At 69.2% G+C, this 49518-nt stretch carries 45 protein-coding genes; 28 read left to right on the forward strand and 17 right to left on the reverse strand.

The annotated features are described in order from the left end of the window. The 5 genes from ABB22_RS15930 to ABB22_RS15950 all read left to right on the forward strand — a co-directional run. Positions 1-789: malate dehydrogenase (locus ABB22_RS15930; RefSeq protein ID WP_057505350.1), on the forward strand; the 789-nt coding region annotated here is incomplete at its 5' end. Positions 790-925: 136 nt separating this feature from the next. Next, positions 926-1549, forward strand: a complete 624-nt coding sequence (locus tag ABB22_RS15935; RefSeq protein WP_055767542.1) for an RluA family pseudouridine synthase — start codon at positions 926-928, stop codon at positions 1547-1549. Positions 1550-1644: 95 nt separating this feature from the next. Further along, positions 1645-3525, forward strand: a complete 1881-nt coding sequence (gene prpE / locus ABB22_RS15940) for a propionate--CoA ligase (RefSeq protein ID WP_055768483.1) — start codon at positions 1645-1647, stop codon at positions 3523-3525. 120 nt (positions 3526-3645) lie between these two features. After that, complete coding sequence (locus tag ABB22_RS15945) at positions 3646-4125, forward strand: hypothetical protein (RefSeq protein WP_055767545.1); 480 nt, start codon at positions 3646-3648, stop codon at positions 4123-4125. Between the two features lie 99 nt (positions 4126-4224). Continuing rightward, entirely contained in the window at positions 4225-5286 is a 1062-nt protein-coding gene (locus tag ABB22_RS15950; protein WP_055767549.1) for a suppressor of fused domain protein, read from the forward strand. Positions 5287-5310: 24 nt separating this feature from the next. On the opposite strand, the gene ABB22_RS15955 is transcribed toward ABB22_RS15950, so the two are convergent. Further along, complete coding sequence (locus ABB22_RS15955; RefSeq protein WP_055767553.1) at positions 5311-6798, reverse strand: sensor histidine kinase; 1488 nt, start codon at positions 6796-6798, stop codon at positions 5311-5313. Beyond that, positions 6795-7514: a response regulator transcription factor gene (locus ABB22_RS15960; RefSeq protein WP_055767556.1), complete on the reverse strand. Its 720-nt coding sequence runs from the start codon at positions 7512-7514 to the stop codon at positions 6795-6797. Before ABB22_RS15960 ends, ABB22_RS15955 begins: the two co-directional genes overlap by 4 nt. A gap of 144 nt (positions 7515-7658) precedes the next feature. On the opposite strand from ABB22_RS15960, the gene msrB reads away from it, so the two are divergent. Genes msrB through msrA form a run of 3 tightly spaced genes read left to right on the forward strand, consistent with a single transcriptional unit; the run spans position 7659 to position 10708 of the window. Further along, positions 7659-8162 carry a peptide-methionine (R)-S-oxide reductase MsrB gene (gene msrB / locus ABB22_RS15965; protein ID WP_055767558.1) on the forward strand — a complete coding sequence of 168 codons (504 nt, stop codon included), beginning with the start codon at positions 7659-7661 and terminating at the stop codon, positions 8160-8162. 34 nt (positions 8163-8196) lie between these two features. Then, a complete protein-coding gene (locus tag ABB22_RS15970; RefSeq protein ID WP_055767561.1) occupies positions 8197-9957 on the forward strand; it encodes a cytochrome c biogenesis protein DipZ in 1761 nt (586 codons plus the stop codon). Positions 9958-9973: 16 nt separating this feature from the next. After that, complete coding sequence (gene msrA / locus ABB22_RS15975) at positions 9974-10708, forward strand: peptide-methionine (S)-S-oxide reductase MsrA (RefSeq protein WP_055767564.1); 735 nt, start codon at positions 9974-9976, stop codon at positions 10706-10708. A gap of 78 nt (positions 10709-10786) precedes the next feature. Here the strand turns inward: msrA and ABB22_RS15980 are convergent, their stop codons facing one another. The 5 genes from ABB22_RS15980 to ABB22_RS16000 form a co-directional block, all read right to left on the reverse strand. Further along, positions 10787-11404: a glutathione S-transferase family protein gene (locus ABB22_RS15980; RefSeq protein WP_055767566.1), complete on the reverse strand. Its 618-nt coding sequence runs from the start codon at positions 11402-11404 to the stop codon at positions 10787-10789. Positions 11405-11495: 91 nt separating this feature from the next. After that, the gene (locus ABB22_RS15985; protein ID WP_055767569.1) at positions 11496-11954 is read right to left on the reverse strand and encodes a cell wall hydrolase; all 459 of its coding nucleotides are present in this window, start codon (positions 11952-11954) and stop codon (positions 11496-11498) included. A gap of 546 nt (positions 11955-12500) precedes the next feature. Next, positions 12501-14531 carry an NADPH-dependent 2,4-dienoyl-CoA reductase gene (locus ABB22_RS15990; RefSeq protein WP_055767573.1) on the reverse strand — a complete coding sequence of 677 codons (2031 nt, stop codon included), beginning with the start codon at positions 14529-14531 and terminating at the stop codon, positions 12501-12503. A 63-nt stretch (positions 14532-14594) separates the two neighbouring features. After that, complete coding sequence (yczE, locus tag ABB22_RS15995) at positions 14595-15227, reverse strand: membrane protein YczE (RefSeq protein ID WP_425477816.1); 633 nt, start codon at positions 15225-15227, stop codon at positions 14595-14597. A gap of 93 nt (positions 15228-15320) precedes the next feature. Further along, positions 15321-16346 (reverse strand): zinc-binding alcohol dehydrogenase family protein, encoded by a 1026-nt coding sequence (locus tag ABB22_RS16000; RefSeq protein WP_055767576.1) that lies wholly within the window; start codon positions 16344-16346, stop codon positions 15321-15323. A 384-nt stretch (positions 16347-16730) separates the two neighbouring features. Between ABB22_RS16000 and ABB22_RS16005 the strand changes: the two genes are divergently transcribed. From ABB22_RS16005 to ABB22_RS18515, 4 genes are all read left to right on the forward strand, one after another. Continuing rightward, positions 16731-17840, forward strand: coding sequence for an OmpA family protein (locus ABB22_RS16005; protein ID WP_055767579.1), 1110 nt, complete (start codon positions 16731-16733; stop codon positions 17838-17840). A 278-nt stretch (positions 17841-18118) separates the two neighbouring features. Next, on the forward strand, positions 18119-18607 hold the full coding sequence (locus tag ABB22_RS16010; RefSeq protein WP_055767582.1) for a hypothetical protein: 489 nt from the start codon (positions 18119-18121) through the stop codon (positions 18605-18607). Positions 18608-18621: 14 nt separating this feature from the next. Further along, the gene (locus ABB22_RS16015; protein ID WP_055767585.1) at positions 18622-19464 is read left to right on the forward strand and encodes a pseudouridine synthase; all 843 of its coding nucleotides are present in this window, start codon (positions 18622-18624) and stop codon (positions 19462-19464) included. Positions 19465-19552: 88 nt separating this feature from the next. Further along, positions 19553-19927 carry a hypothetical protein gene (locus tag ABB22_RS18515; RefSeq protein WP_152984222.1) on the forward strand — a complete coding sequence of 125 codons (375 nt, stop codon included), beginning with the start codon at positions 19553-19555 and terminating at the stop codon, positions 19925-19927. 97 nt (positions 19928-20024) lie between these two features. Here the strand turns inward: ABB22_RS18515 and kbl are convergent, their stop codons facing one another. Then, on the reverse strand, positions 20025-21239 hold the full coding sequence (kbl, locus tag ABB22_RS16025) for a glycine C-acetyltransferase (RefSeq protein WP_425477817.1): 1215 nt from the start codon (positions 21237-21239) through the stop codon (positions 20025-20027). 226 nt (positions 21240-21465) lie between these two features. Here kbl and ABB22_RS16030 point away from each other — a divergent pair, with 226 nt between their 5' ends. From ABB22_RS16030 to ABB22_RS16055, 6 genes are all read left to right on the forward strand, one after another. Further along, the gene (locus ABB22_RS16030; protein WP_055767591.1) at positions 21466-22893 is read left to right on the forward strand and encodes an OprO/OprP family phosphate-selective porin; all 1428 of its coding nucleotides are present in this window, start codon (positions 21466-21468) and stop codon (positions 22891-22893) included. A gap of 13 nt (positions 22894-22906) precedes the next feature. Beyond that, a complete protein-coding gene (locus tag ABB22_RS16035; RefSeq protein WP_055767594.1) occupies positions 22907-23929 on the forward strand; it encodes a sulfate ABC transporter substrate-binding protein in 1023 nt (340 codons plus the stop codon). Beyond that, positions 23930-24784: a sulfate ABC transporter permease subunit CysT gene (cysT, locus tag ABB22_RS16040; protein ID WP_268768299.1), complete on the forward strand. Its 855-nt coding sequence runs from the start codon at positions 23930-23932 to the stop codon at positions 24782-24784. It begins immediately after the preceding gene. Then, complete coding sequence (gene cysW / locus ABB22_RS16045) at positions 24781-25725, forward strand: sulfate ABC transporter permease subunit CysW (protein WP_055767597.1); 945 nt, start codon at positions 24781-24783, stop codon at positions 25723-25725. Before cysT ends, cysW begins: the two co-directional genes overlap by 4 nt. 1 nt (position 25726) lies before the next feature. Continuing rightward, positions 25727-26779, forward strand: coding sequence for a sulfate/molybdate ABC transporter ATP-binding protein (locus tag ABB22_RS16050; RefSeq protein ID WP_055767600.1), 1053 nt, complete (start codon positions 25727-25729; stop codon positions 26777-26779). A 127-nt stretch (positions 26780-26906) separates the two neighbouring features. Further along, positions 26907-27605 carry a TorF family putative porin gene (locus tag ABB22_RS16055; RefSeq protein ID WP_055767602.1) on the forward strand — a complete coding sequence of 233 codons (699 nt, stop codon included), beginning with the start codon at positions 26907-26909 and terminating at the stop codon, positions 27603-27605. Positions 27606-27675: 70 nt separating this feature from the next. Here the strand turns inward: ABB22_RS16055 and ABB22_RS16060 are convergent, their stop codons facing one another. Together ABB22_RS16060 and tdh are read right to left on the reverse strand one after the other, a co-directional pair. After that, positions 27676-28659: a hypothetical protein gene (locus ABB22_RS16060; protein ID WP_152984223.1), complete on the reverse strand. Its 984-nt coding sequence runs from the start codon at positions 28657-28659 to the stop codon at positions 27676-27678. A 180-nt stretch (positions 28660-28839) separates the two neighbouring features. Then, a complete protein-coding gene (gene tdh / locus ABB22_RS16065) occupies positions 28840-29862 on the reverse strand; it encodes an L-threonine 3-dehydrogenase (RefSeq protein ID WP_152984225.1) in 1023 nt (340 codons plus the stop codon). Positions 29863-30009: 147 nt separating this feature from the next. On the opposite strand from tdh, the gene ABB22_RS16070 reads away from it, so the two are divergent. Beyond that, positions 30010-32175, forward strand: coding sequence for a S46 family peptidase (locus ABB22_RS16070; protein ID WP_055767611.1), 2166 nt, complete (start codon positions 30010-30012; stop codon positions 32173-32175). A gap of 377 nt (positions 32176-32552) precedes the next feature. On the opposite strand, the gene ABB22_RS16075 is transcribed toward ABB22_RS16070, so the two are convergent. Next, positions 32553-33404 (reverse strand): hypothetical protein, encoded by an 852-nt coding sequence (locus ABB22_RS16075; protein WP_055767613.1) that lies wholly within the window; start codon positions 33402-33404, stop codon positions 32553-32555. Positions 33405-33628: 224 nt separating this feature from the next. Between ABB22_RS16075 and ABB22_RS16080 the strand changes: the two genes are divergently transcribed. The 9 genes from ABB22_RS16080 to ABB22_RS16120 all read left to right on the forward strand — a co-directional run bounded on the left by ABB22_RS16080 (position 33629) and on the right by ABB22_RS16120 (position 42042). Next, positions 33629-34273 carry a histidine phosphatase family protein gene (locus ABB22_RS16080; RefSeq protein WP_055767616.1) on the forward strand — a complete coding sequence of 215 codons (645 nt, stop codon included), beginning with the start codon at positions 33629-33631 and terminating at the stop codon, positions 34271-34273. Next, positions 34273-35058, forward strand: a complete 786-nt coding sequence (locus ABB22_RS16085; protein WP_082443559.1) for a TonB family protein — start codon at positions 34273-34275, stop codon at positions 35056-35058. The genes ABB22_RS16080 and ABB22_RS16085 overlap by 1 nt, the downstream gene beginning before the upstream one ends. A gap of 248 nt (positions 35059-35306) precedes the next feature. Beyond that, positions 35307-36575 (forward strand): bifunctional tetrahydrofolate synthase/dihydrofolate synthase, encoded by a 1269-nt coding sequence (gene folC / locus ABB22_RS16090; protein WP_055767622.1) that lies wholly within the window; start codon positions 35307-35309, stop codon positions 36573-36575. 120 nt (positions 36576-36695) lie between these two features. Then, on the forward strand, positions 36696-37709 hold the full coding sequence (locus ABB22_RS16095) for an SPOR domain-containing protein (RefSeq protein ID WP_055767625.1): 1014 nt from the start codon (positions 36696-36698) through the stop codon (positions 37707-37709). Between the two features lie 36 nt (positions 37710-37745). Then, positions 37746-38477 (forward strand): CvpA family protein, encoded by a 732-nt coding sequence (locus ABB22_RS16100; RefSeq protein ID WP_055767628.1) that lies wholly within the window; start codon positions 37746-37748, stop codon positions 38475-38477. 31 nt (positions 38478-38508) lie between these two features. Beyond that, positions 38509-39975, forward strand: coding sequence for an amidophosphoribosyltransferase (purF, locus tag ABB22_RS16105; protein WP_055767631.1), 1467 nt, complete (start codon positions 38509-38511; stop codon positions 39973-39975). 142 nt (positions 39976-40117) lie between these two features. Beyond that, positions 40118-41002, forward strand: a complete 885-nt coding sequence (locus tag ABB22_RS16110; protein WP_082443580.1) for a ferritin-like domain-containing protein — start codon at positions 40118-40120, stop codon at positions 41000-41002. Positions 41003-41127: 125 nt separating this feature from the next. Continuing rightward, on the forward strand, positions 41128-41574 hold the full coding sequence (locus ABB22_RS16115) for a COG3650 family protein (protein ID WP_152984224.1): 447 nt from the start codon (positions 41128-41130) through the stop codon (positions 41572-41574). Positions 41575-41871: 297 nt separating this feature from the next. Continuing rightward, a complete protein-coding gene (locus ABB22_RS16120; protein ID WP_200911359.1) occupies positions 41872-42042 on the forward strand; it encodes a hypothetical protein in 171 nt (56 codons plus the stop codon). A 75-nt stretch (positions 42043-42117) separates the two neighbouring features. Here the strand turns inward: ABB22_RS16120 and ABB22_RS16125 are convergent, their stop codons facing one another. The 6 genes from ABB22_RS16125 to ppk1 form a co-directional block, all read right to left on the reverse strand. Further along, a complete protein-coding gene (locus tag ABB22_RS16125) occupies positions 42118-42879 on the reverse strand; it encodes an energy transducer TonB (RefSeq protein ID WP_082443560.1) in 762 nt (253 codons plus the stop codon). Positions 42880-42939: 60 nt separating this feature from the next. Further along, entirely contained in the window at positions 42940-43683 is a 744-nt protein-coding gene (gene lpxH, locus ABB22_RS16130) for a UDP-2,3-diacylglucosamine diphosphatase (protein ID WP_055768499.1), read from the reverse strand. A 253-nt stretch (positions 43684-43936) separates the two neighbouring features. Beyond that, positions 43937-44476 (reverse strand): phosphatase PAP2 family protein, encoded by a 540-nt coding sequence (locus ABB22_RS16135; RefSeq protein WP_055767643.1) that lies wholly within the window; start codon positions 44474-44476, stop codon positions 43937-43939. Next, positions 44457-45593: a glycosyltransferase family 4 protein gene (locus ABB22_RS16140; protein ID WP_055767646.1), complete on the reverse strand. Its 1137-nt coding sequence runs from the start codon at positions 45591-45593 to the stop codon at positions 44457-44459. The genes ABB22_RS16135 and ABB22_RS16140 overlap by 20 nt, the downstream gene beginning before the upstream one ends. Positions 45594-45688: 95 nt before the next feature. Beyond that, entirely contained in the window at positions 45689-47215 is a 1527-nt protein-coding gene (gene ppx / locus ABB22_RS16145) for an exopolyphosphatase (RefSeq protein ID WP_055767649.1), read from the reverse strand. A 186-nt stretch (positions 47216-47401) separates the two neighbouring features. Beyond that, positions 47402-49489, reverse strand: a complete 2088-nt coding sequence (gene ppk1 / locus ABB22_RS16150) for a polyphosphate kinase 1 (protein ID WP_055767652.1) — start codon at positions 49487-49489, stop codon at positions 47402-47404. Between the last annotated feature and the right edge of the window lie 29 nt (positions 49490-49518).

Consider the following 49518-nt stretch of genomic DNA (forward strand, 5'->3'; position numbering starts at 1 on the left):
CTGCTGGCCGGCGTGGTCACCACCGCCGATCCGCTGGTGGCGTTCAAGGACGTCGACGTGGCCCTGCTGGTCGGCGCCCGTCCGCGCGGCCCGGGCATGGAGCGCAAGGACCTGCTGCTGGAGAACGCCAAGATCTTCACCGTGCAGGGCAAGGCGCTCAATGCCGTCGCCAAGCGCGATGTGAAGGTGCTGGTGGTCGGCAACCCGGCCAACACCAACGCCTACATCGCCATGAAGTCGGCCCCGGACCTGGATCCGAAGAACTTCACCGCCATGCTGCGCCTGGACCACAACCGTGCCCTGAGCCAGCTGTCGGCCAAGACCGGCAAGGCCGTGGACAGCTTCGAGAAGTTCACCGTGTGGGGCAACCACAGCCCGACCATGTATCCGGACTACCGCTTCGCCACCACCGGTGGCGCCTCGGTGGCCGAGCTGATCAACGACCAGGAATGGAACGCCAACACCTTCATCCCGACCGTCGGCAAGCGCGGCGCGGCGATCATCGCCGCCCGTGGCCTGTCCTCGGCCGCGTCGGCCGCCAATGCCGCCATCGACCACGTGCATGACTGGGTGCTGGGCAGCAACGGCAAGTGGGTGACCATGGGCGTGCCGTCCGATGGTTCCTATGGCATTCCCGAAGGCGTGGTGTTCGGTTTCCCGGTGATCACCGAGAACGGCAAGTACAGCATCGTCAAGGACCTGTCGATCGACGACTTCTCGCGCAAGTACATCGACATCACCCTGGGCGAGCTGGAAGAAGAGCGCGCCGGCGTGGCCGACCTGCTGTAACCGCAGCGGTCCGGTGGCATGACGAACGGGGAGGCTCAGGCTTCCCCGTTCTGCTTTGGGTAGTGCCTGCCCGGTTGCCGGCCAGCGGCCGACCCTATGCCCGGTGCCCGGGCTCTGCTCTCCATTTCCGTACCGCATGTATCCCGACATCGCACTGCATTACATCGACGATGCCTTCCTGGTCGCTGAAAAGCCCCCCGGCCTGCTGTCCGTGCCCGGGCGGCTGCCGGAGAACCAGGATTGCCTGGTGTCGCGATTGCAGGCGGTTTACGCGGACGTGCTGACCGTGCATCGCCTGGACCAGGTGACCTCCGGGTTGATGCTCCATGCGCGCGGCAAGCAGATGCAGGCGGCGTTGTCGGCGCAGTTCGAACAGCGCCGCGTCGGCAAACGCTATGAGGCCGTGGTCGAGGGCGTGGTCGAGGGCGATGCCGGCGAGATCGCCTTGCCGCTGATCTGCGACTGGCCGAACCGGCCGAAGCAGAAGGTGGACCATGAACACGGCAAGCCGGCGCTCACGCGCTGGCGGGTGCTGGCGCGCGATGCGCCGGCCTGCCGCACGCGGCTCGAACTGGAGCCCGTCACCGGGCGCAGCCACCAGTTGCGGCTGCACCTGGCCAGCCTCGGCCATCCGATCGTCGGCGACGTGCTGTACGGCGCGGCTGCTGCCGCGCGCGTACATCTGCATGCGCGCCGCCTCGCATTCGCGCATCCGCTGACCGGCGAGGCGGTGGCGTTCACCTCGCCCTGTCCGTTCTAGCGCCTTCGGCTTTCGTCGTACGACCATCGTCGCAGGGAGCGGCGATCCGCGCGGGACTATGCTCGAAGCGGACCAGGCAGGTGCCGGAGGACGTCGTGCAATACGAGCAGATCCATCGCCGTTCCATCGAGGAGCCCGAGGCGTTCTGGGCCGAGGAGGCCAGGGCCATCCACTGGCATCGTCCGCCGCGGCAGATCCTGGACTACTCCAATCCGCCGTTCCGGCGCTGGTTCGTCGGCGGCCAGACCAATCTCTGCTACAACGCCGTTGACCGCCATCTGCAGGAGCGCCCCGACCAGCTGGCGCTGGTGGTCGTTTCCACCGAGACCGGCACGACCCGCGAGATCACCTACCGCCAGCTGTACCGCGAAGTGAACGCATTCGCCGCGGTGCTCAGGCAGCTGGACGTCGGCCGCGGCGACCGCGTGGTGATCTACATGCCGAACATGGCCGAGGCGGTGTTCGCCATGCTGGCCTGCGCGCGCATCGGTGCGGTGCATTCGGTGGTGTTCGGCGGCTTCGCCGCGCACAACCTGGCGCTGCGCATCGATGACGCCCGGCCGAAGCTGCTGATCGCCGCCGACGCGGGCATGCGCGGCGGCAAGGTGATTCCGTACAAACCCATGGTCGATGCGGCATGCGCCGAGGCCTCCAGCCCGCCGCCGAAGGTGTTGATCGTCTCGCGCGGGCTGGATGCGGGCATGGCCCGGGTGCCGGGGCGCGACGAGGACTATGCGGTGCTGCGCGGACAGGTCGGCGACGCCGAAGTGCCGGTGGAATGGCTGGAATCCAACGAGCCCAGTTATCTGCTCTACACCTCGGGCACCACCGGCAAGCCGAAGGGCGTGCAGCGCGACGTCGGCGGCTACGCGGTGGCGATGGCGCAGTCGATGCGCACGGTGTTCGACTGTGCGCCCGGGCAGGTGATGTTCTCCACCTCCGATGTCGGCTGGGCGGTGGGGCATTCCTACAACGTATATGGGCCGCTGATCGGCGGCTGCACGTCGCTGCTGTACGAAGGGCTGCCGACGAATCCGGATCCCGGCATCTGGTGGGCGCTGTGCGAGCAGTATGGCGTGCGCACGATGTTCTCCTCGCCCACCGCGATCCGCGTGCTGAAGAAGCACGACGTGGATTTCATCCATCGCCACGACCTGTCCGACCTGAAATACCTGTTCCTTGCCGGCGAGCCGCTGGACGAACCCACCGCACAGTGGATAGGCAATGCGCTGCGCAAGCCGGTGATCGACAACTACTGGCAGACCGAGACCGGCTGGCCGGCATTGACGCTGCTGCCGGGCCTGGACATGAAACCGGTGAAGTTCGGTTCGCCGGGCTTTCCCAATCTCGGTTACCGGATGAAGGTGATCGACGAGCAGACCGGCGCTGAAGTCGCGCCCGGACAGAAGGGCGTGCTGGTGATCCAGCCGCCGCTGCCGCCGGGCTGCATGAGCACGGTCTGGAACGACGACGAACGGTTCCTCAAGAGTTATTTCGGCCATTTCGACGAGTTGCTGTACAGCTCGCTGGACTGGGCCATCCGCGACGAAGAGGGCTATACGTTCATCCTCGGCCGCACCGACGACGTGATCAACGTGGCCGGGCACCGGCTCGGCACGCGCGAGATCGAAGAGGCCGTCAGCAACCACCCACGCGTGGCCGAGGCGGCGGTGATCGGCGTGCACGACGAACTGAAGGGGCAGGTGCCGCTGGTGTTCGTCACGCTCAAGCAGGCTGCGGCCGCGGAAGAGGTCCCGGCGTTGTCGGCGGAGATGGTGCGGCAGGTCACCGCGTCGCTCGGGGCGGTGGCGCGCCCGGCCCATGTGCATATCGTCAATGCGCTTCCCAAGACACGTTCGGGTAAGCTGCTGCGGCGTTCGCTGCAGGCCCTGGCGGAGCGGCGCGACCCGGGCGACCTGTCGACACTGGATGACCCGGGCGCACTCGAGGAAATCCGCCGCGCGCTGGGGATATAGCGCGGGCCGCAGGGCGGCGATCGCAGGGGGCGGTGCGTACGCATGCAGGCACGACGGGGCGGGGGCCCCGCCTGCGGTCCGCGCGCATCGTGGTTGCGGTGCACAAATGCGGGAGGGGGAATGGCGTTGATCCATGCCAAGACGGCGGCTGGCCGTCGCGAGATCGAAGACCGCGGCCTGCGCCTGGCGCCGGCGCTGCGCTCGGTGCTGTTGCTGGTGGACGGGCAGCGCGACAGCCGCGAACTGCAGCAGATGGCGCAGGGCCTGCGTGCGCCGGAGGACGTGCTGGAGCAGTTGCTGGCACTCGGGCTGATCGAGGCGGTCGGCGGCAGCGTCGAACGCGCGCCGCAGGTGCCGGTCACCATGCAGCTGGGCGACGATCCGCTGCGCTGCCAGCAACTGCGCGACTGGATGGCCGAGTCGGTACGCAGGCATCTCGGGCTGAAGGGGTACCTGATCCAGCTCAAGATCGAGCGCAGCCACAACGCGGTGGGTCTGGAACAGCTGTGGCCGGAAGTGGCGTCCGCCCTTGGGAAGGCCAAGAGTCCGGCGTTCGCCAATCGCTGGCTGGAAGAGACCCGGGCGCTGGTAATGGCGTGATGCCCGCGGTGGCCGGGGCGTGTGGCGATCCCGCGCGTCCCCGGCTGCCTGCCGGTGGCCGGCACTATCATGCGGCCTCTTACCCAGGGAGTCCCAGGCATGGAACGACAGGACGGCGACGGAACCGGCACCGCGGGATGGGACGCCATCAACGCGGCATTGTGCGCGTTGTATCCGGGCCAGGAGCCGAGGCACTACGGCACGCTGGTATCGCACACGCTGGGCGGCGACGACCCGCTGGACGGCATCAGCGTGTACTGGAGCGAACTGCCGCGCCCGCATTGGCACTACGTCACCTACGGCTTCTCCGAGCTGTACGGCAAGCAGAGCGACGATCCGCAGGAAAGCGGTTTCGGCTTCGAACTGACTTTCCGCCTCGCCGCCGGCGAGGGCGCAGGCAGGGTGGGCGACGTCCCCATGTGGCCGCTGAACCTGCTGCAGAACGTGGCGCGCTATGTGTTCGGCAGCGGCAATGTGTTCGAGGCCGGGCATCATCTCGATGCCAATGGCCCGATCGCGCTGGACGTCGATACGCAGCTGCGGCACCTGGCCGTCGTCGCCGACCCGCGCTTGCCGGCGATCGACACGCCCAACGGGCGCCTGGATTTCCTGCAGATGGTGGGCATGACCGACGAGGAGATGGCGGCGATCAGGCGCTGGTCGACGCTGGGCGTCATGGCCGCGCTCGAACCGGCGATGCCGTCGTGGATCACCGTGCTTGAACGCGCCTCGCTGCTGCGCGATCCGGCGTTGGCCGAACAGGTGGAGGCCGGGAGCCGCCGCGAAGGCTCCAGCACCGGCATGCTGTTCGTGGACACGCTGGACTGGTCCGTCGATGGCGTGCGCACGACGCTGGTGCTGGGCGCGGGACAGGTGGAAAGCGTGCTGGAACTGCTGCCGCTGCGCCTGCACCACGACCGGCCGCTGGTGGTGCTCGGCAGGGAGCGGCAATGGCGGTTCGAGCCGGGCACGGCGGACGACCTGCAACTGGACGACGACGGCGCGCGCTGCGTGCTGTCCGACGCCACGCTTGCGGCGATGCTGGAGGATATCCGCGCCGAGCGTGGCGTCTATCCATTGCCGGGCGGAAGGCTGCAGGTGGAAGTGGTGCCGACGCAGCTGCGCGACGGTCGTGGCAACGTGATCCGCGAGATCGGGTGAACCGGCCGCCAGTGCGAACCACCGTCATTGCGGCGGGGCCGGACGGCGGCCTGCCGCCGCCAGCGAGAAGACGAACACCGCGCCGGCATCGCTCGCGGCCAGTTCGATCCGGCGCTGGTGCAGCTGCAGGATGCGATGCACGATCAACAGGCCGAGACCGCCGCTGTCCGGGCGCCGGCTGTCGAGCGCGGACGGCGCGCTGAACAGCTGCGCGCGCCGTTCCGGGGCGATGCCCGGGCCGGTATCGGCGATACGGACCTCGACCTCGTCGCCGGCGGCCCTCAACGCGACCGTGATGTGGCCGCCTTCGGGCGTGTGGCGTATGGCGTTGTCGAGCAGGTTGGTCAGCACCCGCTCGACCAGCCCGAGGTCGGCCTGGACGGCAGGCAGGCCCGCCGGGATGTCCGCGGCCAGCGATTGCCGCCGCGCCCCGGCTGCCAGTTCGAATTTCTGGAACACGTCCTGCACCAGGTCCGGCAGGGAGAACGCCTGCGGCTCCAGCACCACGCCGCCGTGCTCCAGCCGCGCCAGTTCGAACAGCGCCTGCGCCAGGTGGCCGACCTTGTCGCTCTGCGCCAGCGCGATGGACAGGTAGCGCCGGCGTTCGTCGGCGCCGAGCGTGGCGTCTTTCAGCGCCAGCGTTTCCAGGTAGCCGTGCAGCGACGACAGCGGCGTGCGCAGGTCGTGGGAAATATTGGCGACCAGTTCGCGGCGCTGCTGGTCCTGCTCGCGCAGCTGCCGCCATTGCTCGGCGATGCGCTGCGCCATGTGGGCGAAGCTGTGCTGCAGGACGACCAGTTCGTCGCGTTCGCCCGGGCGCGGTGGCGCGGATGGCGCGGGCAGCGCGGGAACGCCGGCCTCGACATCGAAGGCCTGGATGTCGCGGGTCAGCCGGCGCAGCGGCCGGGTGATCCAGCGGAAGGCGACGACGCCGGCCAGCAGGCCGACGGCCGCCACGATCGCCAGCGACCACAGGGTGGTGCGCAGGCTGGCGCTGGCCGCGATGTCGGCCGCCAGCGCCTCGCGTTGTTCGCCGGCCAGCACCACGTAGATGTAGCCGACCTGCTGGTCCTGCACGCGCAGCGGCGCGGCGTTGAATACCTTGCGTCCGTTGCTGCTGCGCGGATCGTCGCCAAGGATCGGCAGCGGCGCGCCGGCCAGCAGCGCCCGGACCGGCGCCAGGTCGACGCGGTCGCGCCTGAGGTGGCCATCCGGCGCGTCGTGGCCGAGGATGCGGCCCTGCTCGTCGAGCAGGTAGACCTCGACGCTGGGATTGACCGCCATCAGCTTGCCGAACAGCGCACGCACCTCGCCGTCGCGCAGGCCGCGCGCATCCATCAGTTCGCCGCTGCGCGCGATGTGTTCGGCCAGGCCGCGCGAAAGGCGCTGCACGGTTTCCTGTTCGTGCATGCGCGTGCTGCGCATCTGGATCCATGCCAGCGCGCCGCAGCACACCAGCAGCAGCGCGCAGAACACCAGCGACAACCGCTGGGAGAGCGTCAGCCGGTTCATTCGCCGCTCCCGCCGCCACCGGCCAGTTTGTAGCCGCGCCCCCACACGGTGAGGATGCGGCGCGGCGCGGCCGGGTCGCGTTCGATCTTGTTGCGCAGGCGGTTGATGTGGGTGTTGACGGTGTGTTCGTAACCATCGTGGCGATGGCCCCAGACCTGGTTGAGCAGGTCCATGCGCGAATACACCTGGTCCGGATGGCGGGCGAAGAAATGCAGCAGGTCGAACTCACGTGGCGTCAATTCCAGCGCATCGCCATCCACCTGCGCGGTGCGCGCGACCGGATCGATATGGATGCCGGCCACGTCGATCGCGCCGGCATCGATGCGCGCGTTCTGCGCCATCGCCTCGACCCGGCGCAGCAGCGCCTTGACCCGCGCAACCAGCTCCAGCATCGAGAACGGCTTGGCCAGGTAGTCGTCCGCGCCCAGTTCCAGCCCAAGGATGCGATGCACCTCGCTGGCGCGCGCGCTGGTGATGATGATCGGCGTGTAGCGCGGCATCGCCCGCACGTGCCGGCAGATTTCCAGGCCGTCCACGCCGGGCAGCATCAGGTCCAGCACCAGCGCGCTCCAGGCGTCGCTTTCAAGCAGGCGCAGGCCGTCGTCGCCGGTGGCCGCATGGGTCACCTCGTAGCCTTCGTCGCGCAGGTGCATGCGCAGCAGGTTGGCGATGTGGACATCGTCCTCGACGATCAGCACGCGTTTGGCGCGGTTCATCGGCACGTCCGGCCGGCTGGGAGATGGCCTCCATTGTCGGTGCAACCCGGCGCCGATGTGTCACGGAAAATTTAACTCCGCGTGAGGATTCGTTGATCGCCACGGGCGCAGCATGGCCGCATCGTTCCTGCCTGGAGACCAGCCATGTCCCTTACCCGTCGCAGGCTGCTGGGCATCGGCGGCGCGGTGGCCGCGGCCGGCCTGTTCGGCGCGGGCGCCTGCAGCCGTGCCGCCCCGGTGCCTCCCGCCGGACAGGGCCGCTTCGAAGTCGTGCACAGCGACGCCCAGTGGCGCCGGCAACTGACGCCCGCGCAGTACGCGGTGCTGCGCGGGCAGGGTACCGAGCGTGCCTTCAGCAGCCCGCTCGACCAGGAGCACCGCCGCGGCACCTTCCAGTGCGCCGGCTGCGCGCTGGCGCTGTTCTCCTCGGCCACCAAGTTCGACAGCGGCACCGGCTGGCCGAGCTTCTGGGCGCCGCTGCACGGTGCGGTCGGCGAGGACCGCGACACCACCTTCGGCATGTTGCGGGTGGAAGTGCACTGCCGGCGCTGCGGCGGCCATCTCGGCCACGTGTTCGACGACGGACCGCGTCCTACCGGGTTGCGCTACTGCATGAACGGCGTGGCCATGAACTTCGTCGCGGCCTGAGCGCCGCCATCCCCGATTCCACCAAGGACTCTCCATGCTCCTGCTCCTGCTGGCCTATCTCGGCGGTGTGCTCACCCTTCTCAGCCCGTGCATCCTGCCGGTGCTGCCCTTCGTGTTCGCGCGCCCGGACCGGCCGTTCCTGCGCAGCGGCCTGCCGCTGCTGGCCGGCATGGCGCTGATGTTCGTGGTCGTCGCCAGCCTAGCGGCGGTCGGCAGCCGCTGGGTGGTGCAGGCCAACCAGGCCGGGCGCTGGATCGCGCTGGTGGTGATGGCGATCTTCGCGCTGGCCTTGCTGTGGCCCGCGCTGGCGGGCCGGCTGCTGTCGCCGCTGCAGCGTATCGGGGGACGGCTGGATGCGTCGGCCGGCGACGGCGGTGGCATCGGCAGCTCGCTGCTGATCGGCGTCGCCACCGGTCTGCTGTGGGCGCCGTGCGCCGGACCGATCCTGGGCCTGATCCTCACCGGTGCGGCGCTGCAGGGGGCGAACATCGGCACCAGCGGCCTGCTGCTGGCTTATGCCTTAGGGGCGGCGACATCGCTGGCGTTGGCGCTATGGATCGGTGGCCGCGTGTTCGCCGCGCTGAAGCGGTACCTGGGCGCGGGTGAATGGATCCGGCGCGGGCTGGGCGCTGCGGCGTTGCTGGCGGTGGTCGCGATCGCCATGGGCTGGGACACCGGCGTGCTGACCCGGTTGTCGACCGTAAGCACCGCGCGCCTGGAGCAGGGGCTGCTCGACGCGCTGCCCGCGCATGAACCGGAGGCGGGCGGTTCGATGATGATGATGGCCGCGAGCGATGCCGCGCCGCCGGCGTTGCCGGTCGAAGGCACGCTGCCGTCGCTGGCCGGTGCCACCGGCTGGCTCAACAGCCCGCCACTGGATGCGCAGGCGCTGCGTGGCAAGGTGGTGCTGGTCGATTTCTGGACCTACTCCTGTATCAACTGCCTGCGCGCGCTGCCGCATGTGCGCCAATGGTACGAGCGCTATCGCGATCACGGGCTGGTGGTGGTCGGCGTGCATGCGCCGGAGTTCGCGTTCGAGCGCGACGTGCGCAACGTGCAGCGGGCGGTGCAGGACCTGGGCGTCACCTGGCCGGTCGCGCTCGACAACGATTTCGCGATCTGGCGCGGCTTCGGCAACCGCTACTGGCCGGCGCATTACTTCATCGACGCGCAGGGGCGCATCCGCGCCCATCATTTCGGCGAGGGCGATTACGAGGAATCCGAGCGGATCATCCGCGCGCTGCTGCGCGAAGCCGGCAGCGCCTTGCCCGACGACGCGATGCCCGCCATGTCCGCCATGTCTGCGCCGCGCGGTGGCGTCGAGCGCGAGGCGGACATGGGCAACCTGCGCTCGCCGGAAACCTACATCGGCCATGCGCGCGCGGAGAATTTCGTGTCGCCCGGCGGGCTGCGCGCGGGCAAGGCGTTCGACTACACCGTGCCGGCCACGCTGCGACTCAACCAATGGGCGCTGGGCGGACGCTGGATCGTCGGCGATGAGGATGCGCGGCTGCGACAAGGGGGCGGCCGCATCGCATTCCGCTTCCATGCGCGCGACCTGCATCTGGTGCTGGCGCCGGAAGCAGCCGGCAGGCCGGTGCGCTTCAAGGTGCGCATCGACGGTCATGCGCCAGGCGCCATGGCCGGCGGCGACGTGACCGCCGATGGCGATGGGCAGGTGGACGGCAATCGCCTTTACCAGCTGATCCGCCAGGACGGCGCGGTGGAGGACCGCAGCTTCGAGATCGAGTTCCTCGATCCGGGCGTGCGCGCCTACGCCTTTACCTTTGGTTGACCCAAGGAGGCCGGCGATGAAGCCTGCGATGGAAAAATGGGTTGCCGGCGGCGTTGCCGTCCTTGTCGCCGGCTTGCTGGTGGCGGGAGTGCTCAGCCTCGATCGCCCGGTGCACGCCGCCGCCGTAGCGGTGCGCGTGCCAGCGCCTGCCGGCATCGCCGATCTGCGCCAGCCCGGTGTGATGCATGCCCGCGTGGTATTCGCCGGTGGCTGCTTCTGGGGTGTGCAGGGCGTGTTCCAGCATGTGAAGGGCGTGGAGAGCGCGGTGTCCGGTTACATCGGTGGCAGCGCGGCCGACGCCCGCTATGCGCGCGTGGGCACGGGCACGACCGGCCACGCCGAAGCGGTGCAGGTGACCTACGACCCGGCGCAGGTCGGCTACGCGCAGTTGCTGCAGGTGTTCTTCTCGGTGGTGCACGACCCCACGCAGCTGGACCGGCAGGGGCCGGACCGTGGCAGCCAGTATCGTTCGGCGGTCTATGCCGACGACGCGGCGCAGCGCGCGGCGACGCTGGCCTATATCGACCAGTTGCAGCGCAGCGGCGTGTTCGCCGCGCCGGTGGTGACCCGGGTCGATGGCGGCAAGCGCTTCTATCCGGCGGAGGAATACCACCAGGACTATCTCGTCCTGCATCCGGACGCGCCCTACATCCGCATCAACGACCTGCCGAAGATCGAGGCGCTGAAGCGGCAGTATCCGGCGCTCTACCGTGACAGGCCACGACGGGTGGCGACCTTGTCGGTGCGTTGATGGCAGCTCCGGCGGGGGAAACGCGACGGGCCGCCGGTGGTGCCACCGGCGGCCCGTCGTTCATGCGGCGCTGCGCGCTTACTCCAGGCCTTCGGCCTTGAGCGCCGCCTGCACGGCCGGATCGGCCTGCATGCGCTGTTCGAAGCGGTCCAGCGCGTCCATGCCGGCCAGGTCGATCTTGAGGCCACGCGCCCAGCGCAGGGTCACGTAGGTATAGGCATCGGCGATGGACGGACGCGGCGTGCCGCCCAGCCAGTCCACCTGCGCCAGGCGGTCGTCGAGGCGCTGGTACAGGGTCTTCAGCTTGTCGCGCGAATTCTGCTGGGTGCGGGCGATGACCGCCTCGTCTTCCAGATACTTGGTCGAGCCGAAGATCGGGTAGTACACCGGATGCAGGTCGGCATTGACGAAGGACAGCCAACGGTTGACCTCGGCGCGGGTGCGCGGGTCGCTGCCGCCATCCAGACCGGCGGCCGGCGCCTTGTCGCAGATGTAGTGCAGGATGGCCGCGTTCTGGGTCAGTACCCAGCCGCCATCCTCCAGCACCGGCACCGCACCGGCCGGGTTCATGGCCATGTACTCGGGCGACTTCATGGTCGCGTAGTCCACGATCTGCACCTGGAAGGGCAGGCCGGACCAGATCAGCGCGATGTGGTCGGCCAGGGAGCAGGCGCCGGGCTTGGTGTAGAGCTTCATCGGGTACCTCGGGGGTGGAATGATCCCCGCATTATCGTCCCGGGCGCGTCGGCTGGCGTGACTGCCGCCGTTACGCGGTGGCTTCGCCGCGTCAGGAGGCGCGCGGCTTGAGCGACTGCACCTTGTAGAAGGTGTGCCCGCCGATGGTGGCTACCTGGTAGGCATTGCGCCAGCTCGGGCTGGCGATGGCGTGCGCGGCGAAATGGCTGGCGCCCGGCACGATCTCCTTGCGCTGGCCGGCCGGCAGGGCCCAGTTGCGCTCGGCGGCGAAGGCCACGTCCACGGCCTCGGCCCAGGCGTCGTTGTTGCGCAGCTGGGTGTCCGGCGCCACCAGCGTCGGGGCGAACTGCTTGCGTGCGGTCACCACCTGGCACATCGAGTCGCCCCACAGCCCGCTGTCGAGGCGGCGCAACGCGACTTCGGCCACGGCCTGCTGGCCGCGAAGGGTCTGGTCGCGGGCTTCCAGATAGACGGTGGTACTCAGGCACAACGAATCGGCGGCCGGCTGCGGCAACAACTGCGACAGCCAGAGAATCCAGGCCAGTTTCATAGGTCTCCTTGCTCCGTGTGGGCCGCAACCTGCCTGTTCCTCGGCATGCGAGGAGAACCGGACGACTGGGCTTGGCGTCATGGGGAGGCGGCCATGGCATCGGGGCCGCCCCGTGGGCAGTCCCCGATCACCGATCCTGGGGCTGCGCCGTGCTCACCAGAACTGGGGGGTGAGCAGAAAGTCGGCGCAAGGTAGGGGGCTGATCCCAAACTCATCCTGAATGCGGATTCTTGACATTCAGCTTCGTTGCAGAGACCGGAATTGCCGCCGGAGTGCCGCGGAAGGCGTTTCCTGACCGGCTCCAGGTGTGTTTTGTGCCAGGAAAAAACGGCAGGAAAGCCGCTTTCACGGCGAAGTCGCCCGAGGGGCGCAAATAGCGCGGGCGCCATGAAAAACAGGCATTGGCCGCCGTGGGATGGCGCATGCGTGCCGGCGTGGGAAGCCGGCACCGCGCGACGATTTCCGGGCGGCCCGCCGATGTCCGTATGCATCGGCCACCGGCAGGCCATGGCGATCGGGCCGGAATCGGTCAGGGGGGAGTGGGGGCTACAGCGCGGCGGCCACGCGGCTGCCCTGGTCGATCGCGCGCTTGGCGTCCAGTTCGGCGGCGACGTCGGCGCCGCCGATGACATGGGCGCTGACGCCGGCCGCGGCCAGCGCATCGGCCAGCGCACGCATCGGCTCCTGCCCGGCGCAGACCACCACGGTGCCGACCTCCAGCAGCTGCTCGGCGCCATCGACGCGGATGCGCAGGCCGCGGTCATCTACTCCGAGGTACTCCACGCCCCCCAGCATCCGCACGCCCTTGGCCTTGAGCGTGGCGCGGTGGATCCAGCCGGTGGTCTTGCCCAGCCGGGCGCCGGGTTTGCCCGGGCTGCGCTGCAGCAGCCATACCTTGCGCGCAGGCGCCTCCGGCTGCGGCCGCGCCAGCGCGCCGCGGCTTTCGAAGCTCGCATCCACGCCCCATTCGGCCATCCAGCGGGCCGGGTCCAGCGACGGCGACGGGCCTTCCTGCACCAGGAACTCGCCGACGTCGAAGCCGATGCCGCCGGCGCCGATGATGGCCACCTTGTCCGCCGCCGCGACACGGCCCTGCAGCACGTCCAGGTAGCTGACCACCATCGGGTGGTCGGCGCCGGGGAAATCCACCCTGCGCGGCGCGATGCCGGTGGCCACCACGACCTCGTCGAAACCGGCCAGCATCGGCGCGTCCACCCGGGTGCCCAGGCGCACGTCCACGCCGGTATCGGTAAGGCGGTGGCGGAAGTAGCGCAGGGTTTCGTGGAACTCCTCCTTGCCCGGGATGCGCTTGGCCACGTTGAACTGGCCGCCGATCTCGTCGGCCGCGTCGAACAGGGTGACGGCGTGGCCGCGTTCGGCCGCGACCGTGGCGCAGGCCAGGCCGGCCGGGCCTGCGCCGACCACCGCCACGCGCCTGGCGGCGGTGGTCGGGCGGTAGACCAGTTCGGTCTCGTGCGCGGCGCGCGGGTTGACCAGGCAGGTGGCGCGCTTGTTGACGAAAATATGGTCCAGGCAGGCCTGGTTGCAGGCGATGCAGGTATTGATGGTTTCCGGCCTGCCGGCGCGGGCCTTGGCCGGCCACTGCGGGTCGGCCAGCAGCGGCCGCGCCAGCGAGACCATGTCGGCCTGGCCGTCGGCCAGCACCCGCTCGGCCACGTCGGGCATGTTGATGCGGTTGACCGCGATCACCGGCACGTTGACGTGCGGGCGCAGCTTGGCGGTGACGCCGGCGAAGGCCGCGCGCGGCACCGAGGTGGCGATGGTCGGCACGCGCGCCTCGTGCCAGCCGATGCCGGAGTTGATCAGGGTCGCGCCGGCGGCTTCGATGGCGCGGGCCTGCTGCAGGATTTCCTCCCAGTTGCTGCCATCCTCCACCAGGTCCAGCAGCGACAGCCGGTAAATGATGATGAAGTCCGGGCCGCAGGCCTCGCGGATGCGGCGCACGATCTCCACGGCGAAACGCATGCGCTTGCCGGCGTCGCCGCCCCATGCATCGCTGCGCTTGTTGGTGCGCGGGGCAATGAACTCGTTGATCAGATAGCCTTCCGAGCCCATCACCTCGACGCCGTCGTAGCCGGCCTCGCGCGCCAGCCGGGCGGCGCGGGCGTAGCTGGCGATCTGGCGCTCCACGCCCCGCGCCGACAGCGCGCGCGGCGTGAACGGATTGATCGGTGCCTTCAGTTTCGACGGTGCCACCTGCAGCGGGTGGTAGGCGTAGCGGCCGGCGTGCAGCAGCTGCAGGCAGATGTGGGCGCCATGGCCGTGCACCGCCGCGGTGACCTGCCGGTGCCGGCCCACTTCCCATGGCCAGGACAGCTTGCTGCCGAATGGCGCCAGCCAGCCGGCGATGTTCGGCGAGAAGCCGCCGGTGACCAGCAGCGCGGCGCCGCCCGCGGCACGCTCGCCGAAATAGGCGGCCAGCTTGGGGAAGTCGCGGACATGGTCTTCAAGCCCGGTGTGCATCGACCCCATCAGGATGCGGTTGCGGAGCCGGGTGAAGCCCAGGTCCAGCGGCGCGAACAGATGGGGATAGGCGGTGTCGGTGGCTGGCGTCATGATGGATACGCTTGCGTACGGATCGCACCAGCGTGCCGTGAAACCCCGCCTGCGGCAAGGGGCTCAGTCCGTCGAAGGCGCCACGCTCGGCGACGCCGCGGCAACGCGGCGGTCGAACAGGGGCAGGGTGATCCCGCACAGCGGCCCGATCAGCAGGGCGAAAGCCAGGGTGCCAAGGCCGGCGTTGCCGCCCAGCAACCACCCTGCCGTGAGCGCCGTCGCCTCGATCAAGGTGCGTACCTTCCAGATGGCCCAGCCGCTGCGCGCGTGCAGGCCGGTCATCAGCCCGTCGCGCGGCCCGGGGCCCAGGCGCGCACCTATATATAGGCCGGTCGCGATCGCCAGCAGCACCAGGCCCGCGGTAAACAGCAGCACCTGCCAGAGCAGCCCCTGCGCGGCGGGCACCATGTACAGGCCGAGCTGGGCGCTGGGGCCGATCAGCAGGACGTTCAGCACCGTGCCCAGCCCCGGGCGCTGCCGCAGCGGCCACCACATCAGCAGGACGGCGACGCCCACGAGGTTGGTGACCAGGCCGAAAGCCAGCCCGCTGCGCAGCGAAACGCCCTGCGCCAGCACGTCCCAGGGCGCGATGCCGATACCGGCGCGGATCATCAGCGCCGAGGCGATGCCGAACAGGAACAGGCCGAGCAGCAGCTGCGACAGGCGCAGGAAGAACGGAAATGACGGCATCGGCATGTGAAGGCGAAAGTAAGGAGGAACGGGGATGGAGGAGGACGGGTGAAGGGCGTCCGCCTCCCATGCCCCGCGCATCGGGCATGCGTCCGTTGCTTAGTCCCAGCCTTCGAGCACCAGCTTGCCGACGGTGCTGCCCGATTCCAGCAGCCGGTGCGCTTGGCGCAGGTTGGCCGCGTTGATCGGACCCAGGCGCCGGGTCAGGGTGGTGCGGAGTTCGCCGGCATCGATCAGGCTCGCGGCGCGGGTGAGGATGCGGTGCTGCTCGATCATGTCGGCGGTACGGAAACGCGCGCGGGCGAACATGAATTCCCAGTGGATGCCGATGCACTTGGCCTTGTAGGGGTCGCCGATCCGCAGCTCGCCGGCTGGTTCCACGACCAGGCCGACATGCCCCTGCGGGGCCAGCAGTTCGCCCAGCGCCTGCCAGTAACGGTCGGTGTCGGCCAGGTTGAGGGCGGCGTCCACCTGCGCAATGCCGAGCGCCTGCAACTGTGGCGCCAGCGGCTGGCGGTGGTCGATGACATGCCCGGCGCCCATCTGCAGGCACCACGCGCGGGATTCTTCGCGGGAAGCGGTCGCCACCACGGTGAATCCCGCATGGCGGCCCAGCTGGATCGCCATCGAACCCACGCCGCCCGCGCCGCCGATGATCAGCAGCACCCGGCCGGCGTTGCGCCGCCCGTCGAGCTGGTAGGGCATGCGCTGGAACAGCAGCTCCCAGGCCGTGAGCGTGGTCAGCGGCAGGGCCGCGGCCTCGGCGAAGTCCAGCGTGGCCGGCTTGCGGCCGACCAGCCGTTCGTCCACCAGCTGCAATTGCGCATTGCAGCCGGGCCGGGTGACGTCGCCGGCATAGTAGACCTCGTCTCCCACCTCGAAGGCGGTCACGCCGGGACCGACGGCCAGCACGGTGCCCGCGGCGTCGAAACCCAGGATGCGGGGCGGGGTTTCCTCGCCCTTGCCCGAACGCCGCAGCTTGGCGTCCACCGGGTTGACCGAAACGGCCTGCACGCCCACCAGCAGGTCCTGCCCCTGCGGCGCGGCGGGTGGGGGCAGCTCGAAGTCCTCCAGGGCGCGGGAATCCTCGATCGGCAGGTAGCGGCTCAGGCCGGCAGCTTTCATGGGAAAAGTTCCGTTCGGTGAGGGGAGATCGCCATGATACGCAGGGGCCGTTCAGGCAAGGGTGACATGGGGCAATGCCGTTGCCGCCATCCGGGGCGGCAAGCCGGCATCTCCACAGGGTGCCGTCCATGGTCTTGAAACGCCCGTCAGGCTTGGCTCTTGCGCGCTTTTACCAAGCTGTATAGGGTGGCGCTTCACCGGCTCTCCGAAGTCCGGGGCTGCGTCATTTGTTACGCAGCTGTTAACGTCGTCTTCACGGCTCAGCGCATAATGTGCACCGCGTTGGCGTGCGGAAACGGCCATCTTTCGGACGCGACGAACGAAATCGCTGTGCTGGACCATGCCATTACCGGTTTCATACCCCCGAAACAAGGAGTTGTATTCATGAACAAGAAGATCCTTACCGCCGCGCTGCTGGGTGGTCTGGCATTTGCCCAGGCCGCGTCGGCACAGGAATTCGACGACCGCTGGTACCTGACCGGTTCGGCCGGCTTCAACTTCCAGGACAGCGATCGTGGCACCAATGACGCTCCGTTCGTGACCCTGGGCCTGGGCAAGTTCATCAGCCCGAACTGGTCGCTGGACGGCGAGCTGAACTACCAGAACCCGAACTTCGACAAGAACCAGGACCTGAACTGGTCGCAGTACGGCGCGTCGCTGGACCTGCGTCGCCACTTCATCCAGGACGGCCGTGGCTGGAACCCGTACCTGCTGTTCGGCCTGGGCTACCAGAAGGCCGAGGAAGAGTACGTCATCAACTCGCCGAACTCTCCGGCCAAGCGCAAGGACGGCAACCTGGCCGCCAAGGTCGGCGCTGGTCTGCAGACCACCTTCGACAAGCGCATCGCCGTGCGTGCTGAAATCGCCTATCGCGCCGATTTCGACGACCAGAGCGTGAACCCGCGCCTGGCCGGCAAGGACAACGACTGGTTCGGCGACGTGCTGGCTTCGGTCGGCGTCGTGATCCCGCTGGGTCCGGCCCCGGTCGCCGCCGTTGCTCCGCCGCCGCCGGCTCCGGTCGCGCCGAGCTGCGCCGACCTGGACGACGATGGTGACGGCGTCAACAACTGCGACGACAAGTGCCCGAACTCGCAGCCGGGCCAGATCGTCGGTCCGGATGGCTGCCCGGTGCCGGTGTCGATCGACCTGAAGGGCGTGAACTTCGACTTCGACAAGTCGACCCTGCGTCCGGATGCCGTCGCGATCCTGAGCGAGGCCAGCGAGATCCTGAAGCGTTACCCGGAACTGCGCGTTGAAGTCGCCGGTCACACCGACTCGAAGGGTACCGACGCCTACAACCAGAAGCTGTCCGAGCGTCGCGCCAAGGCGGTGTACGACTACCTGGCCGGCCACGGCGTCGACGCTTCGCGCATGATCGGCCCGATCGGCTACGGCAAGAGCCGTCCGATCGCTCCGAACACCAACCCGGATGGTTCGGACAATCCGGAAGGTCGCGCCAAGAACCGTCGCACCGAGCTGAACGTCCAGAACTGATCGGACGTATCGGTTGATCCGAACAAGGCCCGGCGCAAGCCGGGCCTTGTTTTTTCTGCCGCCGCCCGGGCGGCATGGCTTTCCGATGCCGTGCGCCGGCGAAGCGGAAATCGTTCCCGGCCCTCTTCCGCATGCATGGCGCGGTGACCTGGCGCCGCGTGGCAGGACGATGGCGGGCGATCCGGTGGATGGCGCCTGGCAAAGCGCGCATCGAATGGTTGAAAGCCCTGTGGGGCATGCCTACACTCGCGGCGTTCTCTGCCCGAATGGAATTACCGATGCTGCGTATCGCACTGGCCGGCGCCATGGCCCTGGTTCTCATCCCCGCCGCCCACGCAGCCGTCGATTGTTCGGCCAGCGCCGTCGTGCCGCCGCCGTTGCCGGCCACGGTGATCGAGCCGGTCGCCGTTGAGCTGTATGCCCGCCCGGGGCAGCTGGGCATGCCGGCGGGGGTGCTGACGTCGAATTTCAGCGACGACCAGTCGCTCGACCGCGTGCTGATGCGCCTGCGCGTGGAAAGCTGCAACAACGTCGCCAGCGCGATGCCGGCGCGCCCGGCGATCAACGCCAACGACCCGGCGGCCTACAAGCCGCAGACGCAGTACGACAACACGCCCTGGCGCTTCGACATGAGCCAGAACGGCAAGCGCATGACCGCCGACGAGTTCGACGCCTGGATGAAGGCGCGCGGTGTGCGCGTGGTCAAGGCGGCGGCCCCGGCCGCCGAAGGTGCGGCGGAAGCCAAGCCTGCGGCCGAGATCAAGTAACGCAAGCTGCCCGGATGCCGCGCAGGATTTTCCCGGATGCCCGCCCTGTCAGACAGGGCGGGCATTTCGTTTCGCCTTCCGGAAACGGCGCAAGGAAGACCCCCGCAGCGCAACCGGCACCGCGCCACGGCCTGGCGCGCGTGCTGTCCAAGGCGGGCGTGTGCTCGCGTGCCGAAGCCGCGCGCCGCGTGCTGGCCGGCCGGGTCGGCGTGGATGGCCGTGTGGTCCGGGACCCTGAATTCCCCGTGGTCCTCGCCCGGCAACGCATCACGATGGATGGCGAGCCCATCGAAGCGGTGCGTCGCCTGTATGTCGCGTTGAACAAGCCGCGGGGCCTGGTCACCACCGTCCGCGACGAGCAGGGCCGGGACACCGTCTACCGCTGCTTCGACGGTGCCGGCATGCCGTGGCTGGCGCCGGTCGGCCGCCTGGACAAGGCCAGCGAAGGATTGCTGTTCTTCAGCAACGATCCGGAATGGGCGGCACGGTTGACCGATCCGGCGACCGGGCCGTTGAAGACCTATCGCGTGCAGATCGATGGTGTACCCGATGCGGCGCAGCTGGCGCGCATGCAGGGCGGGGTCGAGGACGCCGGCGAGCATCTGGCGGCGCATTCGGTTGCCGTCCTGCGCCAGAGCGAGCGCACTGCATGGCTGGAGATCGTGCTGGACGAGGGACGCAACCGGCATATCCGGCGCCTGCTGCAGGTGCTGGGATTCGAAGTGTTGCGGTTGGTGCGGGTGGCGATCGGGCCGGTCCAGCTGGGCGAGTTGGCCAAGGGGCAGTGGCGCATGCTGGAAGCGGAAGAGCTGGAAGTGCTGGCGGTGCGTTCAGCGAAGTCGCTCGCCAATTCATAAAAATATCCATTTAATTCATGTAAATAGCTTGATTTCTTCAAGTTGATGATTAGGCTGTGGGCATGTTCTTCAACGAGGTCCAGCGGCCATGCCTGCTTTCATCCGCGGTGTTCTCATGGCGCACGCCCCTGTGCGCCATCCTTCGGACGGCCTCGCCGTGAAAAAAGGCTTTCCTGCCGCTTTTTTCCTGAGTGTGGCGGCAGCCGCGGTTCTGGCCGGATGTGCGTCGTCGGGCAAGCCGGTCGCGGCGGCCATCGAGGAAAAGCCGGTGACGGTCACGGTGGAAGCACCGATGGCGGAGAAGGATGCGCAGGGCAATTACCGCTTCCTGATGCAGCAGGAAGGGAAGAACATGAGTGCCGACCAGTTCGACGCATGGATGAAGGCCAACGGCATCCGCGTGGCCCGTGGCAGCGCCGCGTCGGAAAAGCCCGAGACGGCGACGCCGGCGGCGAAGCGATAGCGCTGAAGCAATGCCTGGCGGGGAATCGCTCCGCCTTGCGCGGGACTGAAACGAAACAGGCGCCCTTGGGCGCCTGTTTCGTTCGCGCGGACTTCGGTCAGCCCTTGATGACCCCCAGCTCCCTGCCGATGCGGGTGAAGGCATCGATGGCGCGGTCCAGGTGTTCGCGGCTGTGCGCGGCGCTCATCTGCGTGCGGATGCGCGCCTGGCCCTTGGGCACCACCGGGAAGAAGAAGCCGATCGCGTAGATGCCTTCTTCCAGCAGGCGCTGGGCGAACTTCTGCGCCAGCGGCGCGTCGTACAGCATCACCGGGCTGATCGGGTGCACGCCCGGCTTCACGTCGAAACCGGCGGCGGTCATCTTCTCGCGGAAGTAGGCGGTGTTCTCGGCCAGTTTCTGGCGCAGGTCGCCGGCCTTGTCGAGCATGTCGAAGGCCTTGATGCCGGCGGCGACCACATGCGGCGGCAGCGAGTTGGAGAACAGGTACGGGCGAGAGCGCTGGCGCAGCAGCTCGATCACCTCGGCGCTGGCGCAGGTGAAGCCGCCCAGCGCGCCGCCCATGGCCTTGCCCAGGGTGCCGGTGATGATGTCGATCTTCTCCAGCACGCCCTTGACCTCGGCCGAGCCGCGGCCGGTGGCGCCGAGGAAGCCGGTGGCGTGGCATTCGTCGATGTGCACCAGCGCGTTGTACTTCTTCGCCAGCGCGGTGATCTCGTCGAGCGGGGCGATGAAGCCGTCCATCGAGAACACGCCGTCGGTGGTGATCAGCTTGGTCCTGCAGCCGGCCGCATCGGCGGCCTGCAGCTGCGCTTCCAGGTCGGCCATGTCGCAGTTGGCATAGCGGAAGCGCTTGGCCTTGCACAGGCGCACGCCATCGATGATGGAGGCGTGGTTGAGCGCGTCGGAGATGATCGCGTCGTTCTCGCCCAGCAGCGGCTCGAACAGGCCGCCGTTGGCATCGAAGCAGGCGGCGTAGAGGATGGTGTCGTCCTTGCCGAAGAAGTCGGCAATCTGCTTTTCCAGCTGCTTGTGCAGGTCCTGGGTGCCGCAGATGAAGCGCACCGAGGCCATGCCGAAGCCATGCGTGTCCAGTGCGTCCTTGGCGGCCTGGATCAGGTCCGGGTGGTCGGCCAGGCCCAGGTAGTTGTTGGCGCAGAAGTTCAGCACGGTGCGGCCGTCGTCCAGGGTGATCTCGGCCGACTGCGGGCTGGTGATGATGCGTTCGGACTTGAACAGCCCCTGCGCGCGGATGGCGTCCAGTTCCTCGGCGTAGTGCCGGGTGAGCGGGGAGGTGTTCGCGGTGATGGTCATGGCGGGATCGTGCGGTGAATGCGGAACCCGGATTGTAGTGCCGGCCGCTGGCCAGCTGCCTCGTGCCCCGGCATTCAAGCGGTTGCCGCCCGGCGGCCGGCGCCACCTGGTTGTGCTGGAGGTCATGGGGAATGGCTATAAGCGCCGCGGCCGAAGTCATTTCCCGGTCGGCGTGTGCGCCCGCAGCATCGACCCTCCATCCCCCGCCTGCATCAAGGAGCCGTCCATGACCGCGTCCCCCCTCCCGTCCACCGTGCCGACCAGGAAGCTGTTGTCCCTCAGCCTGGCCGTGGCGCTGTGCGGGATGGCGGCATCGGCGCAGGCGCAGCAGCCCACGGTGGAACAGCTGCAGCAGCGCCTGGAGCGGTTGGAACGCCTGGCCGGCGTGTCCGGCGGCGCAGCCGTCGAAGGCGCCGGCCTGGTCGATCTGGACCAGCGCCTGCGCGTCCTCGAACGCCGCCTGGAGCTGCAGGAAGAGGAGCGCGTGACTGCAGCCAAGGCGGCGCCGAAGATCGCGGTCGACCAGAAGGGCGCGGCATTCAGGTCCGGCGACGGCAATTACGAACTGAAGCTGCGCGGCCTGTTGCAGGGCGACGCGCGCGCGTTCTTCGGCGGCAACAGCCAGAACGACACCTTCCTGCTGCGCACCGCGCGGCCGACGCTGGAAGGCTCGCTGGGCAGGCTGCTGGCCTACCGTTTCACCCCGGAGTTCGCCGGCGACAGCGCCGGCATCGTCGATGCCTATGCCGACCTGCGCTTCGATCCGGCCTATACGGTGCGGGTGGGCAGGTTCACCTCGCCGGTCGGGCTGGAGCGCCTGCAGTCGTCGTCGGCGCTGGTCGATGTCGAGCGCGCGCTGGCCAGCGAACTGGCTCCCAACCGCGACCTGGGCGTGCAGCTGCAGGGCGAAGTGGCCAAGGGCAAATTCAGCTACGCGCTGGGCGTGTTCAATGGCGCGGTCGATGGCCGCGATGCGGCGACCAGCAATCCGGACGACGATCTCGAGGTGGCCGGGCGCGTGTTCTTCGAGCCCCTGAAGGAAACGGACAGTGCCTGGGCGGGGCTGGGCTTCGGCCTGGGCGCCAGCGCGGGCGGGAAACATGGCGCCGGCAGCAGTTTCCTGCCGCGCTACCGTACACCGGGGCAGGCCACCTTCTTCAGCTACCGCGGCGCGGTGCTGGCCGATGGCAGCCACCGCCGCTGGTCGCCGCAGGGCTGGTTCTACCGCAACGGGTTCGGCCTGCAGGGCGAGTACATCGTTTCGCGGCAGGAAGTGGCCCGCGACGGCCGGCGTACGGCGCTGGAACACCGCGCCTGGCAGGCCACCGCCAGCTATGTGCTCACCGGCGAGGACGCGGGCTACCGCGGGCCGACGCCGTCCCGGCCATTCGGCAGCAACGGCGGGCTGGGCGCGTTCGAACTCACCGCGCGCTACGGCGTGCTGGATATCGACGATGCGGCGTTCCCGTTCTATGCCGACCCGTCGGTCTCCGCCTCGCGCGTGCAGGCCTGGACGCTGGGCGCGAACTGGTACCTGACGGCCAACCTCAAGCTGGCGACCAACTACCTGCACAGCCGCTTCGATGCCGCTCCCGGCGGCATCGCCCTGCCTGCCGAGAAGGCCGTGTTCTCGCGCCTGCAGGTTTCCTTCTGACGGAGCATCCCCCATGACGCAGACCTTCCGTTTCCGCGCCCGCCTCGCCCCGCTGGCGTTCCTGTTGACCCTGGTCGCCAGTGGCGCTTTCGCCCGCGACGTGCAGCTGCTCAACGTGTCCTACGACCCTACCCGCGAGCTGTACCGCGATTTCAACGCGGCCTTCGCCCGCCACTGGAAGGAAACCCATGGCGACACCGTCACCATCGAGACCTCGCATGGCGGCTCCGGAAAGCAGGCGCGCGCGGTGATCGACGGCATCCAGGCCGACGTGGTGACGCTGGCGCTGGCCTACGACGTGGATGCGATCGCGCAGAAGGCGCGGCTGCTGCCGGCCAACTGGGAATCGCGCCTGCCCGACAACAGTGCGCCCTATACCTCGACCATCGTGTTCCTGGTGCGCAAGGGCAACCCCAAGGGCATCCGCGACTGGCCGGACCTGCTGCGCGCCGGCGTGTCGGTGGTGACGCCGAACCCGAAGACGTCCGGCGGTGCGCGCTGGAACTACCTCGCCGCCTGGGCCTATGCCGGGCACATCTTCAACGGCGACCGCGCACGCATCCTCAACTACATGCGCGCGCTGTTCCGCAACGTACCGGTGCTCGATACCGGCGCGCGCGGCGCCACCACCACCTTCGTCCAGCGCGGCATCGGCGACGTGCTGCTGGCCTGGGAGAACGAGGCCTTCCTCGCGCAGGAGGAACTGGGCCCGGACAAGTTCGAGATCGTGGTGCCCAGGTTGTCGATCCTGGCCGAGCCGTCGGTGGCGCTGGTCGACCGCAACGCCGACCGCCACGGCACCCGCGAGGTGGCGCAGGCCTACCTGCAGTACCTGTATTCGGCCGAGGGCCAGCGCATCGCCGCGCGCCACTACTACCGCCCGCGCCACCCCGAACTGGCCGATCCGGCCGACGTGGCGCGCTTCCCGCAGGTGCGGCTGGTGACCATCCGCGAAGCGTTCGGCTCGTGGGAGAAGGCGCAGGCCGAGCACTTCGCCGACGGCGGCGTGTTCGACCAGATCCAGGCGGGCAAGTAAGTGAATGCCGGTGCGCAGGCGTTGCCGCCCGTGCGGCGCCAACGCCGGGTGCTGCCCGGCTTCGGCGTCGGCATGGGCATCACCGTGTTCTGGCTGGGGCTGATCGTGCTGATCCCGCTGGCCGGCGTGTTCCTGCGCGCAGCCGGGCTGGGCGTGGACGGCATCTGGCGCATATGGAGCGAGCCGCGCGTGCTGTCGGCGCTGCGGCTGAGCTTCGGCACCGCCTTCGCGGCGGCGGCGTTCAACACGCTGATGGGTACCTGGGTGGCCTGGGTGTTCGTGCGCTACCGCTTCCCGGGCCGGCGCCTGTTCGACGCGATGATCGACCTGCCGTTCGCCCTGCCCACCGCGGTGGCCGGCATCGCGCTCACCGCGCTGTACGGTGGTCAGGGCTGGGTCGGGCGCTGGCTCGAGCCGCTGGGCCTGAAGATCGCCTACACGCCGCTGGGGATCATCATTGCACTGGTGTTCGTCGGCCTGCCGTTCGTGGTGCGCATCGTGCAGCCGGTGCTGGCCGAAGCCGAACGCGAACTCGAGGAAGCGGCGGCCACGCTGGGCGCCAGCCGCTGGCAGACCATCGCGCGGGTCGTCGTGCCCGCGCTGTGGCCGGCGATGCTGACCGGCTTCGCGCTCGCCTTCGCGCGCGGCGTGGGCGAGTACGGCTCGGTGATCTTCATCGCCGGCAACCTGCCCAACGCCACCGAGATCGCGCCGCTGCTGATCACCATCCGCCTGGAGGAATTCGACTATGCCGGCGCCACCGCCATCGCCGCGGCGATGCTGCTGCTGTCCTTCGCGGTGCTGCTGCTGGTCAACACCCTGCAGGCGCGCCTGCAGCGCAGGGGCGCGCGATGAACGAACTGGTATCGGAACTGCCGGTGCATGCCGTGGATGAAATGGCGGTGCGCACGCCGCGCAGCGTCACTACCGAGCCGGGCTGGGTGCAGGCGCTGCTGATCCTCGGCGCGCTGGGTTTCCTGCTGTCGTTCCTGCTGCTGCCGCTGCTGCTGGTGTTCGCCGAGGCGCTGCGCGGCGGCGTGCAGGCGCTGTGGAGCGCGGTGAGCGATCCGGACGCGCTGTCGGCCATCCGCCTGACCCTGCTGGTCACCGCCATCGTGATTCCGTTGAACCTGGTGTTCGGCGTCGCCGCGGCCTGGGTGGTGAGCAAGCACCGCTTCCCCGGCAAGCGCTGGCTGGTGACCCTGATCGACCTGCCGTTCTCGGTGTCGCCGGTGGTGGCCGGGTTGGTGTTCATCCTGCTGTTCGGGCGCGATGGCTGGCTGTGGCCGTGGATCGAGGACGGGCTGCGCCTGCACCTGCCGCTGGCCGGCGAGGTGTTGCTGCAGCTGCCGCGCATCGTGTTCGCGATTCCCGGCATCGTGCTGGCGACCACCTTCGTCACTTTCCCGTTCATCGCCCGCGAGCTGATGCCGCTGATGGAGCAGCAGGGCAGCGACGAGGAACTGGCGGCGCTGACCCTGGGCGCCAACGCCTGGCAGATGTTCTGGAAGGTGACCCTGCCGAACATCCGCTGGGGCCTGCTGTATGGCGTGCTGCTGTGCAGTGCGCGGGCGATGGGCGAGTTCGGCGCGGTGTCGGTGGTGTCCGGGCATATCCGCGGGCGCACCAACACGCTGCCGCTGCACGTGGAGATCCTCTACAACGAATACGCCTACAGCGCCGCGTTCGCCTGCGCCTCGCTGCTCGCCGGCACCGCGCTGCTGACGCTGGCGCTGAAGACTTTCCTGGAATGGCGCCACGGCCAGTCGCTGGCCGCCGCGCATCGCCCGAGGTGACATGAACATCCGCATCCAACAACTGGGCAAGCGCTTCGGCGCGTTTCCCGCGCTCGACGGGGTCAGCCTGGACATCCGCAGCGGCGAACTGCTGGCCCTGCTCGGGCCATCGGGTTCGGGCAAGACCACCCTGCTGCGCGCGCTCGCCGGGCTGGAACAGCCGGAGCAGGGCCGCATCCTGTTCGACGGCGAGGACGCCACCGCGCTGAGCGTGCAGGCGCGCCGCGCCGGCTTCGTGTTCCAGCACTACGCGCTGTTCCGGCACATGGACGTGCGCGCCAACATCGCCTTCGGCCTGGAAGTGCGGCGCGGCGCCGGCCGCTGGCCGAAGGCGCGCATCGACGCGCGCGTGGAGGAACTGCTGGCGCTGGTGCAGCTCGACGGCCTGGGCGGGCGTTATCCGACGCAGCTGTCCGGCGGCCAGCGCCAACGCGTGGCGCTGGCGCGCGCGCTGGCCATCGAGCCGCGCGTGCTGCTGCTGGACGAACCGTTCGGCGCGCTGGACGCGCAGGTGCGCCGCGACCTGCGCCGCTGGCTGCGCGAACTGCACGACCGCACCGGGCTGACCACGGTATTCGTCACCCACGACCAGGAAGAGGCGCTGGAGCTGGCCGACCGCGTGGCGATCCTCAACCGCGGCCGCATCGAGCAGGTCGGCAGCCCGGGCGAGGTCTACGACCGGCCGGCCTCGCCCTTCGTATATGGCTTTGTCGGCGAAGCCAACCGCCTGCCGGCGCGGGTCGAAGGCGACGTGCTGGACGTCGCGGGCGCGCGCTTGCCGCGGCCGGCGAGCCTGCCCGAGGCGGCCGCACTGGAAGTCTATGTACGCCCGGAAGACATGCGCGTCGGCGATGCCGGCGACTGGGTGGGCACGGTGCTGTCGGTGCAGCGCAGCGGCGCCCGGGCACGGCTGCGGGCGCGCCTGCGCACGTCTGCCGCGGAGGTGGACGTGGAGGTCGAACTGCCGCCCGATGCGCCCGCCTATGCGGCGGGACAGGTCGTCGCGCTGGCGGCGCGGCGCCATGGGGTGTTTCCGGCGTCCGCCGGCGGTTAGCGAGGGTTGGCGCGGGAGGCCGGATCCGGGGATACCGGCACGGAACTCTGGCGCTGCGGTGCTTTTTGGTTAAGAATTCGTGAATTCTGCGCCATGGCGGCGCCGATCCCCATTCCCGGAGACCCGCATGATTCCCTGCAAGCGCCTTGCCGCCGTTGCCTGTGCTGCCCTGATGTCCATCCCGTTCGCCGCCTGCGCCGAAGATGCGGCGTCGCCCATCAGCTGGGAAGTCAGCGCAGTGTCGGACTACCTGTTCCGCGGCGCCTCGCAGACCGATGAGAAGCCGACCGTGCAGGGCAGCGTCACCTGGACCACGTCGAGCGGCCTCTATGTCGGCAGCTTCGCCTCCGGCGTGGATTTCGGCGAAGGCAGCCCCGACGTCGAAGTGGACTACTTCGTCGGCTATGGCTTCGACATCGCCGACAAGGTCAATGTCGATGTCCTGCTCAACCGCTACACCTACCCGGGTGCGAGCGAGATGGCCTACAACGAGCTGGTCACCACCACCACCATCGCCCAGAACTGGAAGGTCAACGTCAGCTACACCAACGATGTGTGGGGCAGCAGCACCACCGGCTGGTACTACGGCGTGGGCGGCGAGTGGGGCCTGCCGAACGACTTCACCCTCGACGCCAACGTCGGCCGCAGCGTGTTCAACGACCGCGACGTGGCGCAGGACTACACCGACTGGGGCGTGGGCGTCGGCCGCAGCTTCGGCATCGCCAACGTCTCGCTGGGCTACTACGGCACCGACGGCAAGGGCCGCGACAACTTTGGCAAGCTGGCCGACAGCCGCGTGGTGCTGACGGTGAAGATCGCGCGCTGAGCGCGGACGACACTGCCGCAATGACAAAGGCGCCGCATGGCGCCTTTGTCGTTTCCGGGACGATGCTCCGTCACGGCGCCATGGTGTGGCGCTGCGCATCCACCCAGGCCAGCCAGTTCCGGTCGAGCGCCTCGATATCGGCACCCAGGCGATGGCGTGGACCGTTTGCCGCCAGCCAGGCGTCGAAGTTCATGCCATCGGCCAATGCCTGGCTGATTTCGCCCAGCAGGTCCTGCCTGCCGCTGCGTTCGATCAGGAAGTCGGCGACCGCAAGGCTCTGCAGATAGAACGCGGCGTGGGCTTGGGCGGTGTCGCCGGACAATGTCGCCGTCATGACGCTGTTGGCAGCCTGGCTCCCGTTGCGCGCGGCAAGCTGGGCGCGATAGTCCGCCCCGGCGAGGGGGTGCGGGCTGGCCAGGAATTCGCTCGGCGGATGGACCTGCGCCGCCGCTTCCCGCAGCAAGGCGCGGAACTGGGAGCGGCGGTCGGCCAACATCGCTTCCGGTTCCATCAGGATGGCGCAGGCTTCGTCCAGCCAGTCAGGGGCGGGGGTTGCATAGCGTGAGCCGTCCGGCGTGGAGCGCGGCCAGAACGCGGACTGGTACAGGGAATGGCCCAGTTCGTGGCGTAGTACGTCGCCGCCGCTCTGGCTGGTGCGAAGGGCAATCGCACGCACCTGTTCGTCCGGCAGGCCGGGCATGCTCTTGCGAAGGCTTTCTTCGATCATGGCCGCCTTGGCTTCGGCCGGTATCCAGGCACGCAGATAAGGCAGGGCATGCTGGGAGGCGAACAGATCCTGCTGCGCTTTCGGGAAATGGGCGCTGACTACCGTGGCGCCGGCGGGAGCGGCGCGCCCCAGATAACGCTGGAAGGTGGCCGCGGCGGCGGCGCCGTCATCGGCGGCTCGCCGGGCGGCCTGTGCGGAGTCCGCATAGAACCAACCGTGTGGCGTGGCTTCGCAGGCAAGCGCAGGCAATGATGGAATCTGCGGGCATGCAGAGGTGTCCGCAACTGGAGAGGCGAGCAGGGCGGCCAAAAGAAACAGCGTGTCCATATGCGGGTAGCTCCATGCGTGGGAACGGCTATGTGACCTTGCGCGGATACGGAAGTTCACGATGCCTTGCGCTGCGGGTCGTTTGTCGCCCGCAATCGGAAAAGGCGCCTTGCGGCGCCTTTTCCATGCAGCACCGGGCGCTGCCCGGTGGGGTTTCCCCATGAAACCCGCCGGCAGGCCTCAGTTCCAGCTCAGCACGACCTTGCCGGCCTTGCCCTGTTCCATCAGGTCGAAACCTTCCTGGAAGCGGTCCACCGGCAGCTGGTGGGTCATCACCTTGCCCAGCGGGAAGCCGGACAGCACCAGCTGGGTCATCTTGTACCAGGTCTCGTACATCTTGCGGCCGTAGATGCCCTGCACGGTCAGGCCCTTGAAGATGATCTTGTCCCAGTCGCAGCCGGCGCCCCTGGGCATGATGCCGAGCATGGCGATCTTGCCGCCGTGGTACATGCAGTCGAGCATGTCGTTGAAGGCGCGCGGGTTGCCGCTCATCTCCAGGCCCACGTCGAAGCCTTCCATGTGCAGCTCGGCCATCACGTCCTTCAGCGACTGGTTGGCGACGTTGACCACGCGGGTGGCGCCCATGTCGGCGGCGAGCTTCAGGCGGAAGTCGTTGACGTCGGTGACCACCACGTTGCGCGCGCCGATGTGCTTGCAGATGCCGGCGGCGATGATCCCGATCGGGCCGGCGCCGGTGATCAGCACGTCCTCGCCGATCACGTCGAACTCCAGCGCGCAGTGCGCGGCGTTGCCGTAGGGGTCGAAGAACGCGGCCAGCTCCGACGGGATCTGGTCCGGGATCGGCCACAGGTTGGTGGCCGGCATCACCATGTACTCGGCGAAGGCGCCGTTGACGTTGACGCCGATGCCGACGGTGTTCGGGCACAGGTGCTGGCGGCCGCCGCGGCAGTTGCGGCAATGGCCGCAGACGATGTGGCCTTCGGCCGAGACGCGCTGGCCGATTTCGTAGCCGGTCACGCCCGGGCCGATCCCGGCGATGCGGCCGACGAACTCGTGGCCGATGGTCAGGCCCGGCTTGATGGTGCGCTGGCTCCACTCGTCCCACAGGTAGATGTGCAGGTCGGTGCCGCAGATGGCGGTCTTCTCCAGCTTGATCAGGACCTGGTTGGGACCGGGCACCGGTACCGGCACTTCTTCCATCCAGATGCCCTTGGTCGCCTCGCGCTTCACCAGCGCGCGCATCGTGTTCTGTGTCATTGCCGAAAACCGCAGTGGGAAAGAGCGCCGATTATATGCTTTCGGCCGTAACCGCCCGTACCGGAGGACAGGGGCGGCGACAACGGTTGCAACCGCTACAATCGACGTTTACATCGATCGGGGAACCGTCTCATGCGTCTGAATCTTCTCGCTTTTTCCGTGGTCGCCGGGCTTGGCCTGGCCCAGGCGGCTTCTGCCGCCGAGGGCATGTGGGTGCCGCAGCAGCTGCCGCAGATCGCCGGGCCGCTGATGAAGGCCGGGCTGAAGCTGGACCCGCTGCAGCTGAGCAACCTGACCGGCGACCCGATGGGCGCGGTGGTGGCGCTGGGCGGCTGCACCGCCAGCTTCGTCTCGCCGCAGGGCCTGGTGGCGACCAACCACCACTGCGCCTATGGCGCCATCCAGCTCAATTCCACCGCCGAGAAGAACCTGATCAAGGACGGCTTCAGCGCGGCCAGCTTCAAGGATGAGCTGAGCGCCGGCCCGAACGCGCGCATCTACGTGCTCGATGACATTACCGATGTCACTCCGCAGGCCAGGGCCGCCATCGCCGGCGCCGGCAACGATCCGCTCAAGCGCACCGAAGCGCTGGAAGCACTGGAGAAGAAGCTGGTGGCCGAGTGCGAGGCCGACGACAGCTACAGCTGCACGCTGTACAGCTTCTCCGGCGGCAACACCTACCGCCTGTTCAAGAACCTGGAAATCAAGGACGTGCGCCTGGCCTATGCGCCCCCGGGCAGCGTCGGCAAGTTCGGCGGCGACGTCGACAACTGGATGTGGCCGCGCCACACCGGCGACTTCTCTTTCTACCGCGCCTACGTGGGCAAGGACGGCAAGCCGGCCGCGTTCTCGGCCGACAACGTGCCCTACCAGCCCAAGCACTGGCTGAAGCTGGCCGAGCAGCCGCTGGGCGAGGGCGATTTCGTGATGGTGGCCGGTTACCCGGGGCGCACCGACCGCTACGCGCTGGTCAGCGAGTTCGAGAACACCGCCAACTGGACCTACCCGACCATCGCCAAGGCCTACAAGGACCAGATCGCGCTGGTCGAGGCGGCCAGCAAGGGCAACCAGGACATCGCGGTGAAGTACGCCGCGAACATGGCCAGCTGGAACAACACCAGCAAGAACTACGACGGCCAGCTGGACGGCTTCAAGCGCAACAACGTGCTGGCGCACAAGCAGCGCGAGGAGGCCGCCGTGCTGGAATGGCTGCGCGGCCAGGGCGCCGCCGGCAAGCCGGCGCTCGATGCCCATGCGCAGCTGCAGGCGCTGGGCCGGAAGGCCCGCGCCAATCAGGCCCGCGACATGGACCTGGGCATGCTCAACCGCACCGGCATCCTGGGCACCGCGGTGCGCCTGTACCGCCTGGCCATCGAGAAGAGCAAGCCGGACGCGCAGCGCGAAGAGGGGTACCAGGAGCGCGACCTGCCGGCCATCGAGGGCGGCCTGAAGCAGATGGACCGCCGTTACGTGGCGGCCATGGATCGCCAGTTCCAGCAGTACTGGCTGGAGCAGTACGTGGGCCTGCCCGCGGCGCAGCGCCTGCCTGCGTTCGACAAATGGCTCGGCGGCGGCGATGAGGCGGCGGTACGGGCCGCGGTGGCGCGCCTGGACGGCACCCGGCTGGGCAACCTGGACGAGCGCCTGAAGTGGCTCGATGCCGACAAGGCCGCGTTCGAGGCCAGCACCGATCCGGCCATCCAGTACGCGGTGGCGGTGATGCCGGCGCTGCTGGACCTCGAGCACCAGCGCAAGGTGCGCATCGGCGAGGAACTGGTGGCGCGTCCGCTGTTCCTGCAGGCCATCGCCGACTACAAGCAGAGCAAGGGCGAGTTCGTCTATCCGGACGCCAACCTCTCCCTGCGCATCACCTTCGGCAACGTGAAGGGCTACACCGGCCTGGATGGCAAGGTGCAGCAGCCGTTCACCACCATCGAAGGCGTCGCCGCCAAGGAGACCGGCGTCGATCCGTTCGATTCGCCGAAGGCGCTGCTCGACGCGGTCAAGGCCAAGCGCTACGGCGGCCTGGAAGACAAGCGCATCGGCAGCGTGCCGGTGGACTTCCTGTCCGACCTGGACATCACCGGCGGCAACTCCGGCTCGCCGGTGCTGGATGCGCATGGCCGCCTGGTCGGCCTGGCGTTCGACGGCATCTGGGAGTCGGTAGCCAGCAACTGGGTGTTCGACCCGGTGATGACCCGCATGATCTCGGTGGACCAGCGCTACATGCGCTGGATCATGCAGGAAGTGGCGCCGGCGCCGCAGCTGCTGAAGGAACTGGACGCCGCGTCGAAGTAAGCCGCGCCTGCGTTTGTCCGAAAACCCCGGGCGGGAAACCGCCCGGGGTTTTTGCATCCGCCAACACACGCGGAGCAGGGCCGGCATTCTCCGGTAGAGCGGTGCACCGCCCCGCTGGGGCTTTGCCGGTAAATCCCCGCCGGGCGTCGCCCGGCGCTACAGAACCGCGGCCGCCGTGTAGAGCGGGGCATCGCCCCGCTGGGGCCTCGCCGGTAAATCCCCGCCGGGCGCCACGCGGCGCTACAGACCCGCGGCCGCCGTGTAGAGCGGTGCACCGCCCCGCTGGGGCTTCGCCGACAAATCCTGACCGGTGCCGCCCGCCGCCACGGAACCGCAGCTGCCTTGCAGAGCGGGGCACCACCCCTGGCTGCGTGGAATCAGCGGTACGGACCGGGCCCGCGCCAGACCAGTTCCCCGCGCCGGTATACGTACATCACCGTGACGACCTGGCGGGCATCGCCGATGGACTGCAGCTCCGGTGCGTCGGGGGCGAGCAGGCGGCACTTGCTGGAGCCGCGCTTGAGCGCGACTTCCGCCGGGCAGACCATCAGGTAGCTGGTGCCGGGCAGGGGGATGGACAGTTCCTTCATGCCCTGCTCCATCCAGGTGCGCAGCCGCGTCTCGGCGAGCAGGTCGTAGATGATCTGGTAGCCGCCCACTTCCATGGCCGGCTCGCCGGCGGCCATGTCGTTGCGGTAGCCGTTGCGGTTGAGCGGCCCGGCAGAGCGTCCGTCGTCGGGCGCGGTTTCCTTGGGCTGCCAGCCCGGCGGACGCCCGGTCCAGGTCTGCGGCCGGCGCTGGACGCTCTCAGGCGGGCTCGTGGCCGAGGCCCGCGCCGACTCGGACGTGGGGGGCTCCTCGCTCCTGTCCTGCTTGTGTTCCGGTTCGGCCGGAGGTTCGATGTACCTGGCCTCCGGCACTGGCTTGCGCGTATCGGCCTGCCGGCGCGCCACCGGCCTGGAAGGCCGCTTGCGGTCATCCACCGGTTTCGGCCCCGGAGGCATGCGGGTGGTGGGTGGGGAGGGCGGCGCTTCGCCGACGAAATCCACCTTGACCCGGCCACCGCCGGCCATTCCCTGCGGCGTGGTCACCACCGGCGGCGTGGAGTGCAGCAGGAGCAGCAGCACCAGCAGGTGCAGCAGCGCGCTCAGGAAGGCGGCCGCCCACGGCTGCAGGCGTTCGTTCCAGGGCCGGCGGATGGAAGGGACGGAAACCGGGTCGCTGCTCATGCCACGTTGCGGGCGGAGGAAGTACTGGCCCTCATGTGGGCGTCATGCCATGCGGCCGATGGGGTCGCCATGGTAACCCCTGTCGTCGGCTGGCAAATGCGCGGGGCTGCAATTGCTCGATGCGGCGCTGGAGAGTCGCCATCGATTCGTAACGCAGGCAACCGTAGCCTGCGCCACGGCGGCGACAGGCTATGATGCGGGCCCCGCCACGGACTCCCAACTGCATGCGCATCCTGCTTGCCCGCCACGGTGAAACGCCGTGGAACGCCGAAGGCCGCTACCAGGGCCAGATCGACATTCCCCTTTCGCCGGTGGGCGAGGCGCAGGCAAGGGCGCTGGGCGAGCGCCTGCAGTCGATCGAGATCGCGCGCGCGGTGGCCTCGCCGCTGTCGCGCGCGCAGAGCACCGCGCGTGCCGCGCTGGGCAGCGCCCGCGAGTCGATGCTGCAGACCGATGCGGACCTGCAGGAGATCGCCCATGGCGAATGGGAAGGGCTGCTCGCCAGTGAAATCAACGACCGGGATCCGGCGCGCCTGCGCGCCTGGCGCGAGGAGCCGGATACCGTGCTGATGCCCGGCGGCGAATCGCTGCGGCAGGTGCTGGACCGCAGCTGGCGCGGACTGGCCCGGGCCGCCGAGGGACTGGGCGAGGACGACACGCTGCTGGTGGTCGCGCACGACGCGGTCAACCGCGTGATCCTGTGCAAGGTGCTGGGCCTGCCGATCGGCAAGCTGTGGAGCTTCCGCCAGGCGCCGACCACGCTGAACCTGCTCGAAGGCGCGGACGTGGAACGCCTGGAAGTGGTGCGGCTGAACGACTGCGCGCACCACACCCCGTTTTTCGGCGAGGCCAAGCACCGGGCGCTGTGATGGCACGCCCACGGGCGCGGATGCGCTGGCTGCCCGTCGCGCTGTCGGCGTTGCTGCCAGTGCCGGTGGTCGCGCAGCAGCCGGCCGATGCCTGTCCGCCCTACGCCGCGCAGGAAAACCGCGCACCGTCCTATCCGCCTTCCGAACTCTGGCGGCTGCTCGGCTACACGATCAACGCGATCATCGAGACCGACGCCTGTGGGCGGGTGTCGGGAGCGCGCGTCGAACAGCCGTCCGGCGTGGCGGCATTGGACGCGGCGGCGCTGGCGGCGGCCCGTGCCTGGACCGTGCCGCCGCAATACCGCGGCCAGCCGCGCTACCGGCTGCCGTTCGCGTTCGAACCGCTGCCCGGGGACATGCCGGCGCAGACTGGAAGGCGGCCACGCGATCCGTTCTTCGAGGAACGCAGCAGTGGCCGGGCGCCGATGCCGGCACTTGATGCCGACGGCATGCTGCCCGGCTACATCGCCGACCCGTATCCGATCGGTTTCCTGCAGATTCCCGAAGCGATCGCCACGATCGGCCCGCTGGCGCTGGTCCGCCGGTACGACCGGCAGGCGAACTTCTGGCTGCACGACGAAGAGGGCCTGAGCCTGTTCCAGCTGGAAGACGCGATGATGGTGCGCAACCGCCTGGTCAGCGACGGCCGGTATCGCTTCGTGGTCACCAGCGTGCTGTGCGGCAACGACCTGGAAGCCTGCCGCCAGTCGCTGGCGGAACTGCGCGCACGCCGCGACCGGCAGCGGCCGCAGCTGGTCGCCGGTGTCTCCACGCAGGGGCCGTAGGCCGCTTCTTGCTGCCCTGGGTCCCGCGTGGACTCCGGCGCATTCTCGCCGCGAGCCGCCTCGCAAGAAGCGGCTTCAGTCGCGAAGAAGCATTGCCCGGAAAGCCTCGGCGCGACCGAAGCCGCTCCCGCGCGTGCCGCCGACGGGCAGCGCGCAGGTCCGGGGGTACGGGCGCCGCATCCGCCGGCGGTATCATGGCCGGCCTTGCCGCCGACCCGCGCGGCACTTGAAGCCCCCTGGAATCCCGCATGTCCTCCGCACGTCCCGCCACGCTCGAACAGTGGCTCGCCCATATCGACCGCCAGCATCCGCAGCCCATCGCGATGGGCCTGGAGCGCGTGCGCGAGGTGGCCGCGCGCATGGGCCTGGAGCGTCCGGCGCAGCGCTGCATCGTGGTCGGCGGCACCAACGGCAAGGGCTCGACGGTGGCCTTCGTCGAGGCCATCGCCCGCGCCGCCGGCTGGACGGTGGGCGCCTACACCTCGCCGCACCTGCTGGCCTACAACGAGCGTGTGCGCATCGACGGTGCGGATGTCGACGACGCCACGCTGGTGGCCGGCTTCAACGCCGTCGAGGATGCCCGCGGCGACACCGCGCTGACCTATTTCGAATACGGCACGCTGTGCGCGCTGTGGGTGTTCGCGCGCGCCGGCCTGGACCTGGCCGTGCTGGAAGTTGGGCTGGGCGGGCGCCTGGACGCGGTCAACATCGTCGATGCCGACGTATCGGTCATCACCACCGTGGACATCGACCACGCCGACTGGCTGGGCAGCGAACGCGAGGCCATCGGCGCGGAGAAGGCCGGCATCATCCGCGGCTGGAAGCCGGTGATCCTGGGCGAGATCGATCCGCCGTCCAGCGTGCTGCGCCGCGCCTACGTGCTGGGCGCCAACGCGATCCGTTTCGGCAGCGATTTCTTCGCCGAAGCCATCGATGCCGACACCTGGCGCTGGCGCGACGTGTCCTTCCGCATCGAACTGCCGCAGCCGGCGCTGTGGGCGCCGGTGCAGCGGGCGAATGCGGCCGCCGCCATCGCCGCGCTGCGCGCGCTGGACCGCCCGGTGCCGCGTACGGCATGGGCGCAGGGCGTGGCCGCGGCGCAGATCGCCGGGCGCCTGCAGCGGTTCGAGCGCGACGGAGTGGAGGTGCTGGTCGATGTCGGCCACAACCCCCAGGCCGCCGCCGCCCTCGGCGCTGCGCTGCAGGCACGTCCCGCCGCCGGGCGCACCCTGGCGGTGTACGCGGCATTGGCGGACAAGGATGCGCCTGGCGTGGTCGCGGCCCTGCAGGCGCGCATCGACCGCTGGTACCTGGCCGGGCTGGAAGGCGCGCGCGGGCAAAGCGCCACGCAACTGCGCGGGCGGCTGGCCGGCACCGCCGCCGCTGGCGCCGCCACCTGCGCGGATGTCGAGCAGGCGCTGGCCGCCGCGCTGGAGCATGCCCGCCGCGGCGATCGCGTACTGGTGTTCGGTTCCTTCCATACCGTGGCCGAGGTGTTGCCGCTGCTGCGGCGGTGACCGGAAGGCCGCAGCGGCGCGCCGGCGACGCTCCTTCCCGTTCAGCTGCGGCGGCGTCGTCCTGCGATGGCGCCGCATATAATCGCCGGACATTCCGCCCTGCCGCCCATACGCCTTGCCGTGGATACTCCCCTGAAACAGCGATTGATTGGCGCCATCGTCCTGGTGGCCCTGGCCGTGATCTTCCTGCCCATGCTGGTCAAGGGGCCGGCGCCGGACAGCGGCGTGCAGGACGTGCCGCTGCGCGCGCCCGACGCACCTGCCGATGGCCAGTTCGAAACCCGCGAGCTGCCGCTGGTCGCGCCCAACGCGCTGGCCTCGGGCAGCGCCACCGGCATGCCGGCTGCACAGCCCGTGGCCGAAGCCGCATCCCCGGCAGCGGAAACGGGTGCGTTGCCGCCGACCGCGGCCGCCGGCAACTACGTGGTGAATTTCGGTGCCTACGCGACCGAGGCCGATGCCGACGCGGTGATCGCCCATCTGAAGAAGTCGAACCTGCCGGGCTTCCGCCAGCAGGACACCATCAACGGGCGCCCGGTCTGGCGCGTGCGCATCGGTCCCTACGCCGACCGTGCGCAGGCCGAACTGATCCGCCTGGAAGCGGGCAAGGTCCCCAGCGACGTGAACGCGCAGGTCGTGGTGCTCGACGCGGACAAGGAACCCGCCGCGCCGGTCGCCGCAAAGACCGCTCCGGCAACGGCGCCGGCACCCGCAGCGGCGACGCCGGCGGTGCGCAGCGAGCCCCTGCCGCCGGAGCCCGCCAAGCCGGTGGCCGCTGCGCCCAGGCCGGAAGCCCAGCCCAAACCCGCCGCGCCAAAGCCGGAAGCCCCCAGGCCCGCCGTGCCCGAGCGCACCACCACCACGGTCTCCACCGCACCGGCCGCGCCGGCGGCCAGCAATGTCGGTTTCGCCGTGCAGCTGGGCGCGTTCGGCCAGCCGGCCGACGCCAACGCGCTGCGCGACAAGGTACGTGCGGCCGGCTTCAGCGCCTTCGTCGAGCAGGTGCGCACCGACAACGGCGTGCTCAACCGCGTCCGCGTCGGGCCGGTGGCCAACCGCGCCGAAGCCGAGCAGCTCAAGGCGCAGGTCGCGGCGAAGGTCGGCATCGCCGGTATGGTCCGGCCGCATCCCTGATGCGCTCCCACATCTGATGCCCCGGCAGCGCCGCCCGTGATCGATCTGCTGCTGCTGGGGCTGATCGCCGTATCGGCCCTGTTCGGGCTGATGCGCGGCCTGCTGGCCACCGTGTTCGGCGTGCTGGGCTGGCTGCTGGCCGGGTGGGCTGCGTTCCGTTTCGGCCATGCCGCCACGCTGATGCTGAGCGGCGGTGCTGTGCCGAGCATGGGCCAGTACGCCGCGGGTCATGCCATCGCCTTCTTCGGCGTGCTGCTGGCAGTCTCTGCGATCGGCATGCTGCTGCGCGGGGTGGTCGACTCCACCCTGCTGCTCAAGGGGCCGGACCGCCTGCTCGGTTTCGGCCTGGGCATCGTCCGCGGCGTGCTGCTGGCCGTGCTGGCGGTGCTGGTGCTGGGCTTCACCCCGGTGGCCGACGGCGAGGAGTGGCGGCGTTCGCAGGTGGCTTCCTGGCTGCGGTCGCCGGCCGACTGGCTGCGCGAGCGTCTGCCGGAACTGCCCGCCGTTACGGAACATCCGCTGCTGGACTTGGGCAAGGCGGTGCTGGCAGGCGATAATGCCGCGCTCAGCGAACATGAAGCGGGCAGCGGACTGCCGCGAGCGATGCCGGAAGGGGCCGAAGACGCCCGGCCGGCCGCGATCGGAGGCAGCCGCCAGGACCCGGCGAAGGCGTGGCCTTCCAACATCGATCCGGCGCAGGTGCGCCCGGATCACCCCGGTCCGGCGCGGACCGGGCCATCGGGCCAGGCACGGCCTCCTTCACGTTAACCGGGCCACGGCCCAGCGGAGATCGCGCAACATGTGTGGCATCGTCGGAATCGTCGGCAACCAGAACGTCGCCGGGCAGCTCTATGACGGCCTGACCGTCCTCCAGCACCGCGGCCAGGATGCGGCCGGCATCGCCACCGCGCACGGCACCCGGCTGCGGGTGGAGAAGGGCAACGGGCTGGTGCGCGACGTGTTCGACGAGCGCCGCATGGAAGTGCTCAAGGGCCGCATCGGCATCGCCCACGTGCGCTACCCGACCGCCGGTTCGGAAGGCACGGACGAGGCGCAGCCGTTCTACGTCAACTCGCCTTACGGCATCGCGCTGGCGCACAACGGCAACCTGATCAACACCGAGGCACTGCGCCAGCAGGTGTTCGAGGCCGACCGCCGCAACATCAACACCGATTCGGACAGCGAAGTGCTGCTGAACGTGTTCGCCTACGAACTGGACGCGCAGCGCATGCTCACCCCGGAAGCGGCGATCCGCGCCGTGGCCGGCGTGCACCGGCGCTGCAAGGGCGGCTATGCGGTGGTCAGCCTGGTGCTGGGCCTGGGCCTGGTCGCCTTCCGCGACCCGCACGGCATCCGCCCGCTGGTGCTGGGCAAGCGCAGCCATGCCGAAGGCGACGAGTACATCGTGGCCTCCGAATCGGTGGCGCTGGACGTGCTCGGCTTCGAGCGCGTGCGCGATGTCGCCCCGGGCGAGGCGGTGGTGATCACCGAGCGCGGCGAGCTGTTCGCCGAAGTCTGCGCGACCACCACCCAGCAGACGCCGTGCATCTTCGAATACGTGTACTTCGCGCGCCCGGATTCGATGATCGACAACGTGTCGGTGCACAAGGCGCGCATGCGCATGGGCCAGAAGCTGGGCGAGAAGATCCTGCGCCTGAGGCCCGACCACGACATCGACACCATCATCCCGATCCCGGACACCTCGCGCGACGCGGCGCTGGAAATATCCAACGTGCTCGGCGTGAAGTACCGCGAGGGCTTCGTCAAGAACCGCTACGTCGGCCGCACCTTCATCATGCCGGGGCAGGGCGAGCGCGTTAAGTCGGTGCGCCGCAAGCTCAACCCGATCCACCTGGAGTTCCGCAACCGCGTGGTGCTGCTGGTGGACGACTCGATCGTGCGTGGCACCACCAGCCAGCAGATCGTGCAGATGGCGCGCGACGCCGGCGCGCGCAAGGTCTACCTGGCCAGCGCGGCTCCGCCGGTGCGCCACCCCAACATCTACGGCATCGACATGCCCGCCGCCGAGGAACTGGTGGCGCACGAGCGCAGCGTCGAGGACATCGAGAAGCACCTGGGCTGCGACTGGCTGGTCTACCAGGACCTGGAAGACCTTGAGGCGGCGGTGCGCGAGGGCAATCCGGAACTGAAGGCGTTCGATTCGTCCTGCTTCGACGGCCACTACGTCACCGGCATCGAACCGGGTTACTTCGAGCGCATCCAGCAGCTGCGTTCGGACGAGGCCAAGAACAAGCGTCGCGCCTGACCCCGTCAGCGCTGCAAGCCCTTCTTCCATCGGGGCGGAATCGCAGGGCTTGCGCGCCACCGGCGCGCATGTGATCGAGCGCCCACGCCGCTGGCGTGGGCCGCGGCGCGAACGAGGCAGCGAGGTCTGGATGCCGATGACAATGCAACAAGCAGAAAACCTCCTGGAAACCCAATCCTCTTCCGGCGCTGCGCGCCACCTTCCCCAGGAAGGGAAGGGGCAGGCCGCAAACCTGCTCGATGCAGCCCGCATCTGCCTCGCCGAAGCCGACCCGCTCGAAAAAGCCGCCCTCACCCAGCACTACGCCGCACGGTTCCGCGCGGGCAAGCTCAAGCTGCCGGCAAACGCGGTTGATCCCGAGCCGATCCGCATGCCCGGCCGTCCTGCGCGGCTGGTGCTGGTGCATCCGCGCGACCTGCCGCGTCGCGGCCTCGGCAGCCCGGAAGGCCGCGCGGCCTTCATCCACGCCATCGCCCATATCGAACTGAACGCCATCGACCTGGCCTGGGATGCGGTGTACCGCTTCCGCGGGCTGCCGGGCAGTTTCCATGCCGACTGGGTGAGCTGCGCCGACGACGAATCGCGCCACTTCCTGCTGCTGCGCGAGCGTCTGCTGGCGCATGGGCACGACTACGCCGATTTCCCGGCGCACAACGGCCTGTGGGAAATGTGCGAGAAAACCGCGCACGACGGGCTGGCGCGCATGGCGCTGGTGCCGCGCGTGCTGGAAGCGCGTGGCCTCGACGTGACACCGGCGATGATCGCCAAGCTGCGTTCGCTCGGCGACGATGCCACCGCCGACGTACTGGAAGTGATCCTGCGCGAGGAAGTGGCGCACGTCGCCGCCGGCTCGCGCTGGTACCGCTGGTACTGCGAGCGCGCCGGCGTCGAACCGCGTGCGCGGTTCAAGGAACTGCTGCGCGAATACGCCGGCGGTTACCTGCACGGCCCCTTCAACCTCGAAGCCCGTCTGCTGGCCGGTTTCGACGCCGACGAACTGGCGGATCTGGTCGAACAGGCTGGATGATGAAGCCGGGCAGGGGCGACCTCGCCGCCTGACGCCGCAGATGATCGTGCCGCACGGATCGCATGATGTTTACCCGGTGCATGCGACGATGGCGGCCATCGTGCCCCACAGCCTTGGAGAACCGCATGCCTCCCTTCCGTCTCCTGTTGACGATCCTGCCCATGGCGATGCTTGCCGCATGCAGCCCCGCCGCGCCGGACGCCGATACTCCCGCGCGCGAAGCGGCCGCGGCGCAGGTGGACCCGGGCATGGACACGTTTCCGGCGAACCTGCAGGCGGCGGGCGTCGAGCCGTTCTGGGGCGTGAAGGTGGAAGGCGGGGCGTTGGCCTACACCACGCCGGAAACGATGGATGCGCCGCGCCGGCTGCAGGCCACGCGCAGCATCGACGCCGACGGCCTGCACCTGTCGGGCGAGGAGCGCGGCCAGCCGTTCCGCCTGGACGTGCGCCACGGGCCCTGTTCGGACGGCATGTCCGACACGGCATATCCGTTCAGCGTGTCGTGGCTGCTGGAGGGAAAGACCGCGAAGGGATGCGCGTTCGACCCGGCGTCTCCGCCGCCGCCGCAGTGAGCCTTGGCCAGCCGCGGATGAGTCGGAGAACCGGCCATGCTCCGGCCGCCGGTGAACGAAGGGGGAAGCCATGCGGCGATACGAACATGGTTACGGCCGGGCAAGCGCGCGGGTGTCGCTGGCGCTGATCCTGCTCGGCGGGTAGCCACGCTGGCGAGTGTAGGTGCAGGAACTGCGCGGCAAGGCGACCCTGGGCGAAGCCGGGAGCAATCGCCGCATCGCCGTGCCTGAAGCCGAAGCCGCATGGGACGCCAGCGTCGCGCTGGTCGTCGTGTAGATCGAGCGTGCCGGGAGGGTGTGGCCGAAGCCAACCGCATCATCGGCGACAGCCTCAAGGGCAACGAAGGGCGTCTACGCTACTGCTACATCGACGCGCTCAAGACCACGCCGAACCAGGCCATCTGCCTTCCCGCCGAGGCGGGCCTGCCGATCCTCGAAGTCCAGCGCAAGGCGTTGCCGGCGCAATAAAGAGACTTGCATGCGGTCGCGTCCGGCATGGCGGCGTCGGCTGCCTGCAACAGCCGGCGCCGCCGCAATCGCCGCTCAACTGCCGCCGCTGATCAGCTTGAACTGCGTATCGCTGGCCGTCCGCATGGACGACTCGGCCTGCATCGCGGCAACGCATTCCCTGCCGGTACGGGCTTCTTCTTTCCGGGAGGCGGGTTTGGGGCTGGTGTCGAGACTGAAGCCGACCGGGATGCGGACCACCGTGCTTATCGCATGGCCATCCACTTCCTCCGGCGTGTAGCGCAGCTGGCTTACCCACTGGCGCAGGGCCGGCTCGAAATAACCGAGCCTCTTCGGATTGGTGTCGCCCTGCGGGTCGACGGACATCCATCGCGCGGTGCCGTCGGGCAGTACCTCGTACGTCACCATCCATGTCCCCTGGATGCGCGAGCGGACCGCGTCGACGGGATAGCGGGGCGGTGGCGTCAGGCCGGCGGCGTTCTGGCTGTTCACGGGACCGCCATAGACGTAGCCCAGCGCCAGATTCAATTGGCCGGCCGCGCCCTCGACGGCACAGGCATCGAGCATCAGGTGGGTGACACCACTCCTTGCCTGGCCGCCGACGGTGGCGGGCTCGAAGCGCCATTCCTTGATCTGCGCGCCGATGGCCTGGCGGATTGCCGAGGGAAGCTGTTCCGGCGTTTCAACCTGCTGCGGAACGCCCTGTTCGTCCAGCCAGACCGTCGCCTTGGTCTTGAACGGGACCGGCTGGTCCGCATTGCCGGCCTGTGCGGCTTCCATTCCGGTAGCGGCAACCGCCGCCAACATCGTGCAGATCCAGACTGCCGCTCGTGCCATGTCCACCCTCCCGACCAGATTGGTCCGTCGATGGTAGCGCTTTGCCGTAGCGGCTTGGGCCTATGGAACCAAGGCCTGCAGCTGATAGCCAGCGGCATCAACCCGCAGCACCGATCCCTGTTCGTACCAGTCGCCGAGCACGATGCGGGTGCAGCTGGCGTCGCCGGCCTGCACGCGGTGCACGGCGGGGCGGTGGGTGTGGCCGTGGATCATCGTGTCCACGCCATAGCGGCGGAACGTGGCGACGACTTCGGCCGGGGCCACGTCGGTGACGGTCTCGAACCGGGCGCGGTCGCCTTCCTTCATCTCCGACTGGTGCGCCTGGCTGGCCGCGCGCGCCTTCTGTGCGAAGGCGATGCGCGCTTCCAGCGGCTGCGCGAGGAACTGGGCGATGAAGGCCGGGTCGCGGGTCTGCGCGCGGAACGCCTGGTAGGCGGTGTCGTCGGTGCACAGCAGGTCGCCGTGCTGCAGCAGCACCGGCTTGCCGTACAGCGGAATCACGCAGGGGTCGGGCAGGATGCGCATGCCGGCGCGGCGGGCATAGTCCTCGCCGACCAGGAAGTCGCGGTTGCCGCGGATGAAAAATACCGGCACGCCGGCGTCGGCCAGTTCGCGCAGCGCGGCGGCGACCGCATCGGCGGCGGCGGAGGGCGTGTCGTCGCCGATCCAGGCCTCGAACAGGTCGCCGAGGATGTACAGCGCCTCGGCCTGCCGTGCCTGCCCGCGCAGGAAATCCAGGAACAGTTCGGTGATGGCCGGACGGCTGGGGTCCAGATGCAGATCGGAGATGAACAGCGTGGTCATGGCGGCCATTGTAGGGGCAATACCGCGACCCCATCGGCGGTGCCGGCCAACTGCGCGAAGACGCGTCATCGCAGTCGCACTGCTGCTCCGCGGTCTGCGCCGCACTCCGAGGGCGCGCCTGCCATCGGCCATCTCCCCGCCGCTTCCCGACTCGGGGGCATTCCTCCGGACACATCCGGCAGTGCCGGCCGCTGGCCGGCATCCGCAGGGTCGTCGGCAGATGCGCGCTTCTGGCCGGTGGCCGCCCCTCTCCTCAGAACGGCAGCGGCATCAGCTGCAGCGAGGCGGTCCCCAGCAGCAGGGCGATGCCGGTAGCGGCCAGCACGTCGCTGGGATAGTGCAGGCCGAGCACCACGCGCGACAGCGCCACGCCTGCGGTGAACGGCAGGAGCAGCGGCGCCAGCCACGGGTAGTAGGCCAGTGCGACCACGCTGAACGACACGGCGTGCAGGGTGTGGCCGGAGGGGAAGCTGTATTCGTCCAGCGGCGCCACCCAGGCGCGGATGCGCAGGTCGGCGGCGAACGGGCGCGGGCGCCGGGTCCAGCGCTTGAGTGCCTTGTACAGGGTGAGCGCGACCACGCCGGTGGCGGCCATGTGCGCCGATGCGCGCAGGCCGTCCATGCCGTCTGCCAGCACCAGCGCGCCCATCAGCAGGTACCAGAACACGCCGTCGCCGAGGCGGCTGACGACCGCGAACAGGGTGCGGATGCGGCGACGGCGGCAGTAGTGGTTCGCCCGCCGGCACCAGCGGGTTTCGCGGGCGAGCAGGCCGTCAGGCGGCAGCAAGGGCATGGGCACGTCTCCGTTGCGACAGTTCGTGCAGCAGTGCCTCGAATTCGGCGACCACGTGGTCCGGGTGCAGCCGCTGCATCGCCAGGCAGGCATTGGCTCCGAGCGGTGTGCGCAGGGTGTCGTCGCCGGCCAGGCGCAGCGCCGCGTCGATGAAGTTCTCGTCGTTGTCCACGGCCACGCCGCTGTACCCGCTCTGCAGATGTTCACGTGCGGCGCCGTAGTTGAAGGCGACCGTGGCCACGCCGCTGGCCATGGCTTCCAGGGTGACGTTGCCGAAGGTCTCGCTGCGGCTCGGGAACAGGAACAGGTCGCCGCTGGCGAAATGGCGCGCCAGTTCCCGTCCGCGCTGGATGCCGCAGAAGACGAAGTCGGGATTCTCCTGCGCGATGCGCCCGCGCAGCGGTCCGTCGCCGACCCAGACGAAACGTGCGTCCGGGCGCTGCTGCTGGATCCGGCGGAACGCCTGTATCGCCAGGCCCAGATTCTTTTCCGCGGCGATGCGGCCGACATGGATCACCGCCAACCCGTGCGCTTCCAGCCCCCATGTCCGGCGCAGTTCTTCATCGCGTTGCCGCGGGGTGAACTGCGAGGCATCCACCGCGCGCGCCAGCAGGCGCGGGTGCTGGAAGCCATTGCCTTCCAGGAAGCCCTGCAGTTCGCGGGTGGGCACCAGCGTGGCATCGCCCTGGTTGTGGAAGCGGCGCATCCAGCGCAGAGCGACGGGCTGCAGCCAGGCCGCGCCGTAATCGGGCAGGTAGGTGTCGAAGCGGGTATGCAGGCCGGTGGCGACCGGGATGCCGAGCCGGCGCGCGGCGCGCAGCGCCGACCAGCCCAGCGGGCCTTCGGTGGCGATATAGACCGCGTCGGGACGCTGCCGGCGCCAGTGCCGCGCCAGTCGGTAGGGCAGCGGAAGCCCGAAACGCAGGCCGGGATAGCGCGGCAGCGCCACGCCTTGCACCAGCAGCTCATGCGCTTGGGCGGCGTCCTGCGGCTGGCGGGGACGCACCACGTCCACGTCGTTGCCGCGGGCGCGCAGGCCGCGCTCCAGGCTCTGCACGGTCAGGGCAACGCCGTTGACCTCCGGCGGATAGGTCTCGGTGACGATGGCATAGCGCATGGCGGCCTCCCTTTTGGCGCAAAGAGTGGCGGCGGGCTGTGGCAGGTGGGTGTCAGCGGGATGCCAGGCGTATGACAGCGCCTGGGGCCCGGATGTCAGGCGACGAACGGCCGAAAAACGATGCCCAGACTGGCCATGCCCTCGTTCTCTCCGACCAGATCGGCGCGCAGCAGCGGGCGGGCATCGATGAAGGTCTTGTCCAGCACCAGCGACAGGGCGTCGCCGTCCACGCTCAGTTCCAGCGTCGGGATCGGGTCGTCCTCGTGCGAGCGGTGCAGCAGCACCGCCAGCCGCAACAGCGCGGCGGTACGCCGGGCCGGCAGCAGCAGGCGGTCGGGCAGGGCGTCGAAGGCGGTCTTGGGCACGCCGCGGCGATGGGTACGGATCAATGCGGCCAGCATCTGCTGTTCCTGGCGCGAGAAGCCGGCGATGTCCGAGTGCTCGATCACGTAGCTGCCATGGGTGTGGTAGCCGCTGTGGGCGATCATCAGCCCCAGCTCGTGCAGGCGCGCGGCCCAGCCCAGCATGCGTGCGTCGTCCGAATCCAGCTTCCAGCTGTCGGCGACCTGCTCGAACAGGCGCTGGGCGGTGGCTTCCACGCGCAGCGCCTGGGCGGCGTCGATGTCGTAGCGCCGGGTCAGCGCGGCCACCGATTCGTCGCGGGGATCGTTGTCGCTGGCGCGGCCCATGATGTCGTAGAGGATGCCCTCGCGCATCGCCGCCTTGCTGACCAGCAGTTTCTGCAGGCCCAGTGACTGGAAGGCGGCCTCGAGCACCAGCACGCCGCCGGCGATGATCGGCCGGCGTTCGCTGGCCAGGGTCGGCAGGTTGATGTCGTCGATGTGCTTGGCGCGCAGCAGTTCATCACGCAGCAGCGGCAGCGCCTGGGCGGTGATCGCGCCCTTGCTCAGCTTCATCGCCGCGCAGATCTCGCTGATCGCCTTGTGGGTGCCGGACGAGCCCAGCGCCTCGTCCCATCCCAGCGCCCGGTACTTGGCGGCGAACGGCTGGAACTCGGCGCCGATCTCGGTCAGCGCGTCCTTCCAGCGTTTCTTGCTCAGCTTGCCGCCGGGGAAGAAGCGGCGGGTACTGGCGATGCAGCCGGCCTGCAGGCTCTCGCGTTCCAGCGGCTGCATGCCGCTGCCGATGATGAACTCGGTGGAGCCGCCGCCGATGTCGATCACCAGCCGGCGCTGACCCGGCTTGGGCGGCTGCGCATGGGCGACGCCCAGATAGATCAGGCGCGCTTCCTCGCGGCCGTTGACCACCTCGATGGCGTGGCCCAGCGCGGTTTCGGCCGGCATCAGGAACGACAGCGGCGAGCGCAGCTGGCGCACGGTGTTGGTGGCCAGCGCGCGCACGCGGTACGGCGGGATGTTACGGATGCGCTGGCCGAAGCGGGCCAGGCATTCGAGCGCGCGCTGCCGGGCTTCGGCCGACAGCCCGCCCTTGCCGTCGAGCCCGTCGGCCATGCGCACGGTCTCGCGCAGGCGGTCGACCACCCGCAGCTGGCCGAGCAGGTAGCGGGCGATGACCATGTGGAAGCTGTTGGAGCCCAGGTCGATGGCGGCCAGCAGGTCGCCGTCCTGCAGGGGGGGGAAGGTCTGGGAGGACTGGGGCATGGCGGAATGGTAGTGGATGGTCGGGGGCGCGTGTCACCCCGCGCGATGCGGACGGCGCCTTGCGTAGGAGCGGCTTCAGCCGCGAAGGGGACTTCCCACCGATGTTTCCGCCCGCAACGCCGGTTTGGATGGCCGGGAAAGCCTGTTCGCGGCTGAAGCCGCTCCTACACCGGGGCCGCAGGCGTCCTACAGCGCTTCGAGCAGCGCCTGCTGCGCCGAATGCGGCGGCTGCCCGGGCTGCGGCGAGCACTTGCGGTAGCGTCCGTCGGCCTGCAGCTCCCAGGCGTTGAGGTTGTCGTCCAGGTAGTTCTGCAGCACCTCGCGGTAGATGCGCCGGGCCAGATCGCTGTCCAGGATCGGGAAGCAGGTCTCCACGCGCCGCAGCAGGTTGCGCTCCAGCCAGTCGGCGCTGGCGCAGAACAGTTCCGGCGCGCCGTTGTTGCCGAACCAGTAGACGCGGCTGTGCTCCAGGAAGCGGCCGACGATCGAACGCACGCGGATGTTGTCCGATACCCCTTCCACGCCGGGCCGCAGGGTGCAGGTGCCGCGCACGATCAGGTCGATCTGCACGCCGGCCTGCGAGGCGGCATACAGCGCGCGGATCACCTGCGGCTCGTTGAGCGCGTTCATCTTGGCGATGATGCGCCCCGGCTTGCCGTCCAGGGCCAGCCGGGTCTCGCGCTCGATCCTCTGCAGCAGGCCGGCATGCAGGGTGAAAGGCGACTGCAGCAGGCACTCCAGCTTCATCTTCGAGGCCAGCCCGGACAGCTGCTGGAACAACTGGTGCACGTCGTTGCCGATGTCCGGATCGGCGGTGATCAGGCTCAGGTCGGTGTAGGCGCGCGCGGTACCGCTGTGGTAGTTGCCGGTGCCCAGGTGCACGTAGCGGCGCAGCTTGCGGCCTTCGCGGCGCACGATCAGCAGCATCTTGGCGTGGGTCTTGTAGCCGACCACGCCGTAGACCACCTGCACGCCGGCATCCTGCAGGCGATCGGCGAGGCCGAGGTTGGCCTCCTCGTCGAAGCGCGCGCGCAGCTCCACCACCACGGTCACGTCCTTGCCGTTGCGCGCGGCCTGGATCAGCGCCTCGACGATCCCCGAATCCTTGCCGGTGCGGTACAGCGTCTGCTTGATCGCCAGCACGTTCGGGTCCACCGCCGCTTCGCGGATCAGCTCCAGCACGGTGCTGAACGAATCGAACGGGTGGTGCAGCAGCACGTCGTCGCGCGCCACCATCTCGAAGATGCCCTCCGGCGTCTTGAGCACGCGTGGGGTCATCGGCGGGTACTTCAGGTCCGGCCTCTGCACCAGGTCGTAGACCTGGATGACGCGGTTGAGGTTGACCGAGCCGTCGATGCGGTAGGCCGCGTTCTCGGACAGGCCGAAGTTCTGCAGCAGGGTCTGCACGATCGGGCGCGGGCAGTCGTGGGCGATCTCCAGCCGCACCGCCGGCCGGTAACCGCGGTCGACCAGTTCGTCGCGCAGCGCCAGCGCCAGGTTCTCTACTTCTTCCTCGTCCACCACCAGCTCGGAGTTGCGGGTGACGCGGAACTGGTAGGCGCCGCGCACGTCCATGCCGGGGAACAGTTCGTTGACGAAGGTGGACAGCACCGCCGAGAGCAGCACGAAGTCCTGAGTGCCGCCCAGCGATCTGGGCAGCTGGATGATGCGTGGCAGCGAGCGCGGCGCGCGCACCAGCGCCAGGTGGCCGGCGCGGCCGAAGGCGTCGGTGCCCTTGAGCACGACGACGATGTTCAGCGACTTGTTGAGGATCTTCGGGAACGGATGCGACGGATCCAGCCCCAGCGGCGAGAGCACCGGCATGATCTCGTTGCGGAAATAGGCGCGCAGCCAGCGGCGCTGGCGCGCGGTCCAGGTCGAGGGCGAGAGGATGCCGATGCCCGCTTCCTGCAGGGCCGGGCGCAGCACCTCGTTCCAGCAGCGGTATTGCTGCTCCACCAGTTCGGCGGCGCGGTCGTGGATGGCGGTCAGGATTTCCTGCGGGCTCAACCCGTCCGGCGCCGGCGGCAGGCCGAATTCCTGTGCGTGGCGCACCGCCGCTGCGCGGATCTCGAAGAATTCGTCCAGGTTGGTGCAGGAAATGCACAGGAAGCGCAGCCGCTCCAGCAGCGGCACCTGCTCGTCCGTCGCCTGCGCCAGCACGCGGAAATTGAAGTCCAGCTGCGACAGCTCGCGGTTGATGTACAGCGCCGGCTCGCGCAGCGGATCGTTGCCGGAGACCACGGGTGCGGGGGGCGGGGTGGGAGCGTTCATGCCCTGTCTCTTATCCACGTCTGACGCTG

It is taken from the genome of Stenotrophomonas nitritireducens (assembly GCF_001431425.1).
Lineage (GTDB): Bacteria > Pseudomonadota > Gammaproteobacteria > Xanthomonadales > Xanthomonadaceae > Stenotrophomonas > Stenotrophomonas nitritireducens.

Bases quoted from the DNA above. Each gene is read 5' to 3' on its own strand.
- ABB22_RS16010 (WP_055767582.1), top strand. From the start codon at position 18,119: ATGCTGCGTATCGCACTGGCCGGCGCCATGGCCCTGGTTCTCATCCCC.
- ABB22_RS16125 (WP_082443560.1), bottom strand. From the start codon at position 42,879: ATGGCACGAGCGGCAGTCTGGATCTGCACGATGTTGGCGGCGGTTGCC.
- ABB22_RS16140 (WP_055767646.1), bottom strand. From the start codon at position 45,593: ATGCGCTATGCCATCGTCACCGAGACCTATCCGCCGGAGGTCAACGGC.
- ABB22_RS16030 (WP_055767591.1), top strand. From the start codon at position 21,466: ATGACCGCGTCCCCCCTCCCGTCCACCGTGCCGACCAGGAAGCTGTTG.
- ABB22_RS16060 (WP_152984223.1), bottom strand. From the start codon at position 28,659: ATGGACACGCTGTTTCTTTTGGCCGCCCTGCTCGCCTCTCCAGTTGCG.
- purF (WP_055767631.1), top strand. From the start codon at position 38,509: ATGTGTGGCATCGTCGGAATCGTCGGCAACCAGAACGTCGCCGGGCAG.
- ABB22_RS16000 (WP_055767576.1), bottom strand. From the start codon at position 16,346: ATGAAAGCTGCCGGCCTGAGCCGCTACCTGCCGATCGAGGATTCCCGC.
- ABB22_RS15950 (WP_055767549.1), top strand. From the start codon at position 4,225: ATGGAACGACAGGACGGCGACGGAACCGGCACCGCGGGATGGGACGCC.
- ABB22_RS16080 (WP_055767616.1), top strand. From the start codon at position 33,629: ATGCGCATCCTGCTTGCCCGCCACGGTGAAACGCCGTGGAACGCCGAA.
- ABB22_RS16055 (WP_055767602.1), top strand. From the start codon at position 26,907: ATGATTCCCTGCAAGCGCCTTGCCGCCGTTGCCTGTGCTGCCCTGATG.
- ABB22_RS16035 (WP_055767594.1), top strand. From the start codon at position 22,907: ATGACGCAGACCTTCCGTTTCCGCGCCCGCCTCGCCCCGCTGGCGTTC.
- cysW (WP_055767597.1), top strand. From the start codon at position 24,781: ATGAACGAACTGGTATCGGAACTGCCGGTGCATGCCGTGGATGAAATG.
- ppx (WP_055767649.1), bottom strand. From the start codon at position 47,215: ATGCCCCAGTCCTCCCAGACCTTCCCCCCCCTGCAGGACGGCGACCTG.
- ABB22_RS15955 (WP_055767553.1), bottom strand. From the start codon at position 6,798: ATGAACCGGCTGACGCTCTCCCAGCGGTTGTCGCTGGTGTTCTGCGCG.
- ABB22_RS16050 (WP_055767600.1), top strand. From the start codon at position 25,727: ATGAACATCCGCATCCAACAACTGGGCAAGCGCTTCGGCGCGTTTCCC.
- ABB22_RS16070 (WP_055767611.1), top strand. From the start codon at position 30,010: ATGCGTCTGAATCTTCTCGCTTTTTCCGTGGTCGCCGGGCTTGGCCTG.
- ABB22_RS16075 (WP_055767613.1), bottom strand. From the start codon at position 33,404: ATGAGCAGCGACCCGGTTTCCGTCCCTTCCATCCGCCGGCCCTGGAAC.
- msrA (WP_055767564.1), top strand. From the start codon at position 9,974: ATGAAGCCTGCGATGGAAAAATGGGTTGCCGGCGGCGTTGCCGTCCTT.
- tdh (WP_152984225.1), bottom strand. From the start codon at position 29,862: ATGCGCGCGCTGGTGAAGCGCGAGGCGACCAAGGGCATCTGGATGGAA.
- ABB22_RS16110 (WP_082443580.1), top strand. From the start codon at position 40,118: ATGCAACAAGCAGAAAACCTCCTGGAAACCCAATCCTCTTCCGGCGCT.
- yczE (WP_425477816.1), bottom strand. From the start codon at position 15,227: ATGCCGATGCCGTCATTTCCGTTCTTCCTGCGCCTGTCGCAGCTGCTG.
- ABB22_RS15985 (WP_055767569.1), bottom strand. From the start codon at position 11,954: ATGAAACTGGCCTGGATTCTCTGGCTGTCGCAGTTGTTGCCGCAGCCG.
- ABB22_RS15990 (WP_055767573.1), bottom strand. From the start codon at position 14,531: ATGACGCCAGCCACCGACACCGCCTATCCCCATCTGTTCGCGCCGCTG.
- ABB22_RS15945 (WP_055767545.1), top strand. From the start codon at position 3,646: ATGGCGTTGATCCATGCCAAGACGGCGGCTGGCCGTCGCGAGATCGAA.
- ABB22_RS15935 (WP_055767542.1), top strand. From the start codon at position 926: ATGTATCCCGACATCGCACTGCATTACATCGACGATGCCTTCCTGGTC.
- kbl (WP_425477817.1), bottom strand. From the start codon at position 21,239: ATGACCATCACCGCGAACACCTCCCCGCTCACCCGGCACTACGCCGAG.
- ABB22_RS15970 (WP_055767561.1), top strand. From the start codon at position 8,197: ATGCTCCTGCTCCTGCTGGCCTATCTCGGCGGTGTGCTCACCCTTCTC.
- ppk1 (WP_055767652.1), bottom strand. From the start codon at position 49,489: ATGAACGCTCCCACCCCGCCCCCCGCACCCGTGGTCTCCGGCAACGAT.
- ABB22_RS15980 (WP_055767566.1), bottom strand. From the start codon at position 11,404: ATGAAGCTCTACACCAAGCCCGGCGCCTGCTCCCTGGCCGACCACATC.
- ABB22_RS16115 (WP_152984224.1), top strand. From the start codon at position 41,128: ATGCCTCCCTTCCGTCTCCTGTTGACGATCCTGCCCATGGCGATGCTT.
- ABB22_RS16085 (WP_082443559.1), top strand. From the start codon at position 34,273: ATGGCACGCCCACGGGCGCGGATGCGCTGGCTGCCCGTCGCGCTGTCG.
- msrB (WP_055767558.1), top strand. From the start codon at position 7,659: ATGTCCCTTACCCGTCGCAGGCTGCTGGGCATCGGCGGCGCGGTGGCC.
- ABB22_RS18515 (WP_152984222.1), top strand. From the start codon at position 19,553: ATGCCTGCTTTCATCCGCGGTGTTCTCATGGCGCACGCCCCTGTGCGC.
- lpxH (WP_055768499.1), bottom strand. From the start codon at position 43,683: ATGACCACGCTGTTCATCTCCGATCTGCATCTGGACCCCAGCCGTCCG.
- ABB22_RS16135 (WP_055767643.1), bottom strand. From the start codon at position 44,476: ATGCCCTTGCTGCCGCCTGACGGCCTGCTCGCCCGCGAAACCCGCTGG.
- ABB22_RS15960 (WP_055767556.1), bottom strand. From the start codon at position 7,514: ATGAACCGCGCCAAACGCGTGCTGATCGTCGAGGACGATGTCCACATC.
- ABB22_RS16005 (WP_055767579.1), top strand. From the start codon at position 16,731: ATGAACAAGAAGATCCTTACCGCCGCGCTGCTGGGTGGTCTGGCATTT.
- folC (WP_055767622.1), top strand. From the start codon at position 35,307: ATGTCCTCCGCACGTCCCGCCACGCTCGAACAGTGGCTCGCCCATATC.
- ABB22_RS16015 (WP_055767585.1), top strand. From the start codon at position 18,622: ATGCCGCGCAGGATTTTCCCGGATGCCCGCCCTGTCAGACAGGGCGGG.